This window comes from Polynucleobacter rarus (assembly GCF_003072505.1).
Taxonomy (GTDB): Bacteria; Pseudomonadota; Gammaproteobacteria; order Burkholderiales; family Burkholderiaceae; genus Polynucleobacter; species Polynucleobacter rarus.
This window is the reverse complement of the sequence record NZ_NTGB01000001.1, coordinates 965,724-1,023,237: the sequence shown is the minus strand read 5'-3', so window position 1 is coordinate 1,023,237 and position 57,514 is coordinate 965,724. Positions and strand designations below refer to the sequence as shown.

The following is a 57,514-nucleotide window of genomic DNA, read 5'->3' as shown; positions in this document are numbered from 1 at the left end:
CAAATGATCGATTCCTAATATTAAAGAAACCTTTTGATACCTATGAGGTTAAGCAAATCGCAATGAGTTTTGTCAGAAGAAGTGATATTGAGCATGCACTGGAAAAAAACTCAGTGAAACTCTTAATGTCCCAGAGAATTGCAAGAATTGGGTACTTTAAATTTAATCAGGATTTCTTATTGACTGAATCTTCGGAAATGATTGAAGAATTTCTTGCATTTGCCTCTAAGGAGATTAGTAATAGTTTTAAAAAATTAATCTCCTTACTCTCAACTGAGGATGCTTTTAAGTTATCCAAATTAGTAGTTGACTCCAAATCCTCTAAAGAGCACTTTGTTCTTAACTGTCGGTCAATTATTGGGACCCCAAAACAATTTGAATGGATTAAGATATCCGGTTTCTGGGTGGATGAAGACAACCTAGATCAAGCGCAATTTGTAGGTAGTATCCAAGATATTACAGAGGCGAAGCAACTTGATCAAAAAGTATTATTACTCGAATCTTCGCTCTCGCAAGTGAGTGATATGGTAATGATTACAGATGTAGGAGACATAAATGCTCAAAATCATAAAATCTTATATGTCAATGAAAGCTTTGAGATACTAACTGGTTACAAAGCAAACGAAATAATCGGTAAGAATCCGAGATTTCTCCAAGGGGAAAAAACATCCAAATTGGAAATATCAAGGATTAGTAAAAGCCTAGTTAATTTTGAGTCAATCCGTGTTGAAATCCTGAACTATAAAGCAAATGGTGATTCTTATTGGGGAGACTTAACAATCTCGCCAATCAAAGATGAGGCAGGTATTTATACTCATTGGGTTAGCGTACAAAAAGATATTACAAGTAGTAAATTAGCTCTAGAGAATATCAAAAAATTAGCTTATTTTGATGGGCTTACGGGGCTAGCGAATCGACAATATTTCAACGATCGATTAACGAGCACTATTCAATCCACTCAGCGAAATCCCAGTTACTATGCTTTGATGTTGATCGACTTAGATAATTTTAAAGAATTGAATGATACTTTTGGGCATGACCGTGGAGATAATCTTTTAATACAAGTCTCTAAAAGATTAAAAAAATCTACTCGCGAGGATGACACTGTAGCAAGACTTGGTGGTGATGAATTTGTGGTGTTACTGTCAAACATAGGAACAAATATTACCGAAGTTTCAGCTAATGCAGAGTTCATAGCAAAAAAAATAAATAAAGTCTTAAGTGAAGAATTCTACCTTCAAGACTCTAGCTACCGAACCAGTGCGAGTATTGGGATAACCATTTTTGGTAAAAGTCCAACAAAGCCGGATGATATCCTTCGACAAGCAGATATTGCGATGTATCAAGCAAAAGCAACCGGTAAAAACAACTTCACTATTTTTAATAGTGACATGCAACAAATCGTGGTCGATCGCGCCGCAATTGCTGATCGCTTAAAACTGGCGATTGCTAATGATGAATTTGAATTATTTTTTCAACCACAATTTAATGTTTCACTGCAATTAATAGGGGCAGAAGCCTTAATGCGCTGGAATACTCCGGAGATGGGTACTATTCCCCCAGGCGTATTTATACCCATCGCGGAACAAAATGCATTGATTAGGGAACTAGGTAATTGGGTTTTACAAAAAGCTGCGTTTTATCTAAAAACATGGTCTGAAATTGATGTCATGAAACATCTAGTCATGTCTGTTAATGTCAGCACAAGTCAATTTAGTTCACCCGACTTCCTTGCCTCGGTTTTTGATCCAATTGAAATGTACGGACCTAGTGCTGAAAAACTAAATTTAGAACTAACTGAGTCCATTATGGTTTCAGATTTCGAAGATCTAGAGAAGAAATTAAAAGTTTTGAAGTCATTTGGCATCAAAATTGCGTTAGATGACTTTGGTACTGGATTCTCCACACTCAATTACTTAAAAAGATTAAGCTTAGATGAATTAAAAATTGACCAATCCTTTGTCCAAGAATTACCTACCAATAAACATGACACTGCAATTGCAAGAACAATTATTTCACTTGGTCAGTCTTTAGGATTAGTGGTGACTGCTGAAGGAGTTGAAACAGAAGGACAATTTAATTTACTAAGATCATTGGATTGCAATCAATTTCAAGGATATCTATTTAGCAAGCCAATACCGGCTCTAGAATTTATTGAATATGCGAAAAATTTCCAAACTGACCAATATAGTAATCTATTAAATAATACATATTAAAACAATCAAATCAGGAGTTTCTTAATGAAATACAGACTACTCGGTCCTACAGGTTTATACGTTTCCGAAATATGCTTAGGAACAATGACTTTTGGTAATCAAGGTTTTTGGTCAGTCATGGGTGGCTTAGGTCAGGCTGATGTAAACCAGATCGTCAAGACAGCGTTTGATCAAGGGGTAAACTTTATCGATACTGCAAATGTTTACTCATTTGGTGAATCAGAGAGTTTATTAGGTCAAGCAATTAAAGATACAGGGATTCCACGAGATCAACTCATCGTCGCAACTAAATCAACTGGCCCTATGAACGAGACACCCAATGGCCGCGGTCAGTCTCGTCATCACATTTTTAACGAAGTCAACGCCTCATTAAAAAGACTTCAACTTGACCATATTGATTTATATCAATTACATGGCTTTGACCCTCTTACGCCTCTGGAAGAATCTCTTGGCGCCTTACATGACTTGGTTCGTATGGGGAAAATTCGTTACATTGGACTTTGTAATATGTCCGCTTGGCACATTATGAAGGCCCTGGCTATCTCTAGAGAAAAGAACTATTCAGAAGTAATTAGTACCCAGTCCTATTACACGATTGCTGGTCGTGATGTTGAACGTGAAATATTTCCTTTATTGCATGATCAAAAATTAGGGCTTCTTGTCTGGAGTCCTCTAGCTGGTGGATTTTTATCAGGGAAGTTTAAAAATAATAGTCCTCTGCCGGCTAATTCTAGAAGAAATGATTTTGATTTTCCTCCTATTCAACGCGAGCGTGCTTATGCCTGTATTGATGCCATGGAACCTATTGCTCAAAACCACGGCGTCTCAGTTGCCAGAGTTGCGCTTGCTTGGTTACTTTCAAAACAAGAGGTAACTAGTGTGATTATTGGGGCAAAGCGGATTGAACAGTTAAATGATAACTTGCTAGCATCAGAGTTAATCTTAAGCCCTGAGGAAATATCTCGCCTCAACGAAGTCAGTGCCCTACCTGTTGAATACCCAGGCTGGATGTACGAGATGCAAGGGAAATACCGATCTACCCCGCCGGTTAAATAATTTAACTTAATGACAATCTACTCTTTGTTCGAGTAAATATGTTAAATTAGTAACTGAATGAAACAGGGGTGCTATCGAAAAACTCGATTGGCTGAGAGATACCCTTAACCCGATCTTGGTAATGCTTGCGTGGGGAGTTTTCTGTAATAGTATCGCTGTTCATTCCTAACTGACCTCAATGGAGATGAACTGTGAATAATGCAATAAAAGATAAATCTAAAGACGCTCTTACAATTGACAACCTTGAAAAAGAGCTAGGACAAAAATTTGCTTACCCGGCATCTTCAAAGTCATTTCTAATTGGTAGTCGTCCTGATATTAAAGCACCCTACCGATTAATTGAACAAACACCAACCAAAACAGCGGATGGGTCATTTTTAGAAAATCCACCAATTCCTGTTTACGACACCTCAGGTCCTTATAGCGATCCTGATGTATTTATTCATTTAGGACGTGGCTTACCAAAATTAAGAGAACAGTGGATTGCGGAGCGCAATGATACTGAGTTACTAACAGGACCGACCTCGACTTACGGTATTGCAAGAGCTCAAGATCCTGCAACAGCACACTTAAGATTCGAACATATTGCACCACCACGCGTAGCTCTTCAAAACAAAAATGTCTCTCAAATGTATTATGCAAAGCAAGGCATTATTACTCCTGAAATGGAATATGTTGCTTTACGTGAATCAATGGGCTTAAAAGAACTAAAACAAAACCCCGCTTATCAAAAACTACTAAAACAACACCCAGGAACATCGCGAGGCGCTAATCTTCCAGAAGAAGTAACACCAGAGTTCGTTCGCCAAGAAATTGCTGCTGGCCGGGCAATTATTCCTGCAAATATCAATCACCCTGAATTAGAACCAATGATTATTGGCCGTAATTTCCGTGTAAAAATCAATGGTAATTTAGGTAACTCTGCAGTTACATCATCGATTAACGAAGAAGTTGAAAAAATGATTTGGTCAATTCGTTGGGGTGCTGACACAATCATGGACTTATCAACCGGTGAGCATATTCATGAAACTAGAGAGTGGATTATTCGTAACTCTCCAGTCCCAATTGGTACGGTACCTATTTATCAGGCATTGGACAAAGTAGGCGGAATTGCTGAAAATTTAACTTGGGAAATTTTTAGAGATACTTTGATTGAACAAGCTGAACAAGGTGTTGATTATTTTACGATTCACGCAGGTGTACTTCTGCGTTACGTGCCACTAACCGCTGACCGATTGACTGGTATCGTCTCGCGTGGCGGATCAATCATGGCTAAATGGTGTCTCGCTCACCATCAAGAGAATTTCCTATATACACATTTCAATGAAATTTGCGAAATCATGAAAGCCTATGATGTATCTTTTAGCCTTGGTGATGGTCTTCGTCCTGGTTGCATAGCTGACTCAAATGATGCAGCACAGTTTGGAGAACTACACACCTTAGGTGAACTCACGAAAATTGCTTGGCAACATGACGTTCAAGTCATGATTGAAGGCCCTGGCCATGTACCGATGCAAAGAATTGAAGAAAACATGACGGAAGAGTTAGACCATTGTTTAGAGGCGCCTTTTTATACCTTAGGACCACTAATTACTGATATTGCACCAGGCTATGACCACATTACTAGTGGTATTGGCGCCGCTCAAATTGGTTGGTATGGCACGGCGATGTTGTGTTACGTTACACCGAAGGAACACTTGGGTTTACCAGATAAAGAAGATGTTCGAGTGGGTATTATCACTTATAAAATTGCCGCTCACGGTGCTGATTTAGCAAAAGGCCTTCCTGGGGCTCAATTAAGAGATAACGCTTTATCAAAAGCACGTTTTGAATTTAGATGGGAAGATCAATTTAATATTGGTTTAGATCCAGAACGAGCTAGAGATTATCATGATGCAACACTTCCGGCAGATGGTGCAAAGATTGCTCACTTCTGTTCAATGTGTGGACCCAAATTTTGCTCAATGAAGATCACTCAAGAAGTGCGTGACTATGCCAGCAAACTTGACAAAAATCCAGTACAAGGTATGCAGGAGAAATCGATCGAGTTCCGAAAAAAAGGTAGCCAAATTTACCAATAACTATTCTCATTATTCTCTGTTTATCCCTTATCACTTTATTGCATCCTAGTGTCTAAAGAACCTATCATCATTCTCGGTGCAGGGCTAATTGGTAGACTTTTAGCCCTCTCATGTGTAAAGGAAGGCTACCAAGTCACAGTTTATGATCAAGGTGCATCATCGGTGAAGGGATCAGCTGCATATACAGCAGCAGCCATGTTAGCCCCTTTAGCCGAATCTGTGGCTACAGAAAACAACATTATTGAAATGGGAATCTATGGTTTAAAAAGATGGCCTGACATGATTAAGTCATTGTCTAAGCCTGTCTTTTTTCAACAAAATGGTAGTTTGATAGTTTGGCATAGCCATGATCAGTCTCTTGGAAAACACTTTCAGTCCCAACTCACCAAAACGCAAGCATCTTTTCCAAGTGAGTTTCTGTATGAAAAGTTGGATCGTGCCAAGCTTAACCAAATAGAAGGTGAAATTGATCATCGTTTTCGTGAGGCTTTGTATTTGCCCAATGAGGGGCAACTTGATAACCGAGAATTACTAGATGCTTTACTCGAGGATGCAGTCCGTCTTGGTGTTCAATTTTATTGGGAAAGCCCCAAGGAGATAAATGATTTTAAGGATACTAGTTACTTCAAATTAATTGATTGTCGAGGTTTAGGTGCAAAAAAATCCTTAGAAACTCTGCGGGGTGTCAGGGGCGAAGTGATCCGAGTCTTTGCTCCAGAGGTAAATCTTAAACGCCCTATTCGCTTGTTACATCCCCGCTATCCAATTTATATAGCTCCCAAAGATAAACAAATGTTCGTGATTGGGGCTACTGAAATTGAATCTGAGGATAACTCTGAAGTAAGTGTTCGTTCTGCTCTTGAACTTCTCAGCGCTGCCTTCTCGCTCCATAGCGGCTTTGCTGAGGGACGTATTTTAGAAATGAATGCCCAATGTCGCCCAAGCCTTCCGAATAATGCTCCCATTATTGCCAAAATCAATGAACGTATTTTTACCATCAATGGCTTATACCGCCATGGTTTTATGATTTCTCCAGCAATCCTCGATGCTGCGATGGAAATGATTTTTAAAAATCAGTCTACGCTAGCGCAACAATTTTCTATTGAATCGGCCCTTCCCTATGCAAGTCATCATTAATCTTGAACCTTTTCAAACTTCAGCAAAACATCTTCAAGAGTTGATCTCTGAGATTACTCCAAAGTCCCCTTTCGGCATCGCTAAAAATGGTACTTTCATACCCAAAAGTGCCTACCTTGAAACACAAGTTCAAGACGGTGACAAAATTGAAGTCATTTCGCCGGTTACAGGGGGATAAAAGATGAATGCTGATCAAAATGATTGTTTAGAGTTATATGGACATCAATTTCCATCTAGATTGCTTCTTGGTACCTCTAGGTATCCTTCTCCGGCTGTCTTAGAAAGTTGTATTCAAGAAAGTAAGCCTGCTATGGTGACCGCTTCTTTAAGAAGACAAGGCGCCAATCCAGAGCAAATCTCTAGTGGTTTTTGGGAAATCTTAAAAAAACTCAATGTTCCGATATTACCGAATACTGCGGGATGTCATCGCCCTGAAGAAGTGATTCAAGTTGCCCACATGGCAAGAGAAGTTTTTGAGACAGACTGGATCAAGCTTGAACTGATTGGTGATGACTATACTCTGCAGCCAGATACCTTGCACTTGGTTGCCACGGCGGAGCGACTCATTAAAGATGGTTTTAAAGTCCTACCATACTGCACTGACGACTTGATTCTCTGTCAGGGACTTGTCGATGTTGGATGTCAGGCAATCATGCCGTGGGCAGCCCCAATTGGTACAGGTAAAGGTCCTATTAACCCCTATGCTTTAAAGCTTCTTCGCGAACGAATTTCAGTGCCAATGATTATTGACGCTGGTCTTGGATTACCCTCGCATGCGACGATGGTCCTCGAGTGGGGTTATGACGGCGTTCTTCTCAATACTGCCGTCGCTCTGGCACATAACCCCATCAAAATGGCAAATGCTTTTGCCGGTGCTGTAAAAGCAGGTAGAGAAGCCTTTTTAGCTGGCGCTATGCTAGAACATGAACAAGCTCAAGCGAGTACGCCTAATTTAGGAATTCCATTTTGGCATCAAAGTTAAATTCACAACTCCCCACTCAATATCAATCACTTCGAGATAAGTTAATTGATCGATATCTTCCTCTAAAAATTGATCAACGTGATCATCTTACTCAGTTACATTTTTCGGATTCAAATCTTGTTTATCAACTAGTAAAAGAAGCTTGTTATGAACTAGGCTTTATTGAAATCGATGCAGAAGCTATTGCCAAAGCTTGGCAAAATAACAATCCGTCAATTGAGCAATTTGACCTTTTAGATTGGCCAAGTGATCCTAAATTATTTAATATAAAAGGAACTAATCCTAAAACCTCATTCCCTAGTTGTCCAAAAAATTTAGGCCTTTATGTGGTTGCACCTACTGCCGATTGGATTGAAAAACTCTTAATTGCGGGCGTAAAAACAGTACAATTGCGCTTTAAATCCGATGACAAAGAAGCAATTCGACAAGAAGTAAAAAAAGCGATTCAAATTGCTCAGCAATTTAATTGCCAGCTTTTTATTAACGATTTTTGGGAACTGGCTATTGAATACGGTGCTTATGGGGTCCATTTAGGCCAGGAAGATATCGATACCGCCGACTTTGATTTAATCAAATCAAATCAGCTTCGTTTGGGAATTAGTACGCATGGAATTGCAGAAATGCAACGAGCCGATCAAATATCCCCTAGCTATATTGCCCTAGGAGCTATTTTCCCAACCACTTTAAAAATCATGCCGACAGCGCCTCAGGGATTGGCACGCTTGGCCTTTTACACCAAGCTAATACAGTCCTACCCATTAGTCGGGATCGGAGGTGTTGATGAAACGAATCTAGAAGCTGTTTTAAAGTGTCAGGTGGGTTCTGTTGCAATGGTGAGGTCAGTCATTAACGCACCCGATTATCAGCTTGCGATTGATCAACTTCAAGCTAGGATTTTAGAATTTCAAATGAATGATTAATGTGTGGGAAACTGTTGGAATGCATGCCATAAAGCTCCATGCCCATTGCCTAATTGCTTTTCGGGAATGTGACTAGCCGCTAAGATAGCTCCTTGGGTATAGTCAATCCCTCTGTTCACCGCCATTTTTAATGACAGGTTTTGAGCTAAACCACAAGCAATAGCACTAGACAAGGTGCAACCAGTGCCATGGGTATTTTTCGTGGAAATTCGGGGGTGATGAAACTCTGTTACTTCGATATGTTGGCCATTTTTTTCAACTAGGACATCTTTTAACTGCTCCTGCGATAAATGTCCGCCTTTTAATAAAACCGCATTCGCACCCATTTTTAAAAGCGCATTTGCCGCTTCAACCATTTGGCTAGATTCAATCGAGCTAGCGTTTAAAAATGTTTGTGCTTCATTTAAATTAGGGGTAATCAGTCGACTAATCGGAAATAATAAATTCGCCATGGAATGTTGAATTTGATCCTCAGCCAATAATGCTCCAGAAGTAGCTACCATGACTGGATCAAATACGATATTTTGTCTATTTCTGCCTAATAACTCACTTAATAATTGAACTGTATTGCTACTTCCCAGCATGCCAATTTTTACAGCATCGATCTGAAAATCCTGCACGATAGCATTAAATTGGGCAGAGATCATCGATTCTGATAGTTGGGCGATTTGATCTACGCCTAATGTATTTTGGGCTGTCACTGCGGTAATTACCGTCATTCCAAAACAACCAAGGGCAGTTGCTGTTTTTAAATCAGCTTGAATTCCAGCCCCTCCACCACTATCTGAACCTGCAATGGATAACACCTTAGGAATATACATTTTTTAAAACCTCCTCAAAGCCTCGCAGGAACTTCTTTAATTATTCGAAAGAATTACAATAGCAGTACCGTAAGAGTTAATTTATTAGGGAGACTATTTATGAGAACACCATTCTTCAACAAAAAAGCTTTGGCATTTTTTCAATTAGCATTTTTAGGTTTGTTAATATCCTTACCATCTATGCACTCAGGTAATGCTCAAGCACAAGATAAATGGCCAAGTCGCCCTATCACCATGATTGTACCTTTTCCACCAGGCGGAGTTGCTGACACGGTTGGAAGACCAATTGCAGAAGCCTTGAGTCGTCAACTTGGCGAACCTGTAATTATTGAAAATAGAGCAGGTGCCGGCGGTGGAGTTGGAATGGCCGCTGCTTCCAAAGCAAAGCCTGATGGTTACACAATTTTAATGACTCTCTCCTCGATTTCGATTATTCCAGAAGCAGATAAAATTTTAGGTAAAGAAGTTTCTTACCGTACGAATCAATTTGCTCCGATTGCCAGATTTACTGCTGATCCAACTGTACTAGTAGTAAAAGCGGATAGCCCATGGAAAAGTTATGCCGAGTTCGTAGCTGGTATGAAAAAAAATCCAGGTAAATATAATTTTGGATCATCTGGTAACTATGGGACGATGCATATTCCTATGGAAATGATTAAGTTAAACGATCAGTTTGAAATGGCCCATATTCCTTATACAGGTGCCGGTCCTGCCATTGTGGCCTTATTGGGTGGACAGGTAGATGCCATTGCTACTGGACCTGCTTCAATAATCCAACAAATCAAAGCTGGTAAAGTCAGAGCATTAGCACATTGGGGCGATGGTCGTCTGGCAAGTTTGCCAGAAGTCCCCAGTTTGAAGGAGTTAGGCGAAAAAATTGAATTTGCGCAGTGGTCTGGTTTATTTGTCCCTAAAGATACTCCTGCTCCAATCGTTGAAAAACTTCGCCTAGCTTCTAAAGCCGCAGTCAATGATGAAAAAGTCAAAACGATTCTAGAGGGTGCTGGTTCACCGATTCAATATCTGGACGCTCCAGAGTTTCAGAAATATTGGGATGCTGATGCTAAGAAAATGTCTGACATTGTTAAAAAAATTGGTAAAGTTGAATAATGCATGACTAAATCTATTGATTCACTGGCATGGCAAGAAGGCTTTTTAAATTTAGGGAGTGCCTTCTTTACCCCTCTAAAGCCGACTCCGTTACCAGACTGTCTTGGGGGAGTTGTTTCTCAATCGGTTGCAAAAAGTATTGGCCTTTCATCAGGCTGGGAATTGGATCAACACAATTTAGAAGTACTGACTGGTAATGCTCATTTGGAAAATCGTCCAGCTTATGCAACGGTCTACTCAGGACATCAGTTTGGCGTTTGGGCAGGTCAACTAGGTGATGGTCGTGCGATTCATCTTGGAACGGTTCAGAATGGTGATGAATCTTATGAAATTCAGCTCAAAGGCGCTGGGAAAACACCCTATTCGAGAATGGGTGATGGTAGAGCTGTTTTAAGATCTTCGATCCGAGAGTTTTTATGTTCTGAGGCAATGGCCGGACTTAGCATCCCAACCACTCGTGCACTCGCTTTGACCCACTCCAGTGCTCCGGTTGTTCGAGAAAAAGTTGAAACAGCAGCGGTAGTAACTCGGGTAGCACCCTCCTTTATTCGTTTTGGCCACTTTGAACATTTTGCTTCGAATCAACAGTATGAAGATTTAAAAAGCTTAGCTGATTTCGTGATTGAAAATCACTACTCTCACCTCCAGGATTCCGAAGAGCCCTATTTGGCCTTACTAGAAGAGGTTATTGCTAAAAATGCTGCATTAGTAGCGAAATGGCAAGCTGTAGGATTTTGTCATGGTGTTTTAAATACAGACAATATGTCTATCCTCGGTTTAACCCTTGATTACGGTCCGTTCAGCTTTATCGATGCTACCGACTTAAAGTACATTTGTAATCATAGTGATAGCGCTGGAAGATACTCCTATCTGAATCAACCCAATGTTTTTCATTGGAACTTAGTTCGTTTAGCAGAAGCATTATTACCATTGATAGCGCCCGGTCAAGATGAAGCATTGATTGATGCAAAAGTAGAGCAATTAAAAGAATTACTGTTTCAATTTCCCCATCAATATGAGCACTTCTATCAAGAAGAAATGCGTTTAAAACTTGGTCTGACACAATCAGAAAATGCCTTAGTCGAAGAATTGGTTTTACTTTTAGATCATAATAGGGTTGATTACACGTTCTTCTTTAGATCACTTTGTGATGTGGTTGATACGGCATCAATCGCTGCCATTTCGGTAATTAAAGATTTATTTTTAGATCAACTAGGTGTAGATCTTTGGCTTCAGAAATACCTTGCGATGATCCCAAGTGAAAAAGCCAAAGTCATTGCAGCGCAGATGAGAAGGCATAATCCAAAATACATCTTACGTCAATATCTTGCTCAAAAAGCAATTGAAAATGCAGAGAATGGGGATTTTGGTTTAGTGCATCAACTGCATGAGTGTTTGCAAAAGCCATACGATGAACAGTTAGAATTTTCTGAATTTGCAAAGTTACCCCCTGAATGGGCTTCACAGATTAGCGTATCATGCTCTTCCTGAGCTCAGAAATAGAGAACGTTAAGAGAGAACTTTTAGATGCAAAATAGTCAAAACGGCATGTCAGACGACTTCGATGATGAATACGATGGGCCAAGTAAGTCAGAAATTAAACGTCAAATGTTGGCTAGGCAAGACTTAGCCAAGACACTTTCAGAATTAAGTAGTGATCAGATTAAATCACTGCCGGTTGAAGAACGTCTAAAAGAAAAGCTTTTAGAAACTGAAAAAATTAGAACTTTTGGAGCCATTAAACGCCATAAACTTTTTTTAGGAAAATTAATGAGGGCTTTAGATGATGCAGAAATTGCTGCTATAGAAGCCCGCCTAGAGGCGATTAAAGGAGTCAACAAAGTAGAAATTGCAAAGTTTCATCATCTCGAACGATTACGGGAAGATTTACTGAACAATGACGCTAGGCTCACACAATTGATACAGGATCACCCTGGGTTGGATTTGCAAAACTTACGAACCCTCATTCGCAATGCTAGAAAAGAAAAAGCGGAAAACAAACCACCCAAAGCCTTTAGAGAGTTATTTCAAATTTTAAAAGCTTTAGATGGTGCTGAACAAAATCCTGAGATTGAGTAAACCATTGGTAAGTAAAGAAGAATTACTCACTTTCACTACCAGTAAAAATAATTTCATTTTCAGTAATATGAATTGCTAGAGGAATCAAGCTTGCCCCCTTTGGGCACGGTCCTCTTACAGAAAGACCCGTCTTGATCTCATAGACAGCATAATGAGTTGCACAAACGATATAGTTCAAATCTTCATCTAAAAACTGTGCAGGATTCCAATCCATTTCCATCGGCAAATGTGCACAACGATTTAGATAAGCAACCACCAATTGATTCTTCCGTAGAACAAATGCAGGTAAGTAGTCCTCAGGATCTGCATTCATGCCTGGAAATGATTGAATGTCAGAGCAACGTACCTGAAAACGTATTGCGCTATGATTTGCTAGATCGTTTGGATGACAAATCACCTCTCCTTTTCGAACGATTAAATCATTTGGGGTTTCATTCATCTTCAGAGCAATTTAAAAAGGTTTAGAATCATCTTTATAGCAAAAAAACATTTACTCAGACAACCTTTTTTAATAATTACTATGACAAAACAAATTATTCCTTATTTACCAATCGATCTTAAAGAGCCAAAAGAAATTGTCGACGCTGTGCGTGCTCGTCGTGGAGGTACTCTGCTGAATTTAGACAGAATGCTACTGAACAGTCCGGCATTAATTAGAGGTTGGAATGCCCATTTAAAAGAAATTCGTGAGAATCTTACCCTCGACGATAAGTACAAAGAAATTGGGATGTGCGGAGTCGCTATTCTCAACCGCGCTGAATATGAGTTTATTCACCATGCTCCAGAACTTTTAAAAGCCGGTGGTACTCAGGCACAAGTAGATGAAATTAGAAAAATTGATACTGATGCATTTAATGCTAGTTTATTTGATGCAACTGAACTTGATGTTATAGCTCTTACAGTTGCTATGACTCGGCATATTGAAGTACCTGTAGAAGTGATGGAACGTTTACAAAAAACGCTTGGAAACCAAGAAACAGTAGAGATGGTTGCGGTCGTTGCCACCTACAACATGGTTTCAAGATTTCTAATTGCTACTGGTGTTTCTCCAGAAAGTCATTAATATAAATTGACTGATTCTTTGTTTTACACTGAAATACTCGAGAGCATTAGTCATATTCCCGCAGCTGAGTGGAATCAGTTAATTACCGATCCAGATGCCTCCCCTTTTATTCGTCATGAATATTTGGAGGCCATGGAGCTGAGTGGCAGTGTTTCTGTCTCAACTGGTTGGCAACCTTGTCATTTCGCAGTAAGGCGTCGCGACAATGATGAATTACTTTGTGCCATGCCAGCTTATTTAAAAAAGCATTCCTACGGTGAGTTTGTTTTTGATTGGGCGTGGGCCAATGCATATCAACAAAATGGACTGCAATATTATCCTAAGTTACTGAGCGCGATTCCGTTTACCCCAGTAAGCGGATCTCGTGTTGTTGGCGATCACCAAGAAGCCCAAGAAATTTTAATCGCGACCTGTGTTCAATGGATCAAGGAACAGAATATTTCTTCCATGCACATGCTCTTTCCTTGTAGCGCTTCGGAAGAACTGCTCAAGAAATTCAACTTTCTACGAAGAGAGTCAATTCAGTTTCATTGGCAAAATCACTCACTCGAAAGACCATCAGAGAAACTATCTGATTTTCACGAATTTTTATATACCCTCAATAAAAAGAGGCGTAATAACATCCTCCGGGAAAGGCAAAGCGTTGAGGAGGCTGGCATTCTCTTTGAGCATATGCCTGGTTCTTCCATGCAGGCAAGTGACTGGGATGATTTTTATACTTTTTATGCTTCGAATTACATCAATCACGGTAATGCTCCATATTTGACGCGATCTTTCTTTGAAATAATTGGTAAAACGATGGCTGAATATATTCATGTCATTTTTGCGATCAAAGAGAACCGTCGTATCGCCAGCTCCCTACTCTTTAGAAATAGAAGTCCTAATGAACGCGTTTACGGTAGGTATTGGGGTAGTACTGAGTATGTCAGCAATCTTCACTTTGAAACAGCTTATTATCAATCGATTGAATTTTGCATTCGTGAAAAAATCAGTATTTTTGAGGGTGGCGCACAAGGTGAACATAAAATTCATCGGGGATTATTGCCAGTGAACCTGTATTCGATGCACTATTTGGTTGATGACAGATTTGCAAATGCTGTCCAAAACTTCTTAGAACAAGAAGGCAACTCAATGCACAAATACTTAAACGAACTCGTTGAACATCAGCCGATTAAAAAATCATAGCTGAAAAAATGGGTAAAAGTTCCTACTGAAAATCAGTGGCAAAGACTTCTGAGCTAGATTCTGATAGAAAGTTTGTGGCAGTATAGTTTTGAAGAAGTCGACTATTTTTAGGCAAATTGGCTGCTAAAAATTCCATTTGATCCGCAAGAATATTTCTTCCTTTGAGAATCATGTCTTCATAAAGACTTGGAATGTAAGGTGCATACATCAAGGACATACCAGCATTTTCAGGGGAACGATTACCCTTTTTCTGATTACACGCTCGGCATGAAATTACCAAATTCATCCAAGAGTAGCAGCCTCCTTTTGAAGAGGGTGTAATGTGTTCCGCTTCTGCTTCACTCTCGTTAATCAAACTAGCGCAATAAGCACATAGGCCTTGATCACGTTTATAGAGTTTTGCTTTAGTGATAGAAGGAATGACTTCAAAGAGGTTAATTCTAGAACTACCTTTGGTAGCGATGATAGAGTGTAGTTCTATTACCGACTGTTTTCCTGAAAGTCGGGAAATCCCTCCCCTCATCACCGCAACGGGTTTACCTAAAGTCCAAGCAATACTTCCTTCTGCATAGTGTTTGGTAGCTTCCTCAGCGTTAATCCAACTCTGAGGAATACCACCAACGTCTAGCTTCAAAATATGGAGCACGTTCAACCTCAATTAATTTTCTTAAGAAAACCTCTTTCAATCCTTATCTTAATAGAGATTTCATGACATTGCTAAGAAAATTGCACTAGGATACAAAATATCCCTTAAAAGTTTAGCGCTGTCCTATTTTTAGGGTCTTAAAAACATTTTGATGCTCTCTCGGTAAACATCTCCAGTATTGCGGAGCTGCCTCAACTTGACCACCAAGTTCGGTGGCCGCCTCCCAAACCCAGCGAGGTTTATACAAAAATGCTCTAGCTAGAGCAACTAAATCCGCCTCACCACGCTCTAAAATCTCTTGGGCTTGAGTAGGGTCAGTAATCAGTCCAACGGCAATGGTTGGTAAACCTGTTTCCTCTTTAATTTTTTTAGCAAAATCAACCTGATATCCCGGTTTAATCGCTATTTTTTGGGCCGAGGAGACTCCGCCACTAGAAACGTGAATATAAGAAACATCGTAGGCTTTGAGCGCATTACTTAAAACCACAGTTTCTTCAGGGGTCCAACCATCAGCGACCCAGTCACTGGCTGATAAACGTATCCCGAGAACTCCTTTATAAACTTCACGAATCGCCGCAAAAATCTCCAGCGGAAAACGCATTCTATTGGCAGAAGAGCCACCATATTCATCAGTTCGTTGATTAGCAACTGGTGATAAAAATTGATGAATTAAATAACCATGTGCACCATGTAGCTCAATAAAATCAACGCCCACTCTTTGCGCTCGAATGGCGGCTTGCACAAAAGCTGCTTTAATTTCGTCAAGGCCAGCTTGATCAAGTGCAAGCGGTAATACCTCGCCTAGGTTTTGAGGAATCGCAGAAGGAGCTTTAGTTTGCCAACCATTTGGTTGACTTGGTTCGATTAATGCTCCACCTTCCCAAGGGGCAGCACTGGATGCTTTTCTACCAGCATGGCATAACTGAATACCCACTTTAACCGCTGGTGCTAATGCCCGAGCCCGCTGCAAATGGTCTGTCAATGCGGCTTCGCAAGCGTCGTTATATAAACCTAAACAGTGTGGCGTAATTCTGCCATCTGCCGTCACACCAGTAGCCTCTATGATAAGGGCTGAGGCCCCGCTGTTTAAGAGGTTTGCCCAGTGAAAAAGATGCCAATCATTTGCTAATCCATCAATTGATGAGTACTGGCACATTGGTGCAACCACAGTTCTGTTGGCCAAGGTAATACCACCGTTCGGTGCCGGAAGTTTAAATTCAGTAAAAAGTAGGCTCATAGTTTTTTTATTTAGGGTAGGTAAGTATTTGTCAAATATATTAAATGTGAATTGAATATAACGTTAGTTTAAAACGAATGTTAAGATTGAAGAATAGAACCCAACTTCTTAATATTCAACTCGTGTTTTTTGATAGCAAAAGGTCTTATTGATATGACAAAAAAATCAAATTCTTCCCTAATTTTACCGAGTGAAATTACCCCTCAGCATTTTTTTGAAAATCGTCGTAACTTGATGAAGGTCGCTGCAGCGAGTACTTTAAGTGCCTCAATGGGGGAGTGGTTCACGAGGGATGCTGTTGCGCAAAGTGTTGCAAACAAACTCAATAGCACCCCTAACGTGGCTTTATCCGTCCTTGAGAAAAAGACTAGTTATGAGGACGTTACGAGTTATAACAACTTTTATGAATTTGGGATGGATAAAAGTGATCCGAAACAAAATGTCAAAAACTTTCAAACAACGCCTTGGAAAATTAGTATCGAGGGCCTTGTAAATAAACCTAGAGTGTTTGATTTAGCCGACTTATTAAAACTAGCGCCAATGGAGGAGCGTATTTACCGGATGCGCTGTGTCGAGGGCTGGTCGATGGTCATTCCATGGGTTGGCTATTCATTATCTAATTTGATTAAACAAGTCGAGCCACAGGGATCTGCTAAATTTGTAGAATTTGTTTCACTAGCTGATAAAAAACAAATGCCTGGTCTTGGCAGTCAAGTTCTAAGTTGGCCCTATGTTGAAGGCCTCAGATTAGACGAAGCCATGCACCCATTGACACTTCTGACACTCGGTTTGTACGGGGAAGTCCTACCGAAGCAAAATGGCGCACCGGTAAGATTGGTAGTACCTTGGAAGTATGGTTTTAAGAGTGCAAAATCGATCGTCAAAATTCGTCTTGTCGAAAAACAACCAGCCAACAGCTGGTGGCTTGCTAACCCCGGTGAGTACGGCTTTTATTCAAATGTGAACCCAGAAGTTGACCATCCCCGCTGGTCTCAGGCAAGTGAGAGAAGAATTGGCGATGACAAAGGATTTTTCGGCCCAAAGCGTAAAACATTAATGCTCAATGGTTATGCTGACCAAGTAGGATCTTTGTATGCTGGAATGGACCTTAAAAAATATTTCTAAACAGTATGGGTATCAGGCGATTCTTGTCTTCTGTTTGTTTCCATTCATCAGACTTTTATGGCTTGGCTTTGATAACGCGTTAACTGCTAATCCGATTGAATTTATTACGCGCTATACAGGCACATGGGCTCTTGTTTTTTTATGTTGTACCCTTGCGGTTTCTCCACTCAGAAAAGTTACTAACTTTAACCACTTCATCAGTTACCGCAGACCCTTGGGTTTAGCGTGTTTTGCCTATGCACTTCTGCATTTTCTGACTTGGCTAGTGCTGGATCATCAACTAGAGTTTTCAGAAATTATTCCAGACTTTTACAAACGCACCTATATTACGATTGGCTTATTAGCCTTCATTTTATTAATTCCACTAGCTATTACGTCAACCAACTCGATGCAAAAGCTGTTAGGCAGGAATTGGAAAAAACTGCATCAATTGATTTACCTGATCGCTCTATTAGCCCCACTTCATTATTGGATTCATAAAGCCGCTAAAAACAACTTATTTACTGTAAAAATCTACCTTGGAATTATTGGTGTACTTCTCGCTTATCGAGTCTTTTACTGGGCAAAGAGAAATTTAGCGTCAAGGAATTCCCCTAAAACGTTGAACTAGCAATGCTTTAAAATCCATCTTTAATCAACAAAAACTGATATGATTGAATGTTTAAACGTTGGTGAGTTGGTTCTTGACTGTGATCAGTTTGGTTCTCGGTATTTGGTTCTCGGTATCGCTCCAATGATCGTTCTCAGTAGTTCACTAAGAATTTTGCTAACCGTTGAACTGGATACGATTACATTTCGATCAACACTTAAAACACTTTTAATATCAAAAATTCCTGAATTATTTTAAGCATGACCTCTTTTAAACCCCCATTTACTCCCTTAGTAGAGTTACGCAATACCCTCTTTCAAAGAGGCTTTGCACTATTGCAAAACCAGGATTTTTTTTCGTTTACTGGAACGCTTGAAGCCCAATGGGAAAATTTAAAAACTGAATGGTCATCTCTAGAGCCGGATCAATATTTAAAAGATGGCGGTAAATATCGTCAGCGTAAACACGCTAGTGTCATTGTTTCTGAAAATAAAATTGAGTTGGTACCATATCGACCCCATTTCCAACCCTTATCCTACAATGCCCTTCATGGTGGCATGCAAAGATGGTTTACAGAGTGCTCAGTAGATTTTCTTACAAGTCAGCCATTAAGTAATTTACTTTACTCACTTACAAATTTATTTGATCAAATTGAGGCATCACAATCCAATCAGGAAGTTAATAACTCTCTTCGCTGGTTCACAGAAGTGCATCAATTTCGAATTGACACTGCCAGTGGTATCGGAAGACCCACCCCAGAAGGTGCACATCGTGACGGTGTCCATTTTGTAGCGGTATTGTTAGTAGATCGACACTTAGTAAAAGGTGGGGAGTCTCGTGTTTTTTCTGCCAGTGGCCCACAAGGTGAGCGCTTCACCTTGGATGAATCATGGACGCTCTTAATCCTCGATGATTTAAAGGTACTACACGAAACAACACCTATTCAACCTATGGATCGACTTCATCCAGAGCAAACTTGGCGAGATACCTTAGTTTTAACCTTCCGAAAAGATGCTTTTTTGGAGGATGTTAGTAGAGCATCAAAAATCACACAATCCTCTTCTGAGCCATCCTCATGTTAAGCCTACAAGGAAAGCGCTTAGTCATTTTCGCAATTATTTTATCTTTTTTAATCCATGTCTTTTTTGGTTTTTACTTAGATTTTTCTGTCGACGAAGCCCACTATGCTTTATATGGACTTCATTTAGATTGGAGTTACTTTGATCACCCGCCACTAGTTGGTTGGATTCAAGCACTCCCTATCAACTTCGAGTTCTCAGTAGGATTTATACGACTATTCATCCCTGAAGTCATCTGGCTTTTTAGTATCCTAATGACGATGTCGCTGACTAGACTGATTTTGGATTCTTTTTTTTACTTCTCAGGTGATATGCATTTTAAATCTGCCCCCCTTTGGGCAGCTTTGTGCTTAGTAAGCTCTCCGATTCTCCACGTATTAGGGGTAGGACTTCTGCCTGATACTCTTTTAATGCTGATTGTGCCAATGATGATGTGGTTAACAATCAAAATTCATCTGCAACTATCTCAACGATATTCTCGTGATTTAGGACTTTGGATTTTACTAGGCTGTGTACTAGGACTAGCAGCACTAGCCAAATATACATCCTTATTTTTTGCCCTTGCCATTCCATTTTGTTTAATCAGTTGGAATGGTTTGAAGATGTTCAGTCGTCCCGGATTTTGGATTTGTCTTTTGATTGCAGCAATACTCACATCTCCAATCATTTATTGGAACATTCAACATGAGTGGATTTCTTTTACCTATCAGATGGCACATGGCTCAGGTGGTGAGTGGAAATTTAAACGATTAGGCGTTTTCCTCCTCAATCAAATGGTTTGTTTTGGAGTTCTTCCGATTTTAGGCGTTGTTTGGACTTATCGTCGACATCTAAACACACCCTCTCCCCTAACTCTATTTTTTATCATCCCATTCCTTCTATTTTTATATTTTTCGGGGGGCGGTTCTAGTCTTCCTCATTGGACGAGTCCGGCTTGGATTGCATTGGCACCGATTGCCGGTATAGGCTTATCGAATGCTTGGGGGATGAGCAAAAGAATTTGGATCAGGTTCTTCCTGATTACTCAGTTATCTATTTGCATATTAGGTTTTTCATTATTGCTATGGGGAGGAATTCCTTCCGTTTCAATGCAAGACCCACTTGGAAAAAACAATCCCATTGCTGATTTGTATGGCTGGTCTGAGGCTGGTGAAAAGATGAAAATTCTGGCACAAAAAAATCAAATAGAACATTTAGTCGTTCAAAATTGGACTTTAGGTAGTCGATTGGCCTGGTATGCAAAGCCCCTTCCAGTCCATATTTTAGATGAGCGAGTAGATCAATTTGATTTATGGTTCGGTAAATTACCAATTGGTAAAGATGCATTACTGTTAAATTGGTCGCAAATGTCATTTACCCTCCCCGTTGGAGATACAGGTTTTGAGCGTTGTGACAAGGTGGATTCAATGGTAGTTCATCATTTTGGTCGGGATATTGCTCAATTTGATTTCTTAATATGTAAAAACTGGCAAGGTTCGTTCGTCTCCCAAAGAAACGATTTTGACTTTAATTTACCGCTAGAAACAAAGTCAAGTACTGAGTTGGAATCCCCTCCCGAACAAGTTCCTTCCGAACCATCTGTGCCAAATTCAAAGAATAATTAAATGTAACTTTTAAACCATTTATCATTAACTAAAACTTAAACGATCTTTTTATTCATTTTGACAAATCCTATTCATAGCACTTGGAGACAAAAACTCTTTTCTTGGATGAGGGTTTTAATTTCACTTCTTCTTTTAGCTCGTGCTTTTACATTAATTGATTGGCAAAATATAGAGAAAGCACTCCCAACGATTCAATTTGAATGGCTCCTTTTAACGCTATTTTTTCTTTGGCTGAGCAACGCCACCTCTGGCCTCCGTTGGGGGAAAATTATGCAAGCGGGTGGTTTTATTGCTCCCTTGATTGAATATGTACGCTGGTATTTTTCAGGAGGTTTAATTAATCAGGGGCTACCAACCACTCTTGGTGGTGATAGTTACCGAGCTATTTCTGCGCACAATCACTCTGATAAAAATCCATTATTGCCACCTGACCAATCTCCCAATCTGAAGCTGGCATTTTATAATGTCGCTCTGGATCGATCTTTGGGATTCGCTGGCAATAGTATCTTAGGGGCTATTGGCTTAGGACTTGGCGGATATATTTTTAACGACTGGTTAGGAACAACTGGCTGGATTTTATGTGTCTTAATGATTATGGGAGCTGGCATGATCTCCCTTCTTATTCATCTAGACTTTAGCAAACAACTCATCCAAAAAGCGCTACATAAATTAGATATTCATAATGGTATTCAATCTACAATTTACGCTTGGGGTTGGCCAAACGTTGTTTTTCAAATACCAATTGCTGTCTTGATTCATTTTTTCACACTTGCAGCCTATTGGGGATGTTTAAAAGCTTGTCATGTAGATGCACCAATTGAATCTTTATTGATAGGCATCCCAGCGATTAGCATTTTGATGATATTGCCCATTAGTATCTCCGGCTGGGGATTAAGAGAAACTTCCTTGGTAAGTATTTTGGGGCTTTGGCATTTAGATACAAGTCTTGTTATTTTAAGTTCCTTGCTGTACGGTTTGATCACATTAATCACATTTCTACCCGGTTTGCTAAGATTGGTAGTAAAAAAAAATTCCACCTGAGATAATATTTTCATGACTATTCGTGTAGACACAATGCGGCGTATTGATCACCTTGCTGGTGTGCCTTTATGCGCCCTTTTAAGTCCGTTTGTCCTTCTTTTTGACTGGTTGCGTAACTTAGTAGGTCAGCCATCAGCGAGTCCAAAAAAAGTTCTATTTATAGAACTTTCAGAAATGGGTAGTGCCATCTTAGTTGATCCCGCAATGAGAGAGACGATCAAACGCGGAGCACAAATCTATTTTCTTATTTTTAAAAGTAATCAAGTCAGTCTTGAGCTATTAAAAACCGTACCGAAACACCAGATTCTAACCATTGATGCCAGTGGCCTTGTTCCTCTGATACGAAGTACCATGAAAGTGTTGTGGCAAATACATCAATTAAAAATTGATACGGTGATTGACTTAGAATTGTTCTCGCGCTTTACGGCACTTTTAACCGGTTGCTCTTTAGCAAGACGTCGCGTTGGTTACCATATCTATCATGGCGAAGGATTGTGGCGTGGCAAGATGCTAACCCATGCCGTGCACTATAACCCGCATATCCACATCTCTAAAAATTTTATGTCGCTAGTCCATGCTGCATTTAGTTCTATTCAAGAGCTTCCTTTTAGTAAGATCCTGATAAAAGATGAAGATATCGTTTTAGCCCAAGCAGAAGTTAGTGACGAGCAGAGGGATTTGGTTAGACAGAAAATTATGCAATGTCTTAACGAATCCAAGGCTAATGAAACTTTAAAGTTGCGTTTTCCAAACCCACTGATTTTAATTAATCCTAATGCAAGTGATTTATTACCGCAAAGGCGCTGGGCTCCAGCTCGTTTCAGTGATTTAATTAGTCAGGCTGCCCAAAAATGGCCAGAGGCAATCTTTTTAATTACTGGCTCTCCTGAAGAACATCCTTACGCGCAAAATGTACTAAATGCAGCAAAATCCAATAATGTCATTAATTTTGCAGGTCAGGTTAAATTCACTCAACTACCAGCGCTGTATCAGCTAGCGGATCTGATGGTTACCAATGACTCCGGACCTGGGCATTTTTCCTCAGTAACTCCCCTCGCAACCATCGTTTTATTCGGCCCTGAAACACCTGCTCTGTATGGCTCCTTAGGTAAATCCATTCCTATCTTTGCTGGGTTGGCGTGTTCTCCTTGTGTGAGTGCAGCGAATCATCGTAAGACGCCATGTCTTGACAATGTGTGTATGCAAGCGATTCAAGTTCCCCAAGTGATGAGTGCAATGGAAAAACTACTCGATTCTCCAACAAATGAAGTGGTAGTTAATTTTGAATAGTCTGACAAGTTCCTCTTTGGGTTCGCCTCGAGAAACTTTGCCAATTTATGCATGGTGCTTCGTCTTCATTCCTTTTTTGATTTGGGTAGTCGTCGATCAAAATAATTGGAATACTGATTTATTTTTGAGCCTAAATCATTACTTTGCCAGTCTACCTGATCTTTTTTGGACGACTTTATCTTTGTTTGGGAATGGTTGGTTCAGCTTTGCAGTTCTACTTCCGGTAGTCTTTTTTGCACCTAGGGTTATTTTTGCTGCTTTACTTAGTGGTATTTTTACCGGTATCTTATCGGGAGTCAGTAAATCCTATTTTGATACTGCAAGACCAGCTAGCGTCATTGATCAAAGTAGTTTTCATATTATTGACTCTCCCCTACTTCACTCTGCAATGCCCTCTGGTCATACTATGACTGCTTTTGCGATTGCCTTCGCAGTTATTTTCTCAGCTCCCAAAGGAGCTCTAAAGTATTCGTCCTTAATCTTCTTGATCGCAATCGGGACTGGTTTATCCAGAATCGCAGTAGGAGCGCATTGGCCATCCGATGTATTAATCGGGGCATCATTCGGAATTTTTTGTGGTTTAGTTGGTACGATGATGATCTTTAAAATTCCTGCCTCAAAATTCAAAACCTATTCAATCTTGACCGCAGTCGTTGTTCTCATTAGTCTAGTCAATATTTATATCTTGTTAAATGAAAAACTCGACTTTTCAATTAACCAACCGATCCAATACGTTACTGCAATTTTTTTAAGTATCCACTTTGCAATTTACTTTAGTTTATTTATGAAACATCGTCGGTTGATGAAAAATCATGTTTAGTTATCGCCATGCCTTTCATGCAGGAAATCATGCGGATGTGCTTAAACACATTACCTTGTTAATCGGTCTGAACTTGCTACAAAGAAAAGAAACTGGTATTGCCCTTATCGACACCCATGCAGGAGCAGGAATCTATAATCTCGAGAGCGAGTATGCAACAAAAAGTGCTGAAGCAATTGAAGGAATTTTACGATTAGCTTCATATTGCAATGAGAATCCAGATGGCATTCCGGACGGAGTTAAGGCTTATTTCAAGGAAATCAGTCACTTAAATCAGCATCAAACCAAGTCTATCAAAACTTATCCTGGTTCTTCTCAATTAATGCTGCAAGCGATGAGAGTTCAAGATCAACTGAAATTAATGGAACTCCACACGACAGACTATCCTAGCCTAGTCGAAAATATGACCGTATCACAGGGCGAGTACCGCCCTAAAAAATCAGTTCAAATGTTTCAGAAAGATGGTTTTACCCAATTAAAAGCCTTTCTGCCACCACCAACCCGCAGAGGACTTTGTTTAATTGATCCATCTTATGAAAACAAGGATGACTACCAGTTTGTTTTAACGGCACTCAAAGATGCGATTAAGCGCTTTGCAACAGGAGCCTATTTCGTATGGTATCCAATCCTACAACGCCGGGATGCAACAGAATTACCGCATCAACTCGCAGAGTTCTGTAAGGATCACCATTTACCTTATTTACAAGCTGAATTACAGATTAAGAGTCAAATCCTAACCGAAGGCTTAGCTGCTAGTGGTATGTGGATCATCAATCCACCTTGGCAACTTCAAGAGCAGCTCGAAATCTGTTTACCCTTTTTAGTAAAGGCACTTGGTCAAGACGATTACAGCCGTTATGAATTGACGGCCCATGATTAATCTATTTTTTCATGAAAGCAAAAGCTAAATTTTCAGCTTGAAGGGGCTAAAATTAGTCTGCACATCATAGTAATCTTCATTCTCTTTTTTCTTTAAAAAAGCGACAATTTTGTAAGTAAAGGGAACAGCCAAAATTTCCCATGACGTTTTCAAAACGTATTGCACTATTGCCACTTGAATAACTTGTTCAATAGGCCATATTGCATAAAAAGCTAACATATAAAATAAGCTCGAATCGACTAACTCGCCACAAGCAGTAGAACCAATCATGCGGAACCAGAGATGCTTACCCTTAAAGTAAATTTTCATTTTGGCCAGCACGTATGCATTCACTAAGCTACCAGACCAAAATGCAATAATCGAACCAAAGACTATTCGCCAAGTATTACCAAAAACAGATTCAAGACCTTCTTGTAAATGACTGTTGTACTCCCCTGGAGCTGGAGTTAAGTGGATCACAACTTGGGACATGAATGCAGCAAAAACCAAGGCAGCAAAGCCACACCAGACTGCTCGGCGATCATAGGCGTAACCATAAACCTCAGTCAAAATGTCGCCAAAGGCATACGAAATAGGAAAAAACAAAATCCCTGCCCCAAAAATCATGGTTCCTAAATAGGGTAATTCAATTTGGGCAGCCTTCCCGGCACCAATTAAATTAGAACAAATAAGGACCGTCACAAACGCCACTAACATCAAATCATAATATTTGAATGCCTTTTTGGATGAGGGTGTTTCTACAGTTGATTTTGTGGAAGGGTTTTCTTGTTCGGTCATCATTTAAAATTTAGTCTAAACTAACATTAATATCATTTTTTTATCTTATCAAGATTATGTCAAATAAAACAAGATTTCAGTGGGACGACCCTCTTTTAATTGCACAACAATTAACCATGGAAGAGCGCATGATTTCTGATGCAGCTCGTCAATATAGTCAAGAACGTCTCATGCCCAGAATCCGTGAATCGTTTCATAACGAAGTGACGGACCAGGGAATTTTCCGTGAAATGGGCGAGTTAGGTTTTTTAGGCTGCACTATTCCAAGTGAATACGGTGGTGCTGGACTTGGTTATGTCGCCTACGGTGTGATTGCTCGAGAAGTTGAGCGAGTTGATTCCGGTTATCGCTCTATGCTTTCAGTGCAATCATCGCTGGTGATGTTGCCAATTTATGAGTTTGGATCTGAAGAACAAAAGCAAAAGTATCTGCCAAAACTTGCTAGCGGCCACCTTATTGGTTGCTTTGGATTGACAGAACCAGACCATGGTTCCGATCCGGGCAGCATGGTTACAAGAGCAAAATCTGTTCCAGGTGGCTTTGAATTGACAGGTTCAAAAATTTGGATTTCAAATGCCCCATTTGCAGATGTATTTGTGATTTGGGCTAAAAATGATGATGGCGTGATTCGTGGCTATATTTTAGAAAAAAATATGAAGGGTTTATCTGCCCCTGTCATGCATGGCAAGATGGGACTTAGAGCATCAACGACTGGTCAGGTATTTATGGATCAAGTTTTTGTACCCGCAGAAAATGAATTACCCAAGGTGTCTGGTTTAAAAGGCCCATTTACCTGCTTGAATTCCGCTAGATATGGGATTGCTTGGGGGGCGATGGGTGCTGCAGAAGAATGTATGCGCATTGCTCGTCAATACACGCTAGATCGCAAACAGTTTAATCGTCCTCTTGCCTCCAATCAGTTAATACAGAAAAAATTAGCTGATATGCTTGCAGAAATTAGTTTGGCCTTACAGGGTGCTCTTCGCTTGGGTAGAATGAAAGAAGAAGGAATAGATTGTCCTGAAATTACTTCAATTATGAAGCGCAACTCTACTGGAAAAGCTTTAGAAATCGCCCGGATGGCTAGGGATATGCTGGGTGGTAACGGTATTTCTGAAGAATATGATGTGATTAGGCATCTTTTAAACTTAGAGGTTGTGAATACCTATGAAGGTACCCATGATATCCACGCCCTTATTTTAGGACGCGCAATCACTGGGATTTCAGCCTTCTAAAACTTAATTTAATTTACAAAAACCCACTAGACTTTCGGCTAGTGGGTTTTTTTAGATTTCTATTTTTGCACCTAGTTCGACAACTCGATTCGTCGGAATCTGGTAAAAGTCCGAAGGCTTCGCTGCATTTTGGTACATCCAAGCAAAGATTTTCTCACGCCATATTGCCATACCAGGTATCGCCGATGGGATAACAGAGTCTCTAGCTAAGAAATAAGATGTGTCCATACTTTCGCATTCAATTCCGTAGGCTTTTAAATCATCGATAATTTTTAATGCATCTGGTGTTTCTTTGAAACCATAGATAGCCCGAACTAAATACATCTGATTACCAAGATCTTTAAAAGTGATTCTTTGTTCCTCTTCCACGAATGGAACATCCCAAATACTAATCTTCAAGAAAATAACTCGTTCATGCAAGATTTTATTGTGTTTCAAATTGTGCAACATTGCTACTGGAACATAATCAACGTGGGCCGTCAGGAATACAGCTGTGCCTTCAACTCGAATAGGTGGATGATAGTTCAGAGAATCAATAAAACCAAGTAATGGGATACCGTTTTGAACAGCTTTTTCTCGTAGTAACTTTCTACCTAAGTACCAGGTCATTAATAAAACGAAGCAAATAATCCCTAGCAACAGAGGGAACCAGCCCCCTTCAGCAATCTTCAGTAAATTAGCAGCAAAAAATGCAAAGTCCACAGATATAAATAGACCAATAATTACAAAAATTAGTATCGGATTCCATCTCCAAACAAAACTCATCACAATCGCAGATAAGATGGTTGTAATAATCATTGTTGTTGTAACGGCTATTCCGTAAGCAGCAGCAAGATTTGCTGAACTTTTGAAAGAAACCACGACGAAAATTACGATAATTAAAAGCATCCAATTAATTGCGGGCATATAAATTTGTCCAACCTCTTTGGCTGAAGTATAGAAAATCCGCATTCTTGGTACAAATCCTAATAAGATTGCTTGACTCGTCATCGAGTAAGCACCTGAAATAACGGCTTGTGAGGCGATAACAGTTGCACATGTGGCCAATATGACGAGTGGCAAAGTGAACGCTTCAGGAACCATTAAGAAAAATGGATTAGAAATAGCCTCAGGGGTATTCAACAACATAGCCCCTTGACCGAAATAATTGAGAAGAAGACAAGGCATCGCAATAAAAAACCAAGCATATCGGATTGGTTTGATACCAAAGTGACCCATATCTGCATACAGTGCTTCAGCTCCGGTTAGAACCAAAAATACTGCACCCAAAACAATAAATGCCTGCAAGGAGTGCTCGACTAAAAAATTGATCGCATACAGGGGGTTTACTGCAGAAATAATTTGCGGATTATCAACAATGTTGTAAATTCCCATTAAACCTAATACTCCAAACCAAACCACCATAATGGGGCCAAACAAAATACCTACGGTTGAAGTGCCCTTTTTCTGAATCAAGAACAGCAAAATTAAAATAATGAGGGTAATTGGAATGACATAAGGCTTGAACTCAGCAGAAACAACTTCAATACCCTCAACTGCAGATAGTACAGAAATAGCTGGGGTAATTACAGCGTCACCATAAAACATGCAAGCCCCAAAAACCCCAAGCATAATAATCGCTGAAGCACGCCTCGAACCAACCGGTGCTGTACGAAGAGCAAGAGCCATGAGGGCAAGAATACCACCTTCACCTTTATTATTAGCCCGCATCACAAAAAGAACGTATTTCAAAGAAACGACGATCAAAAAGGCCCAAAAGACCATTGATATCACCCCAAATACAGCATCAGCAGAGAATGGAATGCCATGTTCTGGACTAAAACATTCCTTAAGGGCATATAAGGGACTGGTGCCAATGTCACCAAAGACAATACCAATGGCAGCTAGCATTAAAGTGTAAGTATTTCCATTCTTTGAATGAGCATGAGACTCAAGGTTGATGGGACGTAGAATCTTTGATTCTGAAAACTCACGGTTGCTTAGGGACATGTTCTACCTTGTTGGTGCTCCAATGCTGAAAATTATATACCTTAAAAGTTTACGGTAAATGTTTTTGTTAGGGTTAACCCAAGTTTTAATCCAACCAACTGCCCATACCTTGTGCATTTTTTTCAATATCCAATGTCAATAATTGTTGGATTTTAGAATCCGTTAACTCGCACCCCTGATTTCTGAGAGCTTGCGTATAAATATTAAGTAATCCTTCTTTCAGAAATTCATGGCGATTTTCCGCAAACTTCAGTTTTTTTCCTAAATTTTCAACCTCTTCTAACAACTTTAAAAAGGCTTCATACATTTGAGGAACATGCTGAAAAGAACCAAAGTGCGAGAAATATAAACAGGAAGGCGTGAGTGCCATGACTTTCTTTAAGGAAACTTTTAGAGACCTTGAATCAAAATGAATTGGTGTTGCTGGAAAAACAAAAGAACCTTGAGGTGTATCAAATTCAGGATAAGATAAACCGAAGGTATCGCCAGTAAAAACTCCTTGAGATAACTCATCCCAAATACAAAGATGGTGCTTTGCAATTCCTGGTGTTTCTAAAATCGTCAACATTCGACCAGCTAGATTGATTAAATCTCCCTCTCGCGCTTCCATGATCCTTTTAGATGGGATAGGTATTAAGCGACCATATTCTTTATCAACCCAACTCACACCGTAAAGAGATGTTGCTGAGGCAATTAAAGAACTCGGGTCAATCAAATGACGAACTCCTCTGGGGTGCACAACCAACTTTGCATTAGGGCAATTTTGCATGAGTAAACCTGCACCACCTGCATGGTCCAATTGAATCTGAGTCAGAATAATGTAACTTACTTGCTCATAGCTACAGCCTAAATCGTTAATTGTTGCCATAATTCGGGGAATAGAAAAATTAGTTCCAGTATCAATGATTGCTAATCGATCGCCTGAAGGGGCTCTTTGCGCAACGACATAGCAGGAATCAAATTGTGGACGACCCAAACCCGTATCAACCATCACAACCTTTGAACCTAATTCTTTACCAAATCTTAAAGCCATATTTTTTTGTTGATTGTTTTCTAGTTGTTTATTAATCATCATCAGTCATCAAATCATACTTGAAGTTAAACTAGATAAAAGAACCTTTAAAAAAAATTTATGAAAAATCCCTTTATCCACTTCCTTAAAAAATTTGAATTAGAAGCCTACGTCGAATGGCTAGATTTTATTTTTATTGTTCTAGATTTAACAATCGTTTTATTTGTAGCTTGGTTCATTTTGCGAATTACAAAAAAAATCATACTTAGTATTGAAATGAAAATGTCTGAAAATTCTTCGCTTGATGATGCTAAGAGAATACAAACATTGTCCAGAGTGATGCGTTATATCACCTCGGTAGTCGTATTTTCTTTAAGTGTGATGACTGTTTTATCTACCTTAGGAATTCCAGTTGCTCCTTTACTTGCAACTGCTGGTGTAGCAGGTGTTGCAATTGGATTTGGAGCCCAATCTTTAGTAAAAGATTACTTCACCGGATTCGTCATGTTAATTGAAAACCAAATTCGCCAAGGTGACGTTGTAGAAATTGCCGGGAAAATCGGCACAGTCGAAGAGGTTACGCTAAGATATATCCGCCTGAGGGATTATGAAGGGGTAGTCCATTTTGTGCCCAACAATGCCATTACAGTAGTTACAAACAGATCCAGAAATTTTCTATATGCCGTCATGGATATAAGTGTTGCTTACAACACCGATTTAGCTCACTTAAACCAAACTTTAAGAAATGTCACAAAAGAAATGCGCGAAGATCCAAAATTTGTAAATATTATTTTGGATGACCTTGAGATTGCCGGGTTAGATAACTTCGGTGAATCATCAATCGTAGTGAGATGCAGAATAAAGGTTGATACAAGTTCGCAAATGTTAGTCAAACGAGAGTTCCAAGGCCGACTAAAGATGGCCTTTGAACAAGAAGGTATAGAGATCCCCTTCCGTCATTTGGTGATTCTACAACCAACAATAAAAACCCCATCAATCACATAAGTTTAAGAAGGGATTGCTATTCGTAGTTAACCATGATATAGTTACCCTCTTAGTACAGAACAGACGCGGGGTGGAGCAGTCTGGCAGCTCGTCGGGCTCATAACCCGAAGGTCATAGGTTCAAATCCTATCCCCGCAACCAGTAGATAAAAGGCTTTCAGGTTAAACGACTTGAAAGCCTTTTTGGTTTTTTAGGGCTGTAAAACCATCATGTAACCCAATTTGGGATTCAGTTCTGAATAATTCTTTTGGTATAGTCATTTTATTCAAGTTACCTTTAGGAAACCCATGAAAAAACTATTCTTTATCCTCTGCCTGTTCTCAATGTCTGCTCAAGCACAGAATAATTTACCGCCCTGCAATGGTGACTTGTCGCAACGACTTTGTTTTGGAATCAGAGAGTACAGTGATGGGAAATACGTTGGGCAGTTTAGAGATCACGTAGCGCATGGTCAAGGAACCTTAACATATGTTAATGGGAATAAATACGTAGGGAAATGGAAAGATGGCCAAATGGATGGTCAAGGAACCTATACATTTGCTAATGGGGATAAAGTCGTAGGCCAATGGAGAAATGGCAAGTTCATTCAAGCACAAAGCCCACCTCCAGTGATTGCAGCCTGGACACAGCCAACAGATAACGAAAGAAAAAAATTAGAAGAAGAAAAACGTCAACTTGCTGAAGAACGTAGAAATCTTGAAGAAGAAAAACTCAAGCTTAATACAAAACGGTAATCCCCCCTCTGGTTAACTGAATTTAGAAGTAAATTTCACCTTGAGGATTGTCTAAGTAATTGGGATATTACACAATCGATTTTTTTCAATCAGACATTTCCAATATTTAATATTTTTCAGTCATTCAATTTCAATCCTGACTGCTGAATAAGATTTCCCCATTTAATGGATTCCATTTTCATGATTTGCTTAAAGTCATTTGAACTTGAACCAATTGTTTCCATACCCTGCTGAAAAATAGACTGTTTAATGGCATTATCCGAAAGTATTTGCTGAACAGCTTTATGAATATCATTTATAACTGGCAGTGGCGTTGCGCTTGGCGCTACTAAACCAGTCCAACCTTGAATCACAACTTCGGGGAACCCCTGTTCTACTAAGGTTGGAACATCTGGAAATTGTTGCACCCGCGAAGGCGAGGCGATAGCCAATAAGTTTAATTTACCAGAGCGAATATGACTAATGGCAGATGCCAAGGGAACAAACATTAAATCAGTATGTCCACCCATTACGTCAAGCATCCCAGCAGCATCTCCACGGTTAGGAATGTGAGTTAGTTTAATATTTGCATTAGCAGAAAATAGCTCTGCAGCTAAATGTCCAAGATTACCAACCCCAGCTGAACTAAAGTTTAGAGAACGATCATTCTTTTTAGAAAATGAAACAAGATCATTGACATTTTTAAAAGGAAGTTGCGGATTTGATACCAAAGCAAAAATTATCGAAGTAGTTTGAGTAATCGGCGCTAAGTCTTCCAAAGGTCTGAATGGCATATTCTTATAAACGTGAGGGTTAACTGTCATTACACTAGGCACCACAAGTCCCAATGTATAACCATCAGCTGGAGCCTTTGCAACCAGATCAATACCAACAATACCATTTGCACCTGGCTTATTTTCAACGACTACGTTCCACTTGTATGATTCAGATAAACCAGTCGCTATGATTCGTGCAATCACATCGGCAGATGAACCTGCGGAATTTGCAACTACTAATCGAATCGGCCTAGACGGATATTTTTCAGCTGCAATTACCTGTGAGAAAAATAAGGTCAGAATTAAAAAAACACTTAACTGTCGAATAGTTTTCATTTCAACTACCTCAAAAGGACTTCAGGATTAATTAAACGCAACTTCTCTTTGTTCACATAACGAATAACCTGCTCGAAAGCTTCGCCAAAATAGAGCTCGAAGGTATCAATGTCAGCCCAGCCCAAATGGGGAATACAAACAACGTTTTCCATTTTTAAAAACGGATGATTACCGTCAAGAATTGGTTCATTCTCATAAACATCTACACCCGCATAACCAGGGCGACCAGTTAGCAAAGCCTTTTCTAATGCACCCTCTTCGACTAGTTCAGCTCGTGCGGTATTAATAAATAATGCCGTTGACTTCATCAAACTAAGATCGGCATAAGAAACAGAGTTAGCCGTATCTTTACTGTAGCGCAAATGGAGACTCAATACATCAGCACGTGAAAATAAATCTGCTTTACTATTTGCAACCTCATACCCCAATTCTTTTGCCTTATTTATTGAAGCATCTCGACCCCAAATTAAAATATGCATACCCATAGCATGCGCAGCCCTTGCCACAATTTGACCAATAACACCTAAACCATAAATACCCAAAGTCGACCCAGCAAGCCTGTGTGACAGAGTAATTGGGAATTTACCTTCTTTCATTCTTGTGGCTTCCAGTACAACATTTCTTCTAACAGCGAGCATCAGAGCTAAAGTTAATTCAGCAGGGGCTTCCGGCGAGGAAGAAATGCCATGCGTCACTGCAACTCCATGCTTTGTACAAGCAGCATAATCAATCGTTTTACTATGTCGCCCGACCAAAGATATTAATCGAAGTTTAGGTAACTCTCTTAACAACTCTTCATCAATGGAGATCCGTTCCCGGATAATAACTAAAATATCGGCGTCCTTCAGGCGATCAATTAACTCATCACGATACTTAACTGGCTCAACATAAATTTTCACTTGATGTGCAGATAATAGCGAGTAGCACTGTAAATCTTTCACACAATTTTGATAATCATCTGCTATGACTATATTCATAAATTATCCCAATATCTATCAAAAAAACTTCAACAAAATTCAATACTAAAACTATCATCACTTTACAAAAGAATTTGTAGTAAAAGTTCCGCTATTAATTAAGTTTTAATAGAAAACTTAAAGTAAATCTATTGGGGTAAAACATGAGGAGCTATTGAGATAGCTTAATTAGGTCTTACTTTAGAAAATTTCCATGTTTCTTCAGACTAGCCTGCATGATTAACAGGTGAGTTATTGAGGATTTTCTTAAGTGTCCTCCATTGCGGCATATGTTGATCCATTAAAGTTACAAACCGACGATTGTGGCTCGGTTCAATGAGATGCATCAACTCATGGACAACAACATACTCAAGACATTCTTTAGGCTTTTTAGCCAGTTCTGAATTCAAACGGATAGAGTGAGTTTTTGTATTGCAACTCCCCCATAAGGTTTTCATTTTCTGAATCAACCATTGATTTGCCTTAACCCCAATAGATCCCTCCCACTTGGGAACCATCTCTACTAGTTGATTTCGAATCAGTTCACGATACCATGCGTCAAGAAATTTTAGCTTTTGGACTTGATTCCAATTGGATTTCGAGTAGTACATTAATTGGTTACCGCTCAATTCAATTCTTGGGGCTTTATCTATTTCTACAACATTTAATAAATAGCATTCTCCCCAGACATAGTGATTTTCTTGATTTAAAAACTCTCGCTGGCTTTCTTTTGGACGTTCTTTTATTTTTCTTTGTTGTTGAAGAATCCAATCAATCTTGCTTATCAAAAATCTACGAATTGTTTCTATCTCCATATGCATCGGAGCAGACAGAGTGACTCTTCCTTCTGGTTGGTGAACTCTTAAATGAATATTTTTAATTTTCTTAGGTCTTAATTCAACCCATATATTGTCATTAATTTTTATTAGAGAAGTCGCTGATAATCGCATTAAACTAAGATAATTAAAATGCTTCTATCTGTCAAATCATCTTGCAAAAAAGGATCTAACTTGACTACTAGTGCTGCAATGAAAAGAATATGGCATTAATTCAGAAAAGAGTTCGGTCTTTCAAGACTCGCCACGACCACCAGGCCAATAAAATTCCACTTATCGTAACCAAACCATAGCCAGTAATATGCTGAGAACTTAAAGAATATACATTACATAAACGCACCTCTGTCGTTGCAAAGTATAGTCCTAGCCAAATCATCATGGCAGTAAAGTAACCGATAAAAAATAATTGAATAGCTAGAGGTGCTTTGTCCAAAGCTTGGCCAACGCAAACACCAGCGATCATCATAGATATAACCTTGATTCCATCAACCCAAGGAATCACTACCGCCCGGTCAATACTGATGGGTAACATCCAATACACCAAAATCACTTGAGCCAACATAAAGCTCGTTAAGCCATAAACATTGATAAGCTCAATACTTAAAAAAAATTGAGTCACGCATTTAGTTTTACTGATCAACGCTCCACCAATAAATAATATCGGCAATTGAATCACCATTTGCAAGAACATACTTTGTTCTAAATACATTCTGAAGGGAGCAAACGATAAGCTAATAGCCATCACGATAAAAACGAAATTGATAGATTGAAGTCGATTGATTCTCATTGGGCGAGCCCTCCTCTGACCAATAAAGCTGCCTCTAAGGCTTTTTCAGCTTGGTTAATATCAATAATTTGATAGAGGTAATTTTTATTAACGATATGGAAAGCCGCATTATGTTCAAACTCATCTAAGGGGGCTGGTATGACCATAATCCCGAAAGTATTCAGTAAATTTTGTCGGTCCTTAAAGTCTTTTAGACTTAATACCTGCCAAACACGTTCATCCATCCGAAACCGCTGTTGATAGCGCTTCAATGCTTGCGCATCATCATTTTCTGGGTCAAAACTAATACTGAGTAAACCAATTTGATCTTGCAAGCCCCTCTTTAAGAGAGTTTCTTGTAAGCTTTGAAAGGAGTTGCCTAATGCAATACATACTGTTTGACAACGTGTATAAATAAAATCCACGATTAAAACGCGTTGATTATTTTTTATAATTTGGTCAAGACTTAATTCTTGATCTGCTGCGTTTATAAATAGGAAATTAGGAATCTTTTTAGGATGATCACTTAATTCAGCTTGTCTTAAAGATTCTGTGGTTAAAGCCTGCCCTTGATAAGTGGAGTAAAAAAATAAAACAGCACCCAAAAGTGTCACCAGCAGACTTACCAAAAGCGTCGGAAGAATTGAGGTATTTAAAGGGTAATTGTTTTGCACAAACTATTTCTATTACGAACCTTCTTTAAGTGCCCGACCACCCTCATAAGGACCTGACTGATCCTTAGTTGCTTCCCTCTGGGCTTTAACCGTTGCCGAAGTAACTGGAGAAGATGCATTACCCCAGTCAGAACGAATATAGGTAATCACTCCAGCAATTTCATCATCAGAAAGCATGCTCCAAGCTGGCATGACCCCCTTATAAACTTTGCCGTTGACCTCAATTTCGCCATTAATACCATGTAATAGAATATGGGTAAGAATCTTTTCATCACCAGTCACCCATTCTGAACCTGCTAAGGGAGGAAACACACCCACTACACCAGCGCCACTGGCCTGGTGACAGCCAGTACATTTACCCGCATAAATCAACTTACCATCTACCTTCGAAGCACCACCAGTAATCACCGCAGGTCTTAAATCAGCAACTGTACGCTGGTCACCGTATTCAGTTAGCTCTCCTGATGGAGTGCTAAATATATTATTGAGCGACCACATAGCAATTGCGCCAATTAACATGATTAGAAAATAAGGAACAGCGCGAACATTTTCTTTCGGATCACTCTTTTCTCTTAAACCTTGTTCAGATAAAGGTTTTTTTTGATCTGACATCATCTACCTCCTGAAAGAGATTGCTCATCACCTTGTACCGGAATAGCAGGTAAAGGACTATAGGTGTGATCTAAAGACAATAAATAAGCAACTAAAGCATGCGCCTTAGGGGTGGTTACTACAGTTTGTCCAGCTTTGGCATACTCTGGAGGTAAATTTACAACTTCATCATTTTTAGTGACATCTTCGGTTTTTTTAACGTCAAACAGATAGGGATAGGAAGGCATAATTGAACCTGGAGTGTAGGCACGTGGTTGATACAAATGTCCGAGGTGCCAATCCTTACTGGGTTGTCTAGCTGCAATATTGAACAAGTCAGGGCCCGTTCTCATGGTTCCTAAGAGATGTGGAGAGTCATAGTAATAATCACCCGCAACGGAAACACGGCCCCAACCTCGTTTCGTATCAGGCGCTTGTTTTGCATCTCTAGGTTGTTGAGAGTGACAATAAACACACCCCTCTGAGATGTAAACATTCCGCCCTTCAGCCTCAAGTACTGTATAGGGTTTTAAACCCTTTGCAGGTTGAATCTGTTTGGTAAGGAAATAAGGTATTAATACCATAACGCCAGTTGCCAAGCTCAAACAAACCATTGCACCTATAACTAGGCTTTTTTCATCCATTTCAAATTTTCGACTCATCAGATGACTCCTTTTTTGAAATATTTAGCAACCAGCTCAGGGCCAATTACCGCTGCTCCTAAACGTCTAGGCCCCTTTCGCCACGCCATAATGAAAAAATGCACAGCAAATACAATATGACCCAAAGTCATGAGTGCACCTCCTATAGTCCTCGCTTGAAGATAAGGAATTGTTAGCCGCACAGAATCCATAAAAGGTCTTGCAGCATCCAACATCGCTAAACCTTGAAGCCATCCGCCAATAGAGAGCCAAATAATATAAATTGCAAAACCAATTAATACCAGCCAAAAATGTAAGGCGATCAAAGAGGGGTATGGCCATTCCCAGCTCATGAGGCGGGGCATAATATAGTAAATCGCCCCAAACATGACCATACTAAAAAACCCATACAATCCTAAATGAGCATGTGCAACCGTGAAATGCGTAAAGTGGGTAATGGTATTAATTGAGCGCAAGGCCTCAAAAGATCCTTGGATAGAAGACAGGACATACATAGATAAACCAAAAACAACAAAGCGCAGGGTTGGAGAATTCAAAAGTGCTCTCCAGTTCCCTTTGATGGTCCAGTATTGATTAATCACTAAAGCAACAACTGGAATAATCATCATGATGGACTGCGTAATCGACAAAGTAATAAACCAAGAAGGGACTGGACCACCAATCAGATGATGACCGCCAACTTGACTGTAAAAGAACGCTAAAGCCCAAAAACCTAATAAAGAGATGTTGTAGTTATGAATTGGGCGTCCTAAAACTTTAGGTACAAAGTAATAAATACTAGCTAAGCCAATCGGAGTATAAAAAAGTCCCAAAACATTGTGACCAAACCACCAATTAACCGTTGCTTGTTCAATTCCGACGTGTAAGTTCGGAAAATTCACAACCGTAAACAAAACTGGAAACCAAAGTAAAGCGGCGGCAATATACCAAACTGAAACATAAAGATGCTTAACTTTTCGATTGAGTAAAGTAAGCCAAAGTGGGATACCAATTAATGCTCCACCAACAACTAATAAGATATCAATTTGCCAAGGAAACTCAGCCCATTCCATACCGTCAGAATATCCATTAGCAATTGCTATTACTCCCAGAAAAACACCCAGTGACCACAGCCCCCCGCCCAAGATTGCCCAGCGAGCGCCAATTAAAGGTGATTTCAGTAAGCGAGGTAACATCCATAATGAAACCCCAATGCCAGCAAGTGGACACCAACCGTAAGCAACAATATTCAAATGAATCGGGCGAATCCGACCAAAAGTTAACCATGGAATAGAATTTAACCAGTCTGGTTCGTGTAATTTAATTGAGGAGATCAAACCAGCAAAAGAGGCCAAAATTAACCAGATTACGGCTAGAGTTAAACAAATTCCGACTACCAAATGGGTTGATTGATCGGCTACAGCTCGGGCATCTAACTCATCAGACTCTAAATCTTGGTGAAGTGTAAGCTTTTTACCTGCATCAATCTGCAACTGCTTTCTTTGTGAAGGGGTCGCTGCTGGATCTTCGGTATGACCCATTTCATCTTTATCGAAAATCATCTCAGAGGCAGGCTTCCCATCACCAAACATGCCATTGGACATACTGTAAATAAATAGAAATAACGCAATGATGGATACTAAGTAAGTTCCAAAAAGAATTGCAACGTTGAAGTCCATAGTCTTAACCTTAATTTGGTGTTTTAATTTTCTTTACATAACATTAACATAATTACATCAGTATTTTGAGCTTTGAAATATAAGTTCAAAATGCAGTAACTAAACAAGAAAAACTAGCTATGATTGTTAAACCTAGGCGCATTGGTAACCAATGTTTAAGCGAGTATTTGGGATAAATCTTGGTATCAATAAAAAAGCAAAGCCATAGTAACGCTGAAGTTAACAGCAAGCCTAATGCTGGTTTCAACATCAGACTACACCACGCAATCAAACTTGGACACACTCCCCATAACAAATACATGGTGTTGGGAGTACCATCACGCATCGTCAGTCCCCAATGAATAGCGCCAAGAAAACTAGAAATACTAGCTCCATATGCCAGTAAACTAAAAAGGATCATTGGTTTATAAGAATCCGGCATTAAAAAATCTGCTACCGCTAAGAAGATAAATGGAATTAATCCTGCAATACCAAGACTAAAACCGAATGGTGGGATGATTTTTTCTGTTTCCATAAAACTTAAATTATTTACAAGGGACCCATCATGGGTCAAATAACCAAACTAGTGAAAGACTAAGCTTCGGATAAAGTACCAAAAATATTATATAGATGCATCTTTTTTTCAATAATATCAAATCACATTAGAGCACTTTTTTGAATCTAAAATAACTATAAGTGATTTTGATTTTTTTACAAAATTCTTTTTGGCAACATTGATAACGCCGCCTCAGCAAAAAGCGAAGTACTTTAGGCAATTATTTGTGATCTGGTATTGAGTTACTTTTATTTAAGCGATAGTTAGTTCGTCCATCTTACTTGTGCTTAATAATTCGAAGGCTTCATCCGTCGTTGCAGAAAGCCACTGATCACAAAACTCTATCCGCAGTGGCACAATTGTTCGCTTTTCTTCCCCAGGTTTGTGAAATTGATTCATCAGAGGATGTTCATCGGCATTAATGGTTAACAAAGAAAAAGACGTGATTAACTCACCCGTATCAATTTCTGTCCAGGTATCCCAAATAGAAGCAATGGCCATTGGTTCGAAATTCTTAGTGCGAATTGCTTGACGAACCGATTTTCCGGTTTGGTAGTTCGGTTCATAAAATGCATCTGCCAAAACTAATCCAAACTGACGGTTTTTCCAGGCTTTACGATAAGACGGTTTCTCACTTACTGTTTCAACTCTAGCGTTGTATGTTTTCTTGCCAAAACTAGAATCTTTTGCCCAAACCGGTAATAATCCAAATCTAGCTAATCCAATAGCCGTCCTATGTGAGATTTGGCTTCGAAGAATAACTGGGCTGGATTGAGTCGGAAAAGTATCTACTATTTGACTAGGGGGAAGATCAAGATTGAACTTTTTTTTAACCCAAGTTGCATTGGAAGTTGGAAGATATTGAACGCACATGAAATTATTAAAAAGATTAAAGATTTTATTGTGGAAATTAATTAGATTTTGACATCTTCCCCTAAATGATGGAAATTCCGACTTCGCTCACACTGCTAGAGCTTGCGTCGCTTCGGCGAGTTCCTGCTTCACGGAGTGGCCTGACAGCACAAATTCTCCACAGGCTAACAAGCGATGTCCTCGCCCTAAAATATTGATCGCACCCACCAGGTCGGCGTGCTTAATATATCCACACTCTACGCACTCGAACTTGGCTTACGTCTTGCGCTTGTCTTTCGATACTTGACCACAACTCAGGCAGATACAGCTGTTGTTGAAAATAAGGCATTAGCTCAAATTGATACGCTTGAGGTCGCAGCATACTGTCATTCTATACAATAAAACGTATATTCACAAGATAGAAACGTCTGGGACAGACAGGCTGTCCGTGCTATGCATCCTCGCCCTGAACGAAGATGTTTTCCGCACGATTAGATAAATAATTTATTAACAATCTTTTAATAACCATGATATTAGGCTAGAATGTTTATAAATTCTTGAGACATTTTTTCTTAGAAAATGCTCAAATTTATATATTAAAGTTTAGTTTAAAAATTTAAGACCACTTACTAATAAAACTTCTAAAAGTCGTCGCTTTTATGTCATAAAAATTCTCTAGAATTAACCCATGAATAAAAACACTGCAATTATTGAAGTTGATGGATCTAAATTAAAGCTAGCAAGAGAAGCTCAAGGCTTAACTCCGCACGAGCTTGCTTTGAAAGTATGCCTATCCAAGGAGCACATTTCTCAACTAGAAAATAATAAGTCAGTTATTTTTTTTACAGCATCTCATAAAATCCAAGTCGCTAAAAAGGTGGGAGCTGCATTGGGTTTAAATGAAACTGACTACTTAATTAATCAAGAGTTTCAAGAAAATAGTAATTCGACAGCCTCCACTGCTGTGGACCCAATTACTTTAACACTGCCCATCAGTAATGATCTGTTTACTAAAGCTAATGTTAAGCCATCGACTGCTAAAAAAAATCCACTGATTAAACCTACTTTAGTTTTCAGTTCTATTGCAATCGTGGCTGGAGTAATTATCTTCTCGAATGATTTAAAGACAAATGACCTAATGCAATTAGTTCAAAAACCTGTACCTACCCAAGAGCAAAATGATCAAGTTGTTGAAACTCCCCCTATTGAAAAAACCGTTACAGAATTACCTAGCCCTGTAACTAATGAAGAACCTGAGCTCAAGAAGGTGTTGGTAAACAACGAATCCATCCCCTGCTCTTATCAAGGTCCAGGATCTGAAATTTATCGCACGGCAAATCCCAGCAAATCGGGTGAAATGGTTTACATTTTAAGTCGCGAACGCCAAACTGTTTGTGTAATGGATAGTCAAAATCAATCATTTCCTCTTGATCTAGAGGCTGGACAATCTCGCTCAATTTATGGCCAGGCACCATTTACAGTAATCAGCACTAACTTAAGTAAATTTGACATTTATTTTCAGGGCTGGAAGGTAAAGACACCGAATCCAGAAATTAAATCCATTCGCTTGGAAGCCACTGAACTTGCCCAAATCAAAGTAGATCAAATCGAATAACATTCCCCAAAAGGCTTCTACCGAAATAATACTTAGAAACCTAGAGTGAAGTAGTTCTTCTAACTGAAAAATACGCTTAAATTTTCAAACCTAAAACTCGAACAGCATTACCACTGAGTATTCCGATTCGCTCATCATCTGTCAGATCTGGGGTTTCCATAATATGATTCACAGGCTCTTCAGACCAAGGAATTGGGTGATCCGAACCAATCATAATTTGACTAGCTCCAACCTGCGCTTTTAAATGTCTTAAGGCCTCTGATGTAAAAACCAATGAGTCAAAATACAATTGATTTAAATATTCTGTGGGTTTTTTCTTTAAAACGATGTTCGGATCGCACTTCGTTGGTGACACCAAACAACTATGATCTGACCGGGGAGCGTAAGATGGTAAGTACCCTCCACCATGTGCCGCAATGATTTTAATATTCGGAAACTTATCTAAAGTCCCGTCAAAAATTAAATGCTGTAATGCAATCGTGGTGTCTAAGGGATTACCAATTAAGTTTGAAAGCCAGCCATTACCCTTGAACCTTGAGGCTAGTTGAGGCGTGCTCTGAGGGTGAATAAATAAAGCCACATTTAATTCTTGTGCCTTTGCAAACAAAGGGTGATAACGCGGATTTGAAAAATCATCACCACTTACACTCCCACCGATTGCCGCTCCGACTAAACGATATTTTTTTACAGCTTCCTCTAACTGCTGAACTGCAAGATCAGGGAATTGCATTGCAAGAGAAGCAAAACCAGCAAAGTGTTCAGGATTTTCTGCGCAGAGCTTTGATAAATTAACGTTATTGATTTTGCAAATCGCCTCTGCAGTTTCACGATCTTTTTTATACCAAAAGGGATTGATACTCAATACTTGCATATCGATACCCTGAGCTTGCATTGCATTCACACGTTCAGTAACGTTGATAAAATTCTTCGTTTGACCCCGCGTTGGGGCTAAAACAGACTTACCCTCTGACCCCATTAAATCAATCGCTTCCTGAAAATAACAATGCGCGTGAACATCAATCGCTTTAATCTTTTTACCGGCAATGATTACAGGAGGTCTTTTAATCGGCAAATTTTGTGCGTTAGCAATGTTTAATAAATGGCAGGAACAAAAGCTTAAACCACCAAATAATGCGCTACCTTGTTTTAAAAAATTACGTCTTGTAGACATCTCCAACTCCCTTTAGGAAATTAATTGATAACTTATAACTTAAACAGGAACTAAATCATTTAAATTAAAAATTTTTGTACTTTCAATAATAAATGTAAACCACCTCAGAGTAATAATTTTGAGAAGTTTAAACTTCCGTATAACTATAGTAAGATATCCGAGAAGTGAAGACATGCAGAGCACTTTCATTCAAAAAACCACCTCATAAATGCCTATAACAAAAGCCCGCTCTTGCCGAATTTTATTAACTCTAGTCCTCAGTTTCCTAGTCAGTTCCTGTAGTTCAATTCAAATAGCATACAACCAAGCTGATTTTCTCTTAAAGTGGTGGTTAGATGATTACATCGACTTTACAGATGATCAAGAAAAATTTTATGCTCAAGCAATTCCAACATTATTAAAAAAACACCGTCAAGAGGAGTTGCCTAAAGCGCTTCAAAAGTTACGTCAATTAAAAGCAAAAATAGATGGCCCTTTGAGTGAAGAAGAAGGAACTTTAATCGTTCATGAACTAAAAACTCTATCGAAGGAATCCATTTACCTTGCTCAAGAAGATTTGGCAAAACTTGCTTTAACTTTACAAGCAAATCAATTGCAACATCTACAGAATACTTTTAACAAGTCCAATATTAAATTTCAAAATGATTATCTCAAAGGCAGTCCAGACGACAGATTGAATAATCGTTTAGAAAAAATCATTGAGAGAACGGAGGCTTTTACTGGTAATCTCAGTAAATCACAAAAATCACAATTAAGAGATATTGCGAAAGAGTATTTACTTGATATGCAAATCATTTATCAGACGCGCATTTTTAAGCAACAACTAATGATGAACACTCTTAAGAAAATAAGCTCAGAGCAACCACCACTTCCTCAAGTAAAAACACTCTTAAATCAACTTTTTACTGAAATTGAACTAGGCAGCACCCCAGAGCAAAAAGAATTTGAGAAAAAGAGAGACTTGCACAGTGGCATTATTCTATCTAAAACTACAGAGTTACTAGATCAAAGCCAACGCAAGAAATCACAGGAAAAAATTAAAGCTTGGGAAAACGACTTACAAATTTTAATCTCGCAAAAATCTAAATAGTTCAAAATTTAGAGTTTCTATTAAGAGTTACCAAATAGCAAACTCTAAACTAGTCTAAATACCCATTTCTTTGAAAACTTCTTTCGCCAATCTAAAACTATCGATTGCTGCAGGAACACCGCAATAAATGGCAGTTTGTAATAGTACTTCTTGAATATCCTCTTTAGTAAGGCCGTTGTTGATAGCTCCTCTAACATGAAGTTTAAATTCATGGGGACGATTTAGAGCTGTAATGATTGATAAATTGATGATACTTCTTTCACGTCGTGGCAAGCCTGGACGATTCCAAATTTCATTCCAACAATATTCTGTGACTAACTCTTGCATAGGCAAATTAAAATCATCTGCATTTTTAATTGAATTATCGACATATTCAGAGCCTAAAACTTCACGACGAGTTTTTAAGCCTTTTTCAAACGAATCACGATTCATTTATATTTCTCCATTTTTAAATTAATTAAAGCGATTTATCAAAGACAATAAAGAGACCTTTTTCTTATATTTTCTTAATCATCCTCAGGAATATCTCCTGCCTTTAGACCCTTTTCACGAATCTCATCTCTTGTTGGAATAGCCTTGGAATATCGTTTACCTAACCATGCGTATTCGTTACCGTATAAGCGAGCAATTGGTGAGTAGTTTTCAGGAATCACTCTTCTCGTTGCTGGATCAAAAATTTGATCCTTAATATGGATCGATAATACTTCCCCTAAAACTAATGCTCTTCTTTCTGATAAATCTTTAATTTCAAAAACTTTACACTCTAAACTAACAGGAGATTCGGTAATCCTCATCACATCAACAACCTGGCTTGGACTCAAATGAATACCAGCAAAATCAATTTCACTTTCATCAGGTAAAAAATCTGCTGAAGCAATATGCATTGCACCAATAATGTTTTTATCAATCATATTCACAACAAATTGTTCACTTGCACGAATGTTATTGATCGTATCTTTACTTCTTCCATCAGGTCGATGGCTAAATCCCAATACAACTAAAGCAGGATCTTCAGAAAAAAGATTAAAAAAACTAAAGGGAGCAGCATTATGCTTACCCTCTGCATTCTTGGTTGTTACAAAAGCAACGGGACGTGGAATTACCAATGCCGATAAAAACTTATATCGTTCATACTGTGATAATTCGTTTATTTTTAAATCCATTAGAAACCTTGCAATTAAGAGTTATTTAGTTAGCTTGTTGATAAAATCTAAAACACATCTGGCACTTTCAGTTGGCTTTTCGATAAAAGGGATGTGACCACCATTTTTGATTTCAACATATTCTGAGCCTTCAATATTGTCTGCAATGACATGACTTAAGCTTGACGGTATAAAGTGATCATTGTCAGCACACATTACTAAAGTTGGACATTTAATAGCCTTAATTTGTTGCGTTAAAAGAGGCACCTCACCTCCTGGCACTCTTCGACCAAGTCGGAGAATAGAATCTAAAAATTTAATGTATAAGTCAGCGGGGTTTTGTTGAACATTTTTTTTACTAGCCTCTAGAACTAACTGTCCCTCGTCACTATCGATGAACTCTCTGGTCATAATCCATAAGCCCATAAACTCTGCCATTTCTTCACCCATTCCTAATTTAGGAATCATTTTTTTTCGTAAGGCATAGTTCATCTCTACCGACCTTGTTAATTCAGAAAAACCTCCAGCGATAATGAGTGATGCAACTTTATTGGGGTGTCGAACTCCCATGGCAAGAGCTACTGTACCTCCTAAGGATGAGCCTAATACATGAGCTTTTTCAATCTTTAAATGATCTAATAAGGCTGCGTAATCATCAGCCCATAACTCAGCAGTATATTCAACTTGATCTTTTCTTGACTGCCCAATTCCTCTCGGATCTACAAGGATCGTCTGACAATGACTACTTAGTAAAGGCTCTCCTAAGCGATAGTATTTATGATCAAGGCCAAGGCCTGGGATTAAAAGAAGTGGTTCACCCTCGCCCTTAATCTCGTAATATAACTCCGTATCATTCACGTTTGCAAATGGCATTTTTTGGTCTCCTTATTTTTTAATTAATTATTTAACTTGTTATCTTAATATAGCAAATTTTGTCGTTTTTAAATTTAAGGTATTTTTGTTCTTGATAACTCAAATTTATAGTGGATAACCCCTATTTATTTGTTCAATTCTAAAAAATTCTGATATTGTTAGAACATAATATTTTCAAAATAAAAAATAATGAGACAAAAAATGAATAGTAAATTGATACTCCCACTTACAAAATTACGTATAACTGCACTGGGTATTTTTTCTTGTTTGATGATATCCAACGTCAATGTCGTCGTAGCTCAAAATTTAACTCCAGTGAGAGTTGCCTACGTTCCAGTTGCAACCTGGCTACCAGCATGGGTAGCTAAAGAAAAAGAAATCTTTAAGAAAAATGGTTTAGACGTTAGTTTGACCCCAATTCAAAATCTTTCTTTACTCCCACCCACCATGGGCAAACAGTTTGATATAGCCGCATCCACTCCACCAGATTTAATTAAAGCGGCTGCAAATGGGATTGATGTAGTTGCAATCACTGGCGGTGTGGTTGAATCATCAAGCCATATGTCAATGCAATTCGTCGTAAAGAAAAATGCTGGTATCAACAGTATCAAAGATTTATCTGGTAAAACAATTGCTACCCCAACTATCGGTGCAATTATGCATGTGGCTACACTGACTTGGTTGAAAAAAAATGGTGTTGATCCTAATTCGATTCGTGCTGTAGAAGTTCCATTCCCCAATATGGTAGATCAATTAAAAGGCTCTAAAGTAGATGCCTTAGAACTGCTCCAACCTTTCGTTGGACAAATACTTAGCCAGCCAGACTTTATGACTCTAGGGGATCCCCTGTTAGCTGTTGATGATCCTGCGTTGTTTGTCATGTGGATAGCAAACGGTACTTGGGCAAAAAATAACAAAGAAACCGTTGCAAAATGGACGCAATCAATTAATGAAGCTAAAGAATTTATTGATAAGAACGGGCCAGAGACAAGGTCTATTTTGGGGAAATATACTAATTTGCCTCCTGCGGTTACAGAAAAAATTCCTCTTCCTTATTACGACTCCGCTATCAAACCATCTCAGATTGAGGTATGGGTAAAAGCTCTTCGTGACTTAGGTACTCTCAATTTACCGGTTGATGCAAATAAAATCGTATTTAAAAATTAAGCCGCTAAGTTAGTAGTGAAGTTTATTTACCAAATAGAAAATCTTTTTCTTGAGTTACCCATTGGTAACCCTGAAGAGAAACGCTCGATTTTAAAAAACATTCATCTCACAATTGAGGCTGGCAAGATTTACACTATTGTTGGTGCATCGGGATGCGGAAAAACCTCTCTTTTACGAGTAATGGGAGGTTTAACTCAAAAATCTTCAGGAAAAGTCTTATATCAAAATAAGGAAGTCTCTAGCCCTCCTGAAGGTGTGGCATTTGTATTTCAAGACTATGCCAATGCTTTATTACCTTGGCGAACTGTTGAAAAAAATATTTCACTCCCGATAGAAGATTCTTTAAGTGCGTTGGAGTGTTCAGCTAGGGTAAAAGAAGCCATTGCACAGGTTCACCTTACTGGCCGTGAAAATGATTACCCATGGCAATTATCTGGGGGGATGCAACAACGTCTTCAAATCGCACGAGCTCTAGCTACCAAACCCAACGTGCTACTAATGGATGAGCCCTTTGCAGCACTTGATGCAATGACTAAAGCAAGTATGCAAGATGAGTTATTAAAACTCAGAGATCAAACCAATATTTCAATAGTTTTTATTACGCATGATATCGAAGAAGCCATTTACATTGGTGACCAAGTTTCTATCATGCGTGGTCCACCCGGTGAAATATTTGAAGCCATTGATATCTCTCTGTCGCCCAATCGAGATCAACTCACAACAAGAGGACTTCCTGAATTTTTACAGTATCGTAAATTGATTCATGAGTCTATAAAGGGGCATTAATGACTTTTGTTAAAAATTCCTCCTTATCATTTAGAGGAATTGCTGGCGTTTTCCTTTTCCTGTTTTTTTGGGAAATTTTGATTCGATTTCTGATTCAGTTTGATAATTTACCAGCACCATCAGCTATCCTCTTTTCATGGTTTGATTTACTAACCCTGAAACAATACTGGGAAGAAATTGCTCATACTCTTTTTGCTGCAATGCTTGGTTGGACAGTTGCATCCTTTGCTGGCATTTTTCTTGGTCTTTTATTAGGGCTATCAAAGACTTTTTATAAATATACCTCTACAAGCATTGAGGTAATGAGGCCCTGGCCAGGAGTTGCGTTTGCACCAATTGGTCTACTGTTATTTGGCTTTTCATTAAAAATGGAATTACTTGTCATTATTTTGCCCGCACTATGGCCTGTACTTGTGAACACGATGGGTGGCATCGTCAACATTCCCAAATCACTTTATGAAGTAGTAGCTTCCCTTCGCTTAACTAACTTTGCAAAGATTTATAAAGTTTTTATTCCGAGTGCGAAAGCTTCCATCTTAGTTGGACTTCGTATTAGTCTATCCCTATCGATCATCATGGCAGTCGTCGCTGAAATGATTGGTAGTCCGAATGGTATTGGATACGCGATTATTCGTGAGCAACAAGCAATGAAGCCAACAAATATGTTTGCTTATATATTTACGATTGCATTGATTAATGTTTTTATCAATTATTTACTTAGTAAGATTGTGGACCGACTATCACCAGGCAAACCTACAAGCCGTCTCAATCAGAAGGTACTTGTTCAATGATGCCAATTTATTTAAAGTCGCTTTATCGAGTTATATTAGGATTACTTCCTATCATTAGTTTGCTAATGATTTGGCAATTATTTTCAGATGGTCCATCTCCACATTTTCCTGCACCGAGTTATTGGCTAATGGCGCTCGAACAACTTTGGAAAAATGGTCAAATTCAATTTGCCATCAAAGAGACCTTTTGGATATTTGGCATAGGTTTAATTCTCTCTACAACATTAGGATTTTCTTTGGGAATCATTATCGGTGTGAACCGAAAATTCAGAGAGTGGACCACTTACTCTTTTGAATCCTTTAGAGCAATTCCACCCCCAGTTGTCATTCCGATTGCAGTTCTCCTAATGGGATATAGCGATTCAATGAAAATTGTAGTCATTGTTTTTGCCACCATATGGCCAATTCTTCTCAATGTTGTATCAAGTATCGATAACATGCATTCTGGCTTAGTGGATATGGGTAAAGCTTTACATTTATCTCAAAAGCAATTAATTTTCAAAGTTGTGATTCCCTCAGTGATTCCCAATGCCATTATTGGCATTAGAGTAACGATTCCCTTAGCAATTGTCATTACTCTCTTAACTGAAATGTTAACTGGGAGTAATGGACTGGGCGGTATTATGATCGCTGGACAAAGAAATTACAACTCATCACAGGTATATGGAGTACTAGTTATTGTCGGTATTTTAGGACTATTCATTAATCTAGCAAGTAACTATTTAGAAAAATATTTCACTAAAAGTTGGCCACCGAAACAACAACTTTAATCAATCATCTAAGCTTAAAAGGTTTAACAGCATGAACCAATCAGGATATTCAAAAATTATTGAGGGAATAAGCAACTTCCCCGAGGGTGTTCAATTAACCAGGAACCAAGGAGTTATTCTCCTAACCATTGATCGAGAGGATGATTTCAACCGAATTAATTGGGATGTTCTAAAAAGAATGCAGTTCATTATTGAGCAATTGAAAGAAGACCAATCTGCGAACGTATTAGTTATTACTGGAAAAGGTCAAAATGTATTTTCTTTTGGGCTTTTAAATCCAAAATTAAGAGCAGAGATGTCAAAGGATGCTGTTGTTCAATTAGTGCGCTTTGCTAATGAGGTCTTTAATGCATTAGAGTCACTTCCCCAAATTGTCATCGGTGCTATCAATGGAAAAGTCATAGCTGGAGGCTTCGAGCTAGCGCTTGCGTGCGACCTTCGCTATGCGTCAGAAGCTGTATTGATGCAATTACCCGAAGCTGGCTGGGGCGGCTTTCCTGGAGCGGGTGCTCCATTTCGGCTTCCAACCATCGTCGGTGCTGCACGTGCATTAGAAATTATTTGTTTAGGAAAAGAACTCGATGCGACACAAATGAAAGCTTGGGGCATTGTGCAGGACGTTTTTCATACCAATGATTTTCATAGCCAAGTAATGGAAATTGCCAAGCAAATCAATGAAAAAGGTCCATTAGCAATTAAAGGAACTAAAAGCATCATTAGAACCAGAATGCAGAGTGGTTTTACTGAAGCAGCAGAACTTTCAAAAGTTTTAAGACACTCTTTGGAGTGGAGTCATGATGTCGATGAAGGCATTAAAGCACACGCAGAAAATAGAAAACCCAAATTTGAGGGCCGTTAAAAACGGACATCTGCGAAAAAAATCAATTCGAGAATTAACTATTCAACCTCAATTTTTCTATATAAACTTGCCACCCAAAGCCTGATGAAGAGATATCCTGTTAAGTAGATTTTCACTCTGTAATTTGATTAAAGCGGCTTGTGAATTATTAGTATTTAATTGCTGTTGAAGATATTGCAACATTTCCCCTTTCCCGACATCTTTTTGGATTTGGGCATACTTCACTGAGGACTGTAAGGCCTCTAATTGAGCTTGCATAGCGACTTCTCTTTGCTTCAAGATTCGATCATTGGCAAGTCCACCTTCTACCTCAGATAGGGCATTTAAAGCTGTTTTTTGATATTGAGCAAGGCTTTGAGCTTGGGCCGCAGTTTTCGCTTCTACTTGTGCATCTAATTGACCACCTAGAAAAAGAGGCATTAAGAGTTGGGCGGTCAGTGATGAAATAGGATTACTAATTGCGTTGGATAACTGAATAGCTGAGTTTTCAATATAACCAATTCCACCTGTGATTTTAATACTAGGTAATTTGGCTCTTTTAGCTGACTCAACATCTTGAAAAGACGCTTTAAATCTTTCCTCAGCGGCTAAAACATCGGGTCTTCTCGATAAAATTTGAGAAGGAATACCCGCTGGTAATTCACTAAGAGTTTTAGAAAATGATTGGGCTGCTTGAACTTGCGTCGCAGGATAGCGGCCTAAAAGAATTTCTAAAGCTCGCTTGGCATTCCCTAAAGATTGCTGATTTGCCAATAGCTGATTTTGATAATTTCTGAGAATCGATTCATTGAGCAACACTTCTTGTTGCGAATTACGTCCAACTTTTAAACCCACCTTCATGAGATCAAGCTGTTGATTGGTAATTGTCAGCATCTTCTCAGACAATTGAACTTGTTGCATTAGTTCGGTAATCACAATCCATGACTTCACTACTTGAGCTGCGATGGATTGCTTTGTATAAGAGGCGTCTAACTCCGCTGACATCAGTCTTGACTGAGAAGCACTTTGATCGGATCGAATCCTAGACCACAAGTCTAAATCCCATGAAGCAATAAGACCTGCTCCAGAAATCGCAGCAGTAGAGGTTGGAATCGTTGATGTCCCAGTTTGAGCTCCAATACCGATACTTGGCATTAGACTACCCCCAACAGCTTTTAATGTCGCCCTAGATTGATCGATTCTGGCCGAAGCCATTTTTAAATCCGCATTGTAGGCAATTGCCTCTTTGATCAAAGCCAATAATTCAGGGGACACCTCAAAACCGAGTGTCAGCTGATCGAACTCTCCCTGTGTCTTGCTAGACTGCCAGACTTCAGGCAAAGAAGTTTGATTAAACGCTTCTGCCACAATTTTTTCTTGCATTGGTGAAGTAGAAGTACAGGCATACAAACCTAGTAACATCAACATCTGAGCACTTACCAGAAGAAATCTTTTCATCGCTTCTCGTTATGGTAATTTAAAAATTAAATAATTGATCTTCGCGTCTAAGCGAAGAACGACCATTCTAAGAAGATGCAATGGCTTGATGTGTTCCGTATAAACAGCACCGACGCCCCGTGCACCCATCGCAAGATAAGGTGCATCTTCTGGATCTTCCTGATTTAACTTCAATCGTACAGCGTATTTCTGTGGCAAGGGAGCATGCAAATGTTCCATCGGTGTATTAGGTATCACTCCGGACTGAACAGATTGTCCACCGCCATTTGCCCAAATGATGGAATCTACTTTTGCAAATAAAACTTTGCCAGGAATCGTTCTCATCGCGATTTCAGCTTTATCACCTGGTTTGACTAAACGTAATTCGTTTTGATCAAAGAAAGCAATAATGCGTTGTTCATTCTCAACAAAACTCATCAGCGGTCTAAGCGGCATGGCAACTGCATAGTTACCTGGACGAACCACCACATTGACAGCGAAACCATCAGCTGGAGCTCGCACTATACAAGAATCTAAATCATATTGGGCTGCTTCTAACTGCGCTTTGACAGTGGCCACTGAAGCGTTATCTTCACCAACCATCGCGGTTAACTTCGAATTTGCTTTTACTTCATTTGCTTTAGATACATTAAGGGCAGCTAAGGCTTTTTGTACCTCAGTGCGATAAGACTCGACATCGTATTGATTGCCGGCTCCGGCATTAGCCAATTTAGTAGATTCCTCTAAACGAAGATTCATTAAATCTAAATGGGCTTTGGCAGCAGTTGTATTATTTTTGGCAGCATCAAGATCTTGTTTAAGATTATTGGCATTGGCTTGAACATCTGCTAATTGGGCTTTTAATTGATTTACTTTCAGACGATAGGGAGTGTCATCTATTTCAACCAAGATATCCCCCTTTTTCAGCATCACATTACCTTCTACAGCAACGCGTTTAACCAATCCAGGCACTCTCGTTGTAACTTCTGAAACCATATTAATGACTCGAACATCTTCAGAAACAGGCGTAATGACATTGACCGTAAAAATAATGGTTGCTGCTAAAAACAAAGCTCCTGCAACTGCACCCAATTGGGATTTAATATTCCAAGGTAATAGCTTGAGCTTAATGAAGACCAACCAAATAACCGCTGCATACCCGCCAATAATGAGTTCAAGCATGATGTTCAGCCTTTGCTAAATTCAAGGATTGATTAGCAGAACGAATCTGTTTGATTAAGTCACGCTTTTGGTTCAGTCCTGCAAGTTTTTCTTCTAATTGCATAATTTCATCATTGACCATTGCTAAATCCACAGGCACACCTGCATGTTCCACTGCATGCTCTTTAAAGTATTCATCGGATTTATCTGTGCCGTAAGCCATCTTATATAAGACGGGTTTCGAATACGCTAGCAACCAGGCCAGTGGCCAAAAGAGACCACCAAAAAGAATCGATAGAAAACATAAAACTTTAATCGTTTTAAGATGCGGATGGTGCACTTTTTCGGCATATTTTTCAGGCAGAATATGAATTTTCCAATACCCATAGATAAATGCAATAGGCATCACAATAATGATCAACCACACCATTTTGTCAGCAATCGCCTCTTCCATTCCTTCCGCCATCGCAAAAGCAGGGCTGGAGATGAAGAATAAGGAAAGACCACTTAAAAAAGCTTGCACTATCTTTTTAGATTGATTCAACAAAATACACCTCGTAATGATTTTTTTAACAATTTTAACAATTCGTTATGAAATCGCTATTTTTCATTTAAAAACCTAAGGAAGGACCCCAAAGCAATAATCTTAAAGAAACAACTTTAAGGTCCTAAACTGTTACTGTTTAATGGAGATAGATTTTAAGTTTAAGTAAGCTTCCAAACCTTCAATACCACCTTCAGAACCATATCCAGAATCGTTGATGCCACCAAAGTGCATTTCCGGCCAAGCCATTGGGGGTTGGTTAACCCAAACCATACCAACTTGGAGATCTTGCGTAATTTGATGCGCATTTTTCAAGGATGAAGTAAAAGCATAACCAGCCAAGCCATAGGCTAGACGATTTGCTTCAGTAATTGCCTCATCTAAATTCGTAAATGTTTTTACGGCGGCAATCGGCCCAAATGGCTCTTCATTAAATACCCTAGATTGTGGTTGAATATTAGTTAAAACCGTAGGCGCAAAAAAGTTTCCTACATCACCAATACGTTGACCACCAGTGGCGATTTTAGCGCCTGTTTGGACAGCATCTTCAACAAATTGGGTAATTGCATTCAATCGTCTGGTGTTAGCTAAAGGTCCCATAGATGTACCGTCCGCAAGACCATCACCGACCTTAATCGTATTGATTTGGCCAACTAAGGCCTTAACAAATGCCGCCTCAAGATCTTGATGAACTAAGAAACGGGTTGGGGAAATACAAACTTGACCCGCATTACGGAATTTTGCACCTGAGATTGCTTTTGCTGCTAATTCGACATCTGCGTCCTGCGCAATAATCACTGGAGCATGACCACCTAACTCCATCGTAGCGCGCTTCATATGCAAACCAGCCATGGCTGCTAGTTGTTTTCCAACTGCGGTTGAACCAGTAAAAGTAATTTTACGAATAATCGGGTGCGGAATTAAATAATCAGAAATTTGCGCTGGGTTACCATAGACTAAATTAATGACGCCGGCTGGCACGCCAGCATCTAAGAATGCCTGAATTAAACCGGCTGGTGATGCTGGTGTTTCTTCTGGAGCTTTCACAATTATTGAACAGCCAGTAGCCAGGGCCGCTGAAAGTTTACGCACAACTTGATTAATCGGAAAGTTCCAAGGTGTAAAAGCTGCAACTGGTCCAACAGGTTGCTTAACAACACTTTGATTAACGCTAAAGTCACGCGGCGGTACCACCCTGCCGTAGACTCGACGACCTTCTTCGGCAAACCATTCAGTAACCTCAGCGGCCATCATAATTTCGCCTTTTGCCTCTGCTAATGGCTTACCTTGCTCAAGCGTCATGAGTGTACCAATTTGAGTCGCTCTTTCGCGTAAGTTATTCGCTGCTATGCGCATGATTCTGCCACGCTCTGTGGCAGGAACTTTTTTCCATAATTCAAATCCTGCTTGGGAGGAAGCCAAAGCACGATCCAAGTCAGCAATCGTAGCGTGTGCAACTCGACCGATTTCAAGACCCGTTGCTGGGTTAACTACCGGTAATGTTTTACCATCGCTGGCATCACACCATTGACCATTAATATAGAGTTTTGTGTCTACGTAATTCATTGTGTTTATTCCTGAAGATTAATTTACTTCGGTTGAGGAAATGAGTTAGCTAAAGTATTGCAATGCAAGAGCATCTTTATCTAACTGATTGTTTTCGGTTTTAAATGCCATAACCCATAGTGCATAGTTCTTTTGATCTCTTCTACCTATGATTGTTTTAAAGCCCTCTGCGATAATGGAGCTAGTCAACACCTTAAAAGTAAAGCCACAACGATGCGCCATAAAATGATTGCCTTGCGCAATAAATCTTCTATGCCCATACAAAATATCGATAGCTGAAATAGGTCCAGCAGCAGAGTTATAAAGTGGTTCAATTAAATGATCATTGGCGACCATTTCACAAACAGTTTGAATATCAGGACAAGTCAATAGTAAAAACCCACTAGGCTTTAAGACTCGAAAAATTTCTTTTAAAGCCAAGGGCACTTCATGAGGATACAAGTGTTCAATATTGTGCGAGGAAAAGACGGCATCAACAGAATCAGATTCTAATGCCGACATGTCCGTTAAGGTTCCAATTACATCTGGTTTTACAGATGGATCAATATCAAAACGTATCTCTTGCCAATCAGAGGGATTAAATCCCTTAATTTGAAGAATGGTTTTTGGCCCACAACCGATATGTAAAAGTTTTTTCACGATACGCTCAATTTGAATTTATTAGATATCTCAATTTTAAATTGATAAATATTTCAAAGTTCAACTTTTACGTATCGCTCAAACCACAACAATGCTTGTGGGTCAACATTCAATCAATTACTTCAAAACAACTGGGTTAATTGGTGAACCAACTCCGCCAGTAATTGGTAATGGAGGTGCAGTAAATAAGAATTCATAAACCTTATCCTGTGCACAATCATCAGCTAATTCTTTTAAATTAAAGATTTCGCCCATCGTCATTCCCATCATGGGAATAACAATCCAATGCCATGGTTGGCTAACACCTTGGACTTCGTTCGGACGAACTTCACAACCCCAAGTGTCCAAACAAATTGCCGCAATTTTGTTTTCTTGAATCCAGCGACAAGTTTCAAAACGTAAACCAGGTGCATCTCCAGCAGCGTATGAATCCCAGTCTTTTCTAGCTAAACGCTCTTCCATCATGCCAGTACGAACAATCACAAAGTCACCCTGTTTGATTTCAACACCTTGTGCCTTAGCACAATCGTCTAAATCTTGATTACTAATTCCGTAACCATCCGCTAAAAAATCGCCACCTTTGAAACGAGCGATATCTAACAGAACACCGCGACCAATCATCTTATCTCTGGTTTTTTCAATACCGTTCTTCTTTGCGCCGGTGGAATCAACCAACGCTGCGTCATAACCGTTCCACATCTTATCGCCATAGAAAATATGACCTAAAGCATCCCATTGTGTACCACACTGCAATGGCATAGAAACCATATCATCCGCATATCTCAAACCCATATGATCCTGATTACCAGCAATAGCATCTGTACCAGTAGCAAGCATAGTGTGGATTGGATTAAAACGGTTACCCCAACCTGTAGTTTGTGGTCCAAACATATCGAAATTAAGGCCTAATGATATCGCTTTGCCTTTTTTAACGAGTTTAGCTGCTTCGATTAATTGCTCTGGACCAACATAGTTCAAAGTACCAATTTCGTCGTCAGGTCCCCACTTACCCCAATTACAAACCTCTTTTGCCATTGCTTCAATATCAGCTTTAGTCATGTTTCTTGGAATATCATTCGCTGGGACAGCTTTCATTCCTGGTGCAGTAGCTTTTTGCGTCATATTAATCTCCTAAGTGAGTTTTTATAATTAAATTGAATTTTTATTGTTCAAAGGTTTTACAGCTAAAAATTTCAAATTAGTATAAATCGAAATTTGTTTTAAATATTTTTTTGATTCACCAATTAGCTTCATTGAATCACCCCAATTTTTTTATCTAGGGTAAGTACCTATTTTATTTTTAATCATTTGATTAAAAAATAGAAGCACTAAAAGTAATTCTTAATTAAGAACATAAAATATTACTTAAATTAGAAAATTGCGGATGGAGGAGACATGCTATTTTCTAAGAAGCCTCACTAAGCAGGCTTCAAAAAGCATTCCCTTTATCGTAAAAAAGATTTATTAAAAAAGAAAGAAAACTTATGACAGCTCCACAAAATAAAGTAATCGTCACCTGCGCCGTTACAGGTGCCATTCATACACCTAGTATGTCACCCTACTTACCAAAAACACCAAAAGAAATTGAAG

Annotated in this window: 60 protein-coding genes, 1 tRNA gene and 1 riboswitch (2 of these 62 only partly in view); of the genes, 34 read left to right on the top strand and 27 right to left on the bottom strand. The window is 39.1% G+C overall.

Annotated elements, in window-relative coordinates; all coding sequences use genetic code 11:
* The 7 genes from AOC35_RS04780 to thiE all read left to right on the top strand — a co-directional run.
* Positions 1 to 2,216, top strand: partial view of an EAL domain-containing protein gene (locus tag AOC35_RS04780; RefSeq protein ID WP_108646011.1) — the 3' portion only. Its footprint begins 409 nt before the window's first position; only the last 2,216 of its 2,625 coding nucleotides appear in the window; the start codon falls outside the window, past its left edge; it ends in the stop codon at positions 2,214 to 2,216.
* 24 nt (positions 2,217 to 2,240) lie between these two features.
* Positions 2,241 to 3,272 (top strand): aldo/keto reductase, encoded by a 1,032-nt coding sequence (locus AOC35_RS04775; RefSeq protein ID WP_108646010.1) that lies wholly within the window; start codon positions 2,241 to 2,243, stop codon positions 3,270 to 3,272.
* A 54-nt stretch (positions 3,273 to 3,326) separates the two neighbouring features.
* Positions 3,327 to 3,425, top strand: a riboswitch (TPP riboswitch).
* 50 nt (positions 3,426 to 3,475) lie between these two features.
* A complete protein-coding gene (gene thiC, locus AOC35_RS04770; protein WP_108648722.1) occupies positions 3,476 to 5,353 on the top strand; it encodes a phosphomethylpyrimidine synthase ThiC in 1,878 nt (625 codons plus the stop codon).
* A 48-nt stretch (positions 5,354 to 5,401) separates the two neighbouring features.
* On the top strand, positions 5,402 to 6,490 hold the full coding sequence (locus tag AOC35_RS04765; protein ID WP_108646009.1) for an FAD-dependent oxidoreductase: 1,089 nt from the start codon (positions 5,402 to 5,404) through the stop codon (positions 6,488 to 6,490).
* Positions 6,474 to 6,668: a sulfur carrier protein ThiS gene (gene thiS, locus AOC35_RS04760; RefSeq protein WP_108646008.1), complete on the top strand. Its 195-nt coding sequence runs from the start codon at positions 6,474 to 6,476 to the stop codon at positions 6,666 to 6,668. Before AOC35_RS04765 ends, thiS begins: the two co-directional genes overlap by 17 nt.
* Before the next feature lie 3 nt (positions 6,669 to 6,671).
* Entirely contained in the window at positions 6,672 to 7,472 is an 801-nt protein-coding gene (locus AOC35_RS04755; RefSeq protein WP_108646007.1) for a thiazole synthase, read from the top strand.
* Positions 7,457 to 8,392: a thiamine phosphate synthase gene (gene thiE, locus AOC35_RS04750; RefSeq protein ID WP_211307474.1), complete on the top strand. Its 936-nt coding sequence runs from the start codon at positions 7,457 to 7,459 to the stop codon at positions 8,390 to 8,392. The genes AOC35_RS04755 and thiE overlap by 16 nt, the downstream gene beginning before the upstream one ends.
* On the opposite strand, the gene thiD is transcribed toward thiE, so the two are convergent.
* Positions 8,389 to 9,213 (bottom strand): bifunctional hydroxymethylpyrimidine kinase/phosphomethylpyrimidine kinase, encoded by an 825-nt coding sequence (thiD, locus tag AOC35_RS04745; RefSeq protein ID WP_108646006.1) that lies wholly within the window; start codon positions 9,211 to 9,213, stop codon positions 8,389 to 8,391. The two genes, thiE and thiD, sit on opposite strands and share 4 nt — an antisense overlap.
* A 99-nt stretch (positions 9,214 to 9,312) precedes the next feature.
* Here thiD and AOC35_RS04740 point away from each other — a divergent pair, with 99 nt between their 5' ends.
* The 3 genes from AOC35_RS04740 to yjgA are packed head-to-tail and all read left to right on the top strand — an operon-like array spanning position 9,313 to position 12,402.
* A complete protein-coding gene (locus AOC35_RS04740) occupies positions 9,313 to 10,323 on the top strand; it encodes a tripartite tricarboxylate transporter substrate binding protein (protein ID WP_245898428.1) in 1,011 nt (336 codons plus the stop codon).
* Between the two features lie 3 nt (positions 10,324 to 10,326).
* Positions 10,327 to 11,814 carry a protein adenylyltransferase SelO gene (locus tag AOC35_RS04735; protein WP_108646005.1) on the top strand — a complete coding sequence of 496 codons (1,488 nt, stop codon included), beginning with the start codon at positions 10,327 to 10,329 and terminating at the stop codon, positions 11,812 to 11,814.
* 36 nt (positions 11,815 to 11,850) lie between these two features.
* Complete coding sequence (gene yjgA / locus AOC35_RS04730; RefSeq protein WP_108646004.1) at positions 11,851 to 12,402, top strand: ribosome biogenesis factor YjgA; 552 nt, start codon at positions 11,851 to 11,853, stop codon at positions 12,400 to 12,402.
* 22 nt (positions 12,403 to 12,424) lie between these two features.
* Here yjgA and AOC35_RS04725 read toward each other — a convergent pair whose 3' ends face one another.
* Positions 12,425 to 12,841 carry a Rieske (2Fe-2S) protein gene (locus AOC35_RS04725; protein WP_108646003.1) on the bottom strand — a complete coding sequence of 139 codons (417 nt, stop codon included), beginning with the start codon at positions 12,839 to 12,841 and terminating at the stop codon, positions 12,425 to 12,427.
* 81 nt (positions 12,842 to 12,922) lie between these two features.
* Here AOC35_RS04725 and AOC35_RS04720 point away from each other — a divergent pair, with 81 nt between their 5' ends.
* Together AOC35_RS04720 and AOC35_RS04715 are read left to right on the top strand one after the other, a co-directional pair.
* Positions 12,923 to 13,465: a carboxymuconolactone decarboxylase family protein gene (locus tag AOC35_RS04720; protein WP_108646002.1), complete on the top strand. Its 543-nt coding sequence runs from the start codon at positions 12,923 to 12,925 to the stop codon at positions 13,463 to 13,465.
* An 18-nt stretch (positions 13,466 to 13,483) separates the two neighbouring features.
* A complete protein-coding gene (locus AOC35_RS04715) occupies positions 13,484 to 14,650 on the top strand; it encodes a GNAT family N-acetyltransferase (protein ID WP_159077483.1) in 1,167 nt (388 codons plus the stop codon).
* Positions 14,651 to 14,672: 22 nt separating this feature from the next.
* Here AOC35_RS04715 and AOC35_RS04710 read toward each other — a convergent pair whose 3' ends face one another.
* On the bottom strand, positions 14,673 to 15,296 hold the full coding sequence (locus AOC35_RS04710) for an HNH endonuclease (protein WP_108646000.1): 624 nt from the start codon (positions 15,294 to 15,296) through the stop codon (positions 14,673 to 14,675).
* 112 nt (positions 15,297 to 15,408) lie between these two features.
* On the bottom strand, positions 15,409 to 16,533 hold the full coding sequence (locus AOC35_RS04705; protein ID WP_108645999.1) for an NADH:flavin oxidoreductase/NADH oxidase: 1,125 nt from the start codon (positions 16,531 to 16,533) through the stop codon (positions 15,409 to 15,411).
* 153 nt (positions 16,534 to 16,686) lie between these two features.
* Here AOC35_RS04705 and msrP point away from each other — a divergent pair, with 153 nt between their 5' ends.
* From msrP to AOC35_RS04660, 9 genes are read left to right on the top strand one after another with little or no spacing between them, the layout of a single operon-like run.
* Positions 16,687 to 17,658: a protein-methionine-sulfoxide reductase catalytic subunit MsrP gene (gene msrP / locus AOC35_RS04700; protein WP_108645998.1), complete on the top strand. Its 972-nt coding sequence runs from the start codon at positions 16,687 to 16,689 to the stop codon at positions 17,656 to 17,658.
* A complete protein-coding gene (locus AOC35_RS04695) occupies positions 17,627 to 18,268 on the top strand; it encodes a protein-methionine-sulfoxide reductase heme-binding subunit MsrQ (protein ID WP_108645997.1) in 642 nt (213 codons plus the stop codon). The genes msrP and AOC35_RS04695 overlap by 32 nt, the downstream gene beginning before the upstream one ends.
* 39 nt (positions 18,269 to 18,307) lie before the next feature.
* Positions 18,308 to 18,505: a hypothetical protein gene (locus AOC35_RS04690; protein ID WP_108645996.1), complete on the top strand. Its 198-nt coding sequence runs from the start codon at positions 18,308 to 18,310 to the stop codon at positions 18,503 to 18,505.
* A 2-nt stretch (positions 18,506 to 18,507) separates the two neighbouring features.
* Entirely contained in the window at positions 18,508 to 19,329 is an 822-nt protein-coding gene (locus tag AOC35_RS04685; protein ID WP_108645995.1) for a 2OG-Fe dioxygenase family protein, read from the top strand.
* On the top strand, positions 19,323 to 20,930 hold the full coding sequence (locus AOC35_RS04680) for an ArnT family glycosyltransferase (protein ID WP_108645994.1): 1,608 nt from the start codon (positions 19,323 to 19,325) through the stop codon (positions 20,928 to 20,930). Before AOC35_RS04685 ends, AOC35_RS04680 begins: the two co-directional genes overlap by 7 nt.
* Positions 20,931 to 20,987: 57 nt before the next feature.
* Positions 20,988 to 21,971 (top strand): lysylphosphatidylglycerol synthase transmembrane domain-containing protein, encoded by a 984-nt coding sequence (locus tag AOC35_RS04675; protein WP_159077482.1) that lies wholly within the window; start codon positions 20,988 to 20,990, stop codon positions 21,969 to 21,971.
* A gap of 12 nt (positions 21,972 to 21,983) precedes the next feature.
* On the top strand, positions 21,984 to 23,261 hold the full coding sequence (locus tag AOC35_RS04670; RefSeq protein ID WP_211307473.1) for a glycosyltransferase family 9 protein: 1,278 nt from the start codon (positions 21,984 to 21,986) through the stop codon (positions 23,259 to 23,261).
* 37 nt (positions 23,262 to 23,298) lie between these two features.
* The gene (locus AOC35_RS04665; protein ID WP_159077481.1) at positions 23,299 to 24,081 is read left to right on the top strand and encodes a phosphatase PAP2 family protein; all 783 of its coding nucleotides are present in this window, start codon (positions 23,299 to 23,301) and stop codon (positions 24,079 to 24,081) included.
* A complete protein-coding gene (locus tag AOC35_RS04660; RefSeq protein ID WP_108645991.1) occupies positions 24,074 to 24,961 on the top strand; it encodes a 23S rRNA (adenine(2030)-N(6))-methyltransferase RlmJ in 888 nt (295 codons plus the stop codon). Before AOC35_RS04665 ends, AOC35_RS04660 begins: the two co-directional genes overlap by 8 nt.
* A 24-nt stretch (positions 24,962 to 24,985) precedes the next feature.
* On the opposite strand, the gene AOC35_RS04655 is transcribed toward AOC35_RS04660, so the two are convergent.
* Positions 24,986 to 25,741, bottom strand: a complete 756-nt coding sequence (locus tag AOC35_RS04655; protein ID WP_170107033.1) for a queuosine precursor transporter — start codon at positions 25,739 to 25,741, stop codon at positions 24,986 to 24,988.
* Positions 25,742 to 25,794: 53 nt separating this feature from the next.
* On the opposite strand from AOC35_RS04655, the gene AOC35_RS04650 reads away from it, so the two are divergent.
* Positions 25,795 to 26,973: an acyl-CoA dehydrogenase gene (locus AOC35_RS04650; protein WP_211307472.1), complete on the top strand. Its 1,179-nt coding sequence runs from the start codon at positions 25,795 to 25,797 to the stop codon at positions 26,971 to 26,973.
* Between the two features lie 51 nt (positions 26,974 to 27,024).
* Here the strand turns inward: AOC35_RS04650 and AOC35_RS04645 are convergent, their stop codons facing one another.
* Positions 27,025 to 28,863: a potassium transporter Kup gene (locus AOC35_RS04645; protein WP_245898551.1), complete on the bottom strand. Its 1,839-nt coding sequence runs from the start codon at positions 28,861 to 28,863 to the stop codon at positions 27,025 to 27,027.
* Positions 28,864 to 29,047: 184 nt separating this feature from the next.
* The gene (locus tag AOC35_RS04640; RefSeq protein ID WP_159077480.1) at positions 29,048 to 30,034 is read right to left on the bottom strand and encodes an MBL fold metallo-hydrolase; all 987 of its coding nucleotides are present in this window, start codon (positions 30,032 to 30,034) and stop codon (positions 29,048 to 29,050) included.
* 60 nt (positions 30,035 to 30,094) lie between these two features.
* On the opposite strand from AOC35_RS04640, the gene AOC35_RS04635 reads away from it, so the two are divergent.
* The 3 genes from AOC35_RS04635 to AOC35_RS04625 all read left to right on the top strand — a co-directional run bounded on the left by AOC35_RS04635 (position 30,095) and on the right by AOC35_RS04625 (position 31,713).
* Positions 30,095 to 30,979 carry a mechanosensitive ion channel family protein gene (locus tag AOC35_RS04635; protein WP_108645987.1) on the top strand — a complete coding sequence of 295 codons (885 nt, stop codon included), beginning with the start codon at positions 30,095 to 30,097 and terminating at the stop codon, positions 30,977 to 30,979.
* Between the two features lie 64 nt (positions 30,980 to 31,043).
* Positions 31,044 to 31,120: transfer RNA gene (locus AOC35_RS04630), tRNA-Met, on the top strand.
* A gap of 182 nt (positions 31,121 to 31,302) precedes the next feature.
* Entirely contained in the window at positions 31,303 to 31,713 is a 411-nt protein-coding gene (locus AOC35_RS04625) for a hypothetical protein (RefSeq protein ID WP_108645986.1), read from the top strand.
* A gap of 116 nt (positions 31,714 to 31,829) precedes the next feature.
* Here the strand turns inward: AOC35_RS04625 and AOC35_RS04620 are convergent, their stop codons facing one another.
* From AOC35_RS04620 to AOC35_RS04575, 10 genes are all read right to left on the bottom strand, one after another.
* The gene (locus AOC35_RS04620) at positions 31,830 to 32,804 is read right to left on the bottom strand and encodes a Bug family tripartite tricarboxylate transporter substrate binding protein (RefSeq protein ID WP_108645985.1); all 975 of its coding nucleotides are present in this window, start codon (positions 32,802 to 32,804) and stop codon (positions 31,830 to 31,832) included.
* A gap of 5 nt (positions 32,805 to 32,809) precedes the next feature.
* Positions 32,810 to 33,781, bottom strand: coding sequence for a D-2-hydroxyacid dehydrogenase family protein (locus AOC35_RS04615; protein ID WP_108645984.1), 972 nt, complete (start codon positions 33,779 to 33,781; stop codon positions 32,810 to 32,812).
* A gap of 206 nt (positions 33,782 to 33,987) precedes the next feature.
* Positions 33,988 to 34,710, bottom strand: a complete 723-nt coding sequence (locus AOC35_RS04610) for a M48 family metallopeptidase (RefSeq protein ID WP_108645983.1) — start codon at positions 34,708 to 34,710, stop codon at positions 33,988 to 33,990.
* 100 nt (positions 34,711 to 34,810) lie between these two features.
* Positions 34,811 to 35,383, bottom strand: a complete 573-nt coding sequence (locus tag AOC35_RS04605) for a hypothetical protein (RefSeq protein ID WP_108645982.1) — start codon at positions 35,381 to 35,383, stop codon at positions 34,811 to 34,813.
* Complete coding sequence (locus AOC35_RS04600) at positions 35,380 to 36,036, bottom strand: SCO family protein (protein WP_108645981.1); 657 nt, start codon at positions 36,034 to 36,036, stop codon at positions 35,380 to 35,382. Before AOC35_RS04600 ends, AOC35_RS04605 begins: the two co-directional genes overlap by 4 nt.
* Positions 36,037 to 36,048: 12 nt before the next feature.
* Positions 36,049 to 36,648 carry a c-type cytochrome gene (locus AOC35_RS04595; protein ID WP_159077479.1) on the bottom strand — a complete coding sequence of 200 codons (600 nt, stop codon included), beginning with the start codon at positions 36,646 to 36,648 and terminating at the stop codon, positions 36,049 to 36,051.
* Positions 36,648 to 37,289, bottom strand: coding sequence for a cbb3-type cytochrome c oxidase subunit II (locus AOC35_RS04590; protein ID WP_245898427.1), 642 nt, complete (start codon positions 37,287 to 37,289; stop codon positions 36,648 to 36,650). The genes AOC35_RS04595 and AOC35_RS04590 overlap by 1 nt, the downstream gene beginning before the upstream one ends.
* A complete protein-coding gene (locus tag AOC35_RS04585; protein WP_108645979.1) occupies positions 37,289 to 38,947 on the bottom strand; it encodes a cbb3-type cytochrome c oxidase subunit I in 1,659 nt (552 codons plus the stop codon). The genes AOC35_RS04590 and AOC35_RS04585 overlap by 1 nt, the downstream gene beginning before the upstream one ends.
* Before the next feature lie 85 nt (positions 38,948 to 39,032).
* Entirely contained in the window at positions 39,033 to 39,461 is a 429-nt protein-coding gene (locus AOC35_RS04580; RefSeq protein WP_108645978.1) for a DUF3429 domain-containing protein, read from the bottom strand.
* Between the two features lie 273 nt (positions 39,462 to 39,734).
* Positions 39,735 to 40,355, bottom strand: a complete 621-nt coding sequence (locus AOC35_RS04575; protein ID WP_108645977.1) for an SOS response-associated peptidase — start codon at positions 40,353 to 40,355, stop codon at positions 39,735 to 39,737.
* A gap of 216 nt (positions 40,356 to 40,571) precedes the next feature.
* Between AOC35_RS04575 and AOC35_RS15870 the strand changes: the two genes are divergently transcribed.
* Positions 40,572 to 40,736, top strand: a complete 165-nt coding sequence (locus AOC35_RS15870; protein ID WP_159077478.1) for a hypothetical protein — start codon at positions 40,572 to 40,574, stop codon at positions 40,734 to 40,736.
* 286 nt (positions 40,737 to 41,022) lie between these two features.
* On the top strand, positions 41,023 to 41,949 hold the full coding sequence (locus AOC35_RS04570; protein WP_108645976.1) for a helix-turn-helix domain-containing protein: 927 nt from the start codon (positions 41,023 to 41,025) through the stop codon (positions 41,947 to 41,949).
* Positions 41,950 to 42,025: 76 nt separating this feature from the next.
* Here the strand turns inward: AOC35_RS04570 and AOC35_RS04565 are convergent, their stop codons facing one another.
* Complete coding sequence (locus AOC35_RS04565; RefSeq protein WP_108645975.1) at positions 42,026 to 43,120, bottom strand: amidohydrolase family protein; 1,095 nt, start codon at positions 43,118 to 43,120, stop codon at positions 42,026 to 42,028.
* A gap of 208 nt (positions 43,121 to 43,328) precedes the next feature.
* Between AOC35_RS04565 and AOC35_RS04560 the strand changes: the two genes are divergently transcribed.
* Positions 43,329 to 44,210, top strand: a complete 882-nt coding sequence (locus AOC35_RS04560; RefSeq protein ID WP_108645974.1) for a DUF6279 family lipoprotein — start codon at positions 43,329 to 43,331, stop codon at positions 44,208 to 44,210.
* A 54-nt stretch (positions 44,211 to 44,264) separates the two neighbouring features.
* Here the strand turns inward: AOC35_RS04560 and pcaC are convergent, their stop codons facing one another.
* The 3 genes from pcaC to AOC35_RS04545 form a co-directional block, all read right to left on the bottom strand.
* Positions 44,265 to 44,642: a 4-carboxymuconolactone decarboxylase gene (gene pcaC / locus AOC35_RS04555; RefSeq protein WP_108645973.1), complete on the bottom strand. Its 378-nt coding sequence runs from the start codon at positions 44,640 to 44,642 to the stop codon at positions 44,265 to 44,267.
* 74 nt (positions 44,643 to 44,716) lie between these two features.
* Positions 44,717 to 45,373 carry a flavin reductase family protein gene (locus tag AOC35_RS04550; RefSeq protein ID WP_108645972.1) on the bottom strand — a complete coding sequence of 219 codons (657 nt, stop codon included), beginning with the start codon at positions 45,371 to 45,373 and terminating at the stop codon, positions 44,717 to 44,719.
* A gap of 21 nt (positions 45,374 to 45,394) precedes the next feature.
* Positions 45,395 to 46,225: an alpha/beta fold hydrolase gene (locus tag AOC35_RS04545; RefSeq protein WP_108645971.1), complete on the bottom strand. Its 831-nt coding sequence runs from the start codon at positions 46,223 to 46,225 to the stop codon at positions 45,395 to 45,397.
* 201 nt (positions 46,226 to 46,426) lie between these two features.
* On the opposite strand from AOC35_RS04545, the gene AOC35_RS04540 reads away from it, so the two are divergent.
* From AOC35_RS04540 to AOC35_RS04520, 5 genes are all read left to right on the top strand, one after another.
* Positions 46,427 to 47,392 (top strand): ABC transporter substrate-binding protein, encoded by a 966-nt coding sequence (locus AOC35_RS04540; protein ID WP_159077477.1) that lies wholly within the window; start codon positions 46,427 to 46,429, stop codon positions 47,390 to 47,392.
* Between the two features lie 15 nt (positions 47,393 to 47,407).
* Positions 47,408 to 48,178 carry an ABC transporter ATP-binding protein gene (locus AOC35_RS04535; protein ID WP_245898426.1) on the top strand — a complete coding sequence of 257 codons (771 nt, stop codon included), beginning with the start codon at positions 47,408 to 47,410 and terminating at the stop codon, positions 48,176 to 48,178.
* The gene (locus tag AOC35_RS04530; RefSeq protein WP_108645969.1) at positions 48,178 to 48,969 is read left to right on the top strand and encodes an ABC transporter permease; all 792 of its coding nucleotides are present in this window, start codon (positions 48,178 to 48,180) and stop codon (positions 48,967 to 48,969) included. Before AOC35_RS04535 ends, AOC35_RS04530 begins: the two co-directional genes overlap by 1 nt.
* Before the next feature lie 65 nt (positions 48,970 to 49,034).
* Positions 49,035 to 49,739, top strand: a complete 705-nt coding sequence (locus AOC35_RS04525; RefSeq protein ID WP_159077476.1) for an ABC transporter permease — start codon at positions 49,035 to 49,037, stop codon at positions 49,737 to 49,739.
* A gap of 31 nt (positions 49,740 to 49,770) precedes the next feature.
* Complete coding sequence (locus AOC35_RS04520; RefSeq protein ID WP_108645967.1) at positions 49,771 to 50,598, top strand: enoyl-CoA hydratase/isomerase family protein; 828 nt, start codon at positions 49,771 to 49,773, stop codon at positions 50,596 to 50,598.
* A 57-nt stretch (positions 50,599 to 50,655) separates the two neighbouring features.
* Here the strand turns inward: AOC35_RS04520 and AOC35_RS04515 are convergent, their stop codons facing one another.
* From AOC35_RS04515 to AOC35_RS04490, 6 genes are all read right to left on the bottom strand, one after another.
* Positions 50,656 to 52,035, bottom strand: a complete 1,380-nt coding sequence (locus tag AOC35_RS04515) for an efflux transporter outer membrane subunit (RefSeq protein WP_108645966.1) — start codon at positions 52,033 to 52,035, stop codon at positions 50,656 to 50,658.
* Positions 52,036 to 52,044: 9 nt separating this feature from the next.
* A complete protein-coding gene (locus AOC35_RS04510) occupies positions 52,045 to 53,196 on the bottom strand; it encodes an HlyD family secretion protein (protein ID WP_108645965.1) in 1,152 nt (383 codons plus the stop codon).
* On the bottom strand, positions 53,189 to 53,719 hold the full coding sequence (locus AOC35_RS04505; RefSeq protein WP_108645964.1) for a DUF3302 domain-containing protein: 531 nt from the start codon (positions 53,717 to 53,719) through the stop codon (positions 53,189 to 53,191). Before AOC35_RS04505 ends, AOC35_RS04510 begins: the two co-directional genes overlap by 8 nt.
* Positions 53,720 to 53,851: 132 nt before the next feature.
* A complete protein-coding gene (locus AOC35_RS04500; RefSeq protein WP_211307548.1) occupies positions 53,852 to 55,294 on the bottom strand; it encodes an NAD-dependent succinate-semialdehyde dehydrogenase in 1,443 nt (480 codons plus the stop codon).
* Positions 55,295 to 55,330: 36 nt separating this feature from the next.
* Entirely contained in the window at positions 55,331 to 55,924 is a 594-nt protein-coding gene (locus AOC35_RS04495; protein ID WP_108645962.1) for a class I SAM-dependent methyltransferase, read from the bottom strand.
* Positions 55,925 to 56,041: 117 nt separating this feature from the next.
* Positions 56,042 to 57,046, bottom strand: a complete 1,005-nt coding sequence (locus AOC35_RS04490) for a cyclase family protein (RefSeq protein ID WP_245898425.1) — start codon at positions 57,044 to 57,046, stop codon at positions 56,042 to 56,044.
* A gap of 362 nt (positions 57,047 to 57,408) precedes the next feature.
* Here AOC35_RS04490 and kce point away from each other — a divergent pair, with 362 nt between their 5' ends.
* A protein-coding gene (gene kce / locus AOC35_RS04485; RefSeq protein WP_108645961.1) for a 3,5-dioxohexanoate:acetyl-CoA acetone transferase crosses the window boundary here: on the top strand, positions 57,409 to 57,514 show its 5' end (the start). 830 nt of this gene lie beyond the right edge of the window; only the first 106 of its 936 coding nucleotides appear in the window; it begins with the start codon at positions 57,409 to 57,411; its stop codon lies off the right edge, out of view.

What these genes read in the sequence shown, in the direction of transcription:
- AOC35_RS04775 (WP_108646010.1), top strand. Translation starts at nt 2,241, where the DNA reads ATGAAATACAGACTACTCGGTCCTACAGGTTTATACGTTTCCGAAATA.
- thiS (WP_108646008.1), top strand. Translation starts at nt 6,474, where the DNA reads ATGCAAGTCATCATTAATCTTGAACCTTTTCAAACTTCAGCAAAACAT.
- AOC35_RS04755 (WP_108646007.1), top strand. Translation starts at nt 6,672, where the DNA reads ATGAATGCTGATCAAAATGATTGTTTAGAGTTATATGGACATCAATTT.
- thiD (WP_108646006.1), bottom strand. Translation starts at nt 9,213, where the DNA reads ATGTATATTCCTAAGGTGTTATCCATTGCAGGTTCAGATAGTGGTGGA.
- AOC35_RS04740 (WP_245898428.1), top strand. Translation starts at nt 9,313, where the DNA reads ATGAGAACACCATTCTTCAACAAAAAAGCTTTGGCATTTTTTCAATTA.
- AOC35_RS04735 (WP_108646005.1), top strand. Translation starts at nt 10,327, where the DNA reads ATGACTAAATCTATTGATTCACTGGCATGGCAAGAAGGCTTTTTAAAT.
- yjgA (WP_108646004.1), top strand. Translation starts at nt 11,851, where the DNA reads ATGCAAAATAGTCAAAACGGCATGTCAGACGACTTCGATGATGAATAC.
- AOC35_RS04725 (WP_108646003.1), bottom strand. Translation starts at nt 12,841, where the DNA reads ATGAATGAAACCCCAAATGATTTAATCGTTCGAAAAGGAGAGGTGATT.
- AOC35_RS04720 (WP_108646002.1), top strand. Translation starts at nt 12,923, where the DNA reads ATGACAAAACAAATTATTCCTTATTTACCAATCGATCTTAAAGAGCCA.
- AOC35_RS04705 (WP_108645999.1), bottom strand. Translation starts at nt 16,533, where the DNA reads ATGAGCCTACTTTTTACTGAATTTAAACTTCCGGCACCGAACGGTGGT.
- msrP (WP_108645998.1), top strand. Translation starts at nt 16,687, where the DNA reads ATGACAAAAAAATCAAATTCTTCCCTAATTTTACCGAGTGAAATTACC.
- AOC35_RS04695 (WP_108645997.1), top strand. Translation starts at nt 17,627, where the DNA reads ATGCTGGAATGGACCTTAAAAAATATTTCTAAACAGTATGGGTATCAG.
- AOC35_RS04690 (WP_108645996.1), top strand. Translation starts at nt 18,308, where the DNA reads ATGATTGAATGTTTAAACGTTGGTGAGTTGGTTCTTGACTGTGATCAG.
- AOC35_RS04685 (WP_108645995.1), top strand. Translation starts at nt 18,508, where the DNA reads ATGACCTCTTTTAAACCCCCATTTACTCCCTTAGTAGAGTTACGCAAT.
- AOC35_RS04680 (WP_108645994.1), top strand. Translation starts at nt 19,323, where the DNA reads ATGTTAAGCCTACAAGGAAAGCGCTTAGTCATTTTCGCAATTATTTTA.
- AOC35_RS04670 (WP_211307473.1), top strand. Translation starts at nt 21,984, where the DNA reads ATGACTATTCGTGTAGACACAATGCGGCGTATTGATCACCTTGCTGGT.
- AOC35_RS04660 (WP_108645991.1), top strand. Translation starts at nt 24,074, where the DNA reads ATGTTTAGTTATCGCCATGCCTTTCATGCAGGAAATCATGCGGATGTG.
- AOC35_RS04655 (WP_170107033.1), bottom strand. Translation starts at nt 25,741, where the DNA reads ATGATGACCGAACAAGAAAACCCTTCCACAAAATCAACTGTAGAAACA.
- AOC35_RS04650 (WP_211307472.1), top strand. Translation starts at nt 25,795, where the DNA reads ATGTCAAATAAAACAAGATTTCAGTGGGACGACCCTCTTTTAATTGCA.
- AOC35_RS04645 (WP_245898551.1), bottom strand. Translation starts at nt 28,863, where the DNA reads ATGCTAGCTGCCATTGGTATTGTCTTTGGTGACATTGGCACCAGTCCC.
- AOC35_RS04640 (WP_159077480.1), bottom strand. Translation starts at nt 30,034, where the DNA reads ATGATTAATAAACAACTAGAAAACAATCAACAAAAAAATATGGCTTTA.
- AOC35_RS04635 (WP_108645987.1), top strand. Translation starts at nt 30,095, where the DNA reads ATGAAAAATCCCTTTATCCACTTCCTTAAAAAATTTGAATTAGAAGCC.
- AOC35_RS04625 (WP_108645986.1), top strand. Translation starts at nt 31,303, where the DNA reads ATGTCTGCTCAAGCACAGAATAATTTACCGCCCTGCAATGGTGACTTG.
- AOC35_RS04620 (WP_108645985.1), bottom strand. Translation starts at nt 32,804, where the DNA reads ATGAAAACTATTCGACAGTTAAGTGTTTTTTTAATTCTGACCTTATTT.
- AOC35_RS04615 (WP_108645984.1), bottom strand. Translation starts at nt 33,781, where the DNA reads ATGAATATAGTCATAGCAGATGATTATCAAAATTGTGTGAAAGATTTA.
- AOC35_RS04610 (WP_108645983.1), bottom strand. Translation starts at nt 34,710, where the DNA reads ATGCGATTATCAGCGACTTCTCTAATAAAAATTAATGACAATATATGG.
- AOC35_RS04605 (WP_108645982.1), bottom strand. Translation starts at nt 35,383, where the DNA reads ATGAGAATCAATCGACTTCAATCTATCAATTTCGTTTTTATCGTGATG.
- AOC35_RS04595 (WP_159077479.1), bottom strand. Translation starts at nt 36,648, where the DNA reads ATGTCAGATCAAAAAAAACCTTTATCTGAACAAGGTTTAAGAGAAAAG.
- AOC35_RS04590 (WP_245898427.1), bottom strand. Translation starts at nt 37,289, where the DNA reads ATGAGTCGAAAATTTGAAATGGATGAAAAAAGCCTAGTTATAGGTGCA.
- AOC35_RS04585 (WP_108645979.1), bottom strand. Translation starts at nt 38,947, where the DNA reads ATGGACTTCAACGTTGCAATTCTTTTTGGAACTTACTTAGTATCCATC.
- AOC35_RS04580 (WP_108645978.1), bottom strand. Translation starts at nt 39,461, where the DNA reads ATGGAAACAGAAAAAATCATCCCACCATTCGGTTTTAGTCTTGGTATT.
- AOC35_RS04575 (WP_108645977.1), bottom strand. Translation starts at nt 40,355, where the DNA reads ATGTGCGTTCAATATCTTCCAACTTCCAATGCAACTTGGGTTAAAAAA.
- AOC35_RS04570 (WP_108645976.1), top strand. Translation starts at nt 41,023, where the DNA reads ATGAATAAAAACACTGCAATTATTGAAGTTGATGGATCTAAATTAAAG.
- AOC35_RS04565 (WP_108645975.1), bottom strand. Translation starts at nt 43,120, where the DNA reads ATGTCTACAAGACGTAATTTTTTAAAACAAGGTAGCGCATTATTTGGT.
- AOC35_RS04560 (WP_108645974.1), top strand. Translation starts at nt 43,329, where the DNA reads ATGCCTATAACAAAAGCCCGCTCTTGCCGAATTTTATTAACTCTAGTC.
- pcaC (WP_108645973.1), bottom strand. Translation starts at nt 44,642, where the DNA reads ATGAATCGTGATTCGTTTGAAAAAGGCTTAAAAACTCGTCGTGAAGTT.
- AOC35_RS04550 (WP_108645972.1), bottom strand. Translation starts at nt 45,373, where the DNA reads ATGGATTTAAAAATAAACGAATTATCACAGTATGAACGATATAAGTTT.
- AOC35_RS04545 (WP_108645971.1), bottom strand. Translation starts at nt 46,225, where the DNA reads ATGCCATTTGCAAACGTGAATGATACGGAGTTATATTACGAGATTAAG.
- AOC35_RS04540 (WP_159077477.1), top strand. Translation starts at nt 46,427, where the DNA reads ATGAATAGTAAATTGATACTCCCACTTACAAAATTACGTATAACTGCA.
- AOC35_RS04530 (WP_108645969.1), top strand. Translation starts at nt 48,178, where the DNA reads ATGACTTTTGTTAAAAATTCCTCCTTATCATTTAGAGGAATTGCTGGC.
- AOC35_RS04525 (WP_159077476.1), top strand. Translation starts at nt 49,035, where the DNA reads ATGATTTGGCAATTATTTTCAGATGGTCCATCTCCACATTTTCCTGCA.
- AOC35_RS04520 (WP_108645967.1), top strand. Translation starts at nt 49,771, where the DNA reads ATGAACCAATCAGGATATTCAAAAATTATTGAGGGAATAAGCAACTTC.
- AOC35_RS04515 (WP_108645966.1), bottom strand. Translation starts at nt 52,035, where the DNA reads ATGAAAAGATTTCTTCTGGTAAGTGCTCAGATGTTGATGTTACTAGGT.
- AOC35_RS04510 (WP_108645965.1), bottom strand. Translation starts at nt 53,196, where the DNA reads ATGCTTGAACTCATTATTGGCGGGTATGCAGCGGTTATTTGGTTGGTC.
- AOC35_RS04490 (WP_245898425.1), bottom strand. Translation starts at nt 57,046, where the DNA reads ATGACGCAAAAAGCTACTGCACCAGGAATGAAAGCTGTCCCAGCGAAT.